Origin of the sequence: Ruminococcus sp. 1001713B170207_170306_F1 (assembly GCF_015668065.1) — a bacterium.
Classification (GTDB): Bacteria; Bacillota; Clostridia; order Lachnospirales; family Lachnospiraceae; genus Blautia_A; species Blautia_A faecis.
Genome location: NZ_JADPEX010000029.1, coordinates 1 through 57,671 on the forward strand (window position 1 = coordinate 1; position 57,671 = coordinate 57,671).

Consider the following 57,671-nt stretch of genomic DNA (forward strand, 5'->3'; position numbering starts at 1 on the left):
CAGCGATTTTGCAATGTATATTCGCAAGCCGCGCATTTCAGGAGCGGTTTTAGTGGAGGCGAGATCCATGACTTACGGAGACTTAGGCGCGAAGGTTCTCCTGAGCGTCTTAGTCGTAGTTAGTCATTAGCTTGCCGGAACGTTGCGACGCGCGGCGGTGAATATACATTGTGAAATCGCGTCCGGAATAACGACCAATCCACAAAATAGCAATATAACCGCAGACAGAAGTACCGCAACACCCCACAGCGAAATTTGACAAACTCCAAGGAAAAAAGTAAAATACTAATAACTATGCAGAAACATGCATACTACAGATTTTTTCAAAAAGAAATTATAATAAAAATACGAAGAAGCGAGGATGGACCGAAATGAATACATGGGAAGCAAACATTCGTAAAGTAGTACCTTATACACCCGGCGAGCAGCCCAACCAGCCGGACATGATCAAGCTGAACACAAACGAGAACCCATATCCCCCTGCACCAGGCGTGGAGAAAGCATTACACGGGATTCAGCCAGATACCCTCCGCCTTTATCCGGACCCTACAGCTGGCGACCTGATACATGCAATTGCCCGGAGCTATGGACTGAAAGACGAGCAGGTTTTTGTAGGTGTTGGCTCAGATGATGTACTTGCCATGAGCTTCCTCACCTTCTTTAACTCAGATAAACCGATCCTTTTTCCCGATATCACCTATTCTTTCTATGACGTATGGGCGGATCTTTTCAGAATCCCATATGAATGTAAAGCTCTCGATGAGAACTTCTGTATCCGCAAAGAAGATTACTTCGGAGAAAACGGTGGAATTATTTTTCCGAACCCCAATGCACCTACAGGAGTGGAGCTGCCCCTCGGTGACATCGAGGAGATTCTCTTACACAACCGGGACGTCATTGTGATCGTAGATGAAGCATATGTAGATTTCGGAGCGAAATCAGCACTGGAGCTTATAGAGAAATATGACAATCTCCTGGTAGTTCAGACCTTCTCCAAATCCCGTTCCATGGCTGGAATGCGTATCGGCTTTGCGTGCGGCCATCCACAGCTGATCAGTTTTCTGAACGATGTAAAATATTCCTTCAATTCCTACACTATGGATCGTACCACTCTTGCAACCGGTGTGGCAGCTATCCAGGATAAAGCATATTTTACAGAAACCTGTGAGAAGATTATTGCTACCAGAGAATGGGCGAAGAAAGAACTGGCTGCCCTTGGTTTCACATTCCCGGATTCTAAGACCAACTTTATCTTTGCTTCTCACAAAAGCTGTCCGGCCAAAGAAATTTTTGAGGCCCTTCGTCAGGAGCATATTTATGTAAGATACTTCCCGAAGCCGAGGATTGACAATCATTTGCGGATCACGGTAGGGACTCAGGAAGAAATGGAGAAATTAATACATTTTCTGGAAAAATATATAAAAAATCATAAATAAGTGAAAAATATCTGTTTGAACGAAAATTCTGTTCTGGTGATTTTTTAATACGCTCTGGAGCCTGTGTGAAAAATACTCCGAAACAGGAAGCTCAGAACGACAGGAGTAAATATGAAATATAAGAAATTATTGAAAAAAGCAGCTGTAAGTCTGTTACTTGCCCAGTCCCTGATTTTTACAAGCTTGCCTATTCAGGCAGCAGATATTGCCGGGCAGAGTATGGTCTGGACGGAAAGTGTGGAAATGGAAAGCGCAGGAGACGCTGTATCAGCTGTGTCGTCGGATGCGATGACTGCGGAAGAGTTTTATGTGCAGGATGATTTTTCAGCAGGTGATGATCAGTCAGGGAGCGGAAGCACTTTAGCTGATGACAGCCAGGCTAGCAATGGAAGTGTAGAAGACGGTGACAGTCAGGCTGGCAATGGAAGTGCAGAAGGCGATGACAGCCAGGCTGGCAATGGAAGTACGGAAGACGATGCCGGTCAGTCAGGCAATGCCAGCTTCACAGGCATGACAGATGGAAATCCCTCCCAATCGGAAGACCTGTCAGACGGTTTCTCAGATGGTGGTACTGATGAACTTCAGGAACAAGATTTTGGCTTTGGCAGCATGGATCCGGATTCTGCCGAAGAAGAGAAAAGTGAAGACGATCTGACCGATGCGGAGATTGAGGCTCAGTTGGAGCCGATCCGTGAGCTGCAGCCCATAAGCTATGTAGACCCGCCATCTGGCAATGGGAATGGTGATACAGGAAGCGTAGGTGCTGCCAGAGCTGCGTCTTATCCTGCGAAATACGATCCCCGAAGCAGTATTTCCATCCCGGTAAGGAATCAAAAGCCTTCCAATATGTGCTGGGCATACACATTGGCTGCCAACCTGGAAATCTCATTTTTGCAGGCAGGAGCTGGACTGTTTGATCTGTCAGAAGAACATCTGGCATATTTCTTTGCCCACCGAATGAACGATTCCCTTGGAAATACAGCTAATGACAAAAACGAGGTTCTCCATTCCTACAGAGATGGAGGAAATCAGACCCTGGCTGCCATTTTTCTGAGTACGTGGAGCGGTATGGCTTTGGAATCCCAGGTTCCTTATGAGACAAATGCAGATCATACTCTGGACTCTGACAAGGTGCCGTCCTCCCAAATGGCATACCAGACCACAGCATATCTGGAAAATGCAGCGTTTTCCTCTTATTCTGTAAATAACATTAAAAGTCTGATATCAGAATATGGATCTGTTTCCATGTCCTTTGGAATGTATGATACCTATTATAATCCGTATACGTATGCATACAGCTACCCGGGAAGTGCAGGCGTGAATCATGCAATAACCCTGATTGGATGGGATGACAATTATTCCAGGGAAAATTTCAATTCTGCCAGCAATGTTACTTTAAACGGGGCATGGATTGCCAGAAACAGCTGGGGAGATGACTGGGGAGAAGCTGGTTATTTTTATATTTCCTATGAGAATAAATGTAATTATAATATTGTAGCAGCAGAAGCCACCACCAGTCCGAAGTACCGTAACAACTATTTCTATGATGGCTCCAGTGCACTGAGCAAGCTGAAGCTGTATCCTTCCGGCAGCAGTGGGATTTCCTCCATTGCCAATGTTTTTCAGGCAAAAGCCGGAAATGGGAACGGAGAAGCCCTTGGAGAAGTAGTTCTGGCTACTTACTCTGACGGAGGAAGCTACAGCATTCAGATTTATACAAATCTGAAGGATAAGAGCAATCCGGTAAGCGGAACTCCGGCCTATGCCAATCCGGTAACTTTTTATCAGGAACATGCCGGTATTTCCACAGTGGAAGTGCCAGAGGTAAATCTGATGAGTGGAACCCTTTATTCGGTAGTGCTCACCAATATCGGTTCCGACACAGTGGAATACTTGTGCGAGACTAACAGTGCTTATGACTGGGTGGAGTTTCAAGCTGGTCTGGAGGCGGATCAGAGCTTCTGTTACCATGAGAAAAATGGATGGAGCGATTTTTCCAAAACAAGTCCAAGTGCCTGTGCAAGAATTAAAGCTCACACAAGAACCTTGAGCAGTGCAGTGAATGTAACCAGACCTGCTTCCTTTCAAGCTGCGGCCCGCACCTATAACCAGATCAGTCTGACCTGGAGTAAAGCAGCCGGAGTTTCCGGATATCAGATCTATAGAAAAATCTCCGGCGGAGAGTATCAGAAGGTAGAGACCGCCTCCTGGTCGGATACTTCCTGGACAGATACGAAAGTTCAGCCGGGAATTACATATACATACAAGATCCGTGCGTACAGTATGGTGAACGGTACTGCGAAATATTCCGATTATACCGCGGAAGCTGCGGCTAAGACAATGCTTGCCACTCCGTCTGTGTCGGTGAAGGTTTCTTCCGGACTTTACAATACAGTAAACTGGAATAAGATTTCCGGTGCAGCAGGCTATGTGGTTTACAGGAAAACATCCTCTGGAAAATGGACGAAGCTTGCAAACATAAAGAAAGCAGCTACTACATCCTACAAAGATAAAAAGATAAAATCAGCTACCGTTTATGAGTATACAGTAAGAGCTTATTGTACTGTGGATAAGAAAACAGTGGCAAGCAGTTACAAGTCCAGTGGAACGTATAAATCAGCACCCTCCAGGCAGACCGTCTCATCGGTTTCCAATACGAAGAAAGGTCTGAAATTAAAGTGGAAGGCACAGAAGAAGTGTGATGGCTATTACATTTACAAAAAAACCGGAAGCGGAAAATATAAGCTGGCAGCTACTATTAAGAAGGGGAAAACTTCTACCTGGACAGACACGAAGGTGAAAAAAGGAAAGAAGTACCGTTATTATGTGCGTGCTTATGTAAAAGAGCCCAATGGTGTTGTAAAGGGAAAGTATAAAGCATCGGCGGCAGTTACAAGAAAGTAGGAAATCAATTGCAGAAAAGAAATAGAATTTACAGTAAAGCATTGTGGAATAGAAGATAGTCTGCACATAGTAAAAACTATAAGGTTTTTTGCAGCAGGACAACCTTCGGATATTAAAAAAACGGAAGCCCATTACATGAGCTTCCGTTTTAACATTTCCGGATTAGATGAATATTTAAGTGCAGTCTCTCTTGTGATCTGGCGGTTTCGATAAAGCTCCAGCAGGCTGTTATCCATGGATTTCATGTCTGCCTGGGAGGAAGAGGCGATCACACCGTCAATCTGATAAATCTTGTTGTCGCGGATCATATTTCGAATGGCAGGGGTAAGCCTCATGATCTCAAAAACCGGAATATTGTGCCCATTCACATCCGGCACCAGCTGTTGGGAAATAACAGTCTGCAGAACCATGGAAAGCTGAATGGCAATCTGATGCTGTTGGCTGGGCTCGAAAACATCCATAATACGGCTGATGGTATTGGCAGCTCCGGTAGTATGAAGGCTGGAAAGAATCAGATGTCCGGTCTCAGCAGCAGTCATGGCAGTCTGGATAGTCTCGTGGTCACGCATTTCTCCAAGAAGGATCACATCCGGGCTCTGACGCAGGGTGGCACGCAGGGAAACCAGATAATTGGCAGTATCCGTGCAGATCTCGCGTTGGCTGACAATGCATTTGTCATGTCTGTGCAGGTATTCCAAAGGGTCTTCCAGCGTGATGATATGCCCTTCGCGGCTGTGATTGATTTTGTCGATGATACAAGCCATGGTGGTAGATTTTCCGCTTCCGGCAGGACCTGTGATCAGAACCATTCCCTTGGTAAGGTCAGCTGCTTCCATAACAGCCGGAGGAATGTGCAGATCCTGCGGATCCGGCAGATTAAATGCAATAATACGGATGACAGCGGCAAGAGAACCACGCTGCCGGTATGTATTTACACGAAATCTTGAGAGACCCGGGATAGCCATGGAAAAGTCATCGTCACCGGTTTCCAGCATAGGTTCTATATTCCGGTCGTGAGCAAGCTTGTAAATGATCCGGATAAATTCATCTGTCTCCGGAGGCATGAGCCGTTCTTCAAAACCATCCAGTGTACAGAGCTTTCCGTCAATTTTTACAGAAAGGGGACGACCGGCAATAATAAATATATCAGAGGCTTTTTTCTGAGTGGCAAGCTCCAGAAAAGCCTTTACTTTTTCTTCCATAAAATTATTCTCCTTTGTAGACAGACTGGCTGTTGTCCGGATTCCAGTCTGCAGTTACAACCGTATTCCAGGAGAGAATCCCGGCGATATTGCTGCTGGTCACGTCCAATCCTGCATTATTCGTTACAGTACGGTCAGAAGCAGCGGTATCAGAAGCAGCGGCATCAGAAGCAACGGTATCAGAGGCTGCAGTGTCAGAGGCAGCGGTATCAGAGGCAACAGTATCAGAGGCTGTGGAATCAGCCGTACGATCAGTCCAGAATACAGAAACTTTCACAGCCAGACTCTGGGTGTCGGAAAATGCGTTCATATATTCAGCAGTATGTTCCTCTGAATCCCATTTTACATTCTCCTGTGAGTTCAGATAATCGGAGACGAGCTTGTAATATGAACTTTCTGATTTTACCTGTGCCTGAAATCCTTCCAGTGTCTGAACCAGATCTGAATAAAAATCAGCTGCCTCACTGCAGGCATTATAATAGGCTGAGGTCTGCTCCAGAGAAAGGCTGCTGGCGCGCAGATCCTGCCTGGAAGTACCATAGCCAAGCAAGGACAGGATCACCAGCATAAGAACTCCGAAGATTAGAAAAAGGGAAGGAATTCCAGTTGCAGAAAAAAGATGATTCTTTTCTTTCATGAATCTGCTACCTCCTTTGTGGAAAAAACTGGAAAGCGAATTGTCTGTGTATAAAGGCTGGTTTCCTCATTTGCATTCTGGAGTTTTTCGAAAGTAATGTGAACTTCTTTGACCTTGTCAGAAGCAGAGCAGACGAGCCTCATTTTATAAAATGCACTTTCTTCGGAAGCATTCTGCCAGTGCTTGTCAAAATAATAGCAAATACTGTCCTGATCTGCAACTCCATCTGGCATCAGTGCCAGAAAATTTTGAACAGTGCCGTCAGTTCCTTCCAGAATTTCACCGGCGCTGGTGATAAGTTCCTGGATATGAGAGTCCTCCCGGGCATGTACCCTTGCCATGTAGGAAGCCGCAAACAGTCTTACGCAGACACCGCAGGTCAGCCCAAGAAAAAGAAGGACAAATATCATTTCCATAAGAAAGAGCCCGGATTTGGAATGGGTAGTGATTTTTTTCATAAAAACTTCCTTTCAGCACATCATTCAGAAGTGACCTGCCCCAAATTCAGGAGCCTGCGAATCAGGCAGGAACCCCTGGATGAAGCAGAAAACTGGAACAATGTCCATCTGTGTCCGTTAATGTGATTCTGTAAAAAGTGTTTTCTAAAGCGCCAATCTGGAAATCCTGAAGCTGTGCGAGGTTGGTCCCCATAGAAAGATCGGCCCGGGAATCCGATGCTGTAAAAAGCTCTTTTAAATGACTGCCATCAAAATAAATGTAAGTGCAGTAATCTTTCCCCTCAATAGCTTCCTGAAAGCAAAGAACCTGTGTTCCCTGAAGCTCTGTAAGGGAGGTCATTCCGGGAATATCGTGCTGACGAAACTTGGTAGTGATGTAAGAGGCTGCTGTATAAAGGTTGTTATTAGTGTCCAGGCTTTTTACAGAGGCCTGATAGTTCCCGGCACCAAAAAGCATCAGAAATAGAAGAAACAGCACATACATTGCAAAAAGCAGCAGGGCTGCCAGTGAATCAATGCTGTGGTTCTTCCGGGTAAATCTGGAATTCATCTGGCACCTCCTTTTCTGGCATTTACCGGAAGTACGCTGATCGATGGCAGAAGATTGGATCCGTTTGGAACATATTCTACCACAAATTTCTCAGAATCATAGGTAATATGGTAATCTGAAAGCAATTCATCCAGGCTCTCAGGGTATTGGCCTGTGAGGGCGTAGGTGCGGATGGCACCTCCTTCAAGTGCCTGCGTTAAAGTAACCTGTTCTTTTTCCAGGGAATCAGTCTGTGTACGTGCAATTCCAAGATAGAAGATCAGGCAGAGGACTGCAGCGAACAGGATTGGAACAATAAAGCGGAAAATCCGCCTGACACGAATGAGTCTGGTTTCAAATATATCCATTTTCACTCTCCCTTACAGTTGTTATGCGATCATTTCAGATAACAGTCCCAGCAGCGGCATCATAACAGAAAGAAGGACCAGTCCTACCAAAATTGAAAGGACGATCACAATAGTAGGCTCCAAAATTGACACAATGTGGGAAACAGAGTCTGTGGATTTCTCTTCATACTGCTCAGCCAGTTTTTCCATTACTTCGTCAGATGCACCAGCCTGAAAACCAAGGGAGATCAGACGAAGCTCCATAGCCTTAAAAAGTCTGGATTCCGTGATGGCTTCTGTAAATCCATATCCTTCCGCGAGCTGCTTCTGAATGGAAGCAAGCTTTTCCCTGATCTCAGTCTGGGTAACCACAGCCCCTGCCAGCTCCACACAAAGCTCAGGGGAAAGTCCGCTTCGGATTCCCAGGGAAATACATTGGCAAAGACGACTGTAATCCAGATTTACCGGAATTTCCTTCATGCCGGGAAAACGGCAGACGATTTTGCGGATCAGTTCCTGCCCCTTTGGGTGAAGAACCAGGAAAAGGATAAAGCCGATCATCGCGGCCAGAAGAACAAGGAAGGCAGTAGAATAGCGGCTAAGTGTTTCGCCGATTCCAAGAAGGGCACCGGAGATCCCGCTCATTTCCAGTCCAAGCTGGCGGAAAACCTGGCGGAAAACCGGGAGAACCTTTACAAGAAGAATTACAATAACCGCAGTCATCATGCCCAGCATAACAAGGGGATAGGCGACTGCACTCTGAATCTGGTCTGTGATCTGAATCTCCTTCGCATAGAAAGCAGACAGACCCTTCATAACCTCATCCAGACAGCCTGTCTCTTCGCCGGTGCGTACATAAGCAGCAGCAGAAGCAGGAAAAGCACCGGATTGCTCCATGGCGTGCGCCAGGGAGCCGGATTCCTCCATGTCTTTATAAAGAAAGGTCAAAATTTCTTTGCCCCGTTCTGTCTGGCTGTCGTCATTTAAGATGGCAAGTCCCTCAATGGCGGACATTCCGGAACGTAATATGATGGAAAACTGTTCACAGAATTGGAACAGCTCCCGATTGTTTAATTTGGTAATCATATAAAGTCCTCTCTGAAAAAACATCAGGCAGATCCTGAAAAAATCCATGAACCTGCGAGGCGTTTTTCGTTGTGCTATCGGGTAAACTGCAGCGTATAATTTGCGCTGTCACCGATATAGGAATTGATAAGCTCTTCATCTTCACTGTTAGCGGTAAAGGTTGGATCCATGCGGTTCCATTTCTCCCCGTCATAGGTAATCGCCTGTTCCACCCATCCTTTTCCACGTATGTAAACATCGATCCAGGCATGCTTGATGTCACCTGCATATCCGATCTGAAGCTTACAGGGAATATCCCTGCTTCGCAGCATTGCCGTCATCAAGGCAGCATAATCAAAGCAGATTCCCTTTCCGGTAGAGAGGGTTTCGTCTATGTCAGGAAGATATCCTGTCTCAACGGTGGCTGCTTTGTCCTCGTCGTAGGTGACATGCTGGGTTACATACTGGAAAACGGTGTCAATGCTTTCCTGTTCCGTGGCATCCTCTGCCAGAAGAGAAAGAGCCAGCTTGCAGGCTTCTGAGTCCGGGGTAAAATTTACATACTGGTTCGGATACAAAAACGGGAGAAATTCATTCTCCAGGGAAACCTCCAGAGCCTGGGCAAAAAGTGCGGCATACTGACTGCCGTTTACCTGCTCATAACAGGATACCTGGTAGGTGCCGCTTCCACTGGTAAACGGAATGACAGCACTTTCGCCGGAGCTTACAAAATAAGAATAAACAACGCCGTCATCCGCGGAAAGCTGGATGTTTTTGGTGGTACCATTGCTGTCACTGACAGCAGTCAGATATCCCTGACTGATATTTGAAATATCCAGTATCAGAGGTGAATATCCTATGGTGTCTGTTCCCGGAGCTTCCGGAACCAGAACCTTCAGCGGGGAAAAAACAGGCGGTTCTTCGCCGGAACCGGAGCTGCTGTTCTGACCGCAGCCTGCAGCTGGGAAAACTATTAGCAGGCAAAATAGAAATAAGCAAAGCAGAAGGGCCGAAATGCGTTTAGACATAGCGCCGCTCCTTTTTATAAGTTGATCATTCATTTTCAAACACGTTCCAGGGATTTTTGAAATTCGGGAAGATCGTACCATGCTGGTGGTTCCTTCATACGAACCACGAAATGGCACAGATCAGGACGGATCCTGGCTTCCAGGTATTCCATAGGACCCAGTGAACAGTGTGCTGTTCTGGTGTTGAAAAAAATAGGAGATCCCGGTTCAATGTTGAGAATCTGTGCATCAAGGAAATCAGCTGAGCTGATGTTGATGTGTTCTTCGCCAGTTTCAAATTTAATTCCGTAGTGCTTCTGAATAAAGTAATAGAGATCTACAAGCTGTTCGCGGTAGGTATCTAAATCTGGGAAAAAATCAATACGGATATAATTTGTCTGAATTATCACAGGCTGTTCATTGGAGGAAACCACTCTTTGAAGGCGGAAGACTTCTGTTCCTTCATTAAGGTCCAACGCACTGGCGACCTGGCTGTTTGCAGGAATACGGTCAATCCAGGTTCCGCTGATGGTCAGGGCGGCATTATCCGGAAACAGAGTGTTTATGTCTATTACGTTATGAAATTTTGAGAAGCTGGTAAGCTCCCGTTCTTTGGGATTGATCACCTGTGTGCCGGCACCCTGCTTTACCTTTATGCGTTTGTCTTTAACCAAAAGGTCAATGGCATGCCGGACCGTCGTACGGCTTACCGAAAACATTTTTCCAAGCTCATCTTCTGTGGGAAGATAGGAACCTATGGGATAAACGTTATTATCTATATCGGATTTTAATTTGTTATAACATTTCTTGTATGCAGGAAGTTTTTCCATAATGTTTCCTTTCAAAATAAAGTTGTTTAGTAACCTATAGTATATATGTATCAAACAAATAAGTCAAACGATAATTGGAAAAAACAGAATCTCTTATACAAAATGCATAAAAACAGGCGAAGTATCTTGTCAAATAAAACACTTTACTAAATATAAAAAACAATGTATAGTAATGTTTATAAACATAATTACGAATTTAAAAAATAAATTAAAATAAAGGAGAAACATAATGATGAAAAAACAGGAATTTGTACCGCGAAAGATAAGCGAGAAACCACTGTATGAACTGAAATCAGTGGAAGATATTCCGGTATCAGAGCTGTATCAGGTTAAGATAAACGGAAAGGAACAGCGAGTATATCATACGGAATTTTTTGATTTTGTTTCTTTCTTAGATGAAAATGAAAAGGCAGAGGTAGAAGTTACAGTAAACGAACCATTTCAGAAGGCGGTTATCCGTCCCACAGCTGTACAGATACCATTCAAAGAAGAGGGAAACAAAATCAGCATAAGCCTTCCTGCCGGAAAGAGAATTACTCTTGAACTGGACGATAAACTGGAGTCACCACTTTATGTTCTTCCTGGAAAATACATACCGAAGCCTGAGAATGCCACTTATGTATTTGAAAGCGGAAAAGCCTACAATGTGGGATGCCTTCAGCTTAATTCTGACGAAACTGTTTATATAGAGTACGGAGCAGTTGTAAGCGGAAGAATCTATTCCAGAATGGCAGACAGAGTCCGTATTCTGGGAAATGGAATCCTGTATGGAGGAAACTGGCATGCATGGGACGAAAATGGAGCAGAGCAACTGATCGTTCCTGTACTGGGTGAGAACATTGAAATACGCGGAATCACACTTCTGGATGGTGGTTCCTGGCATATTGTTCCGGTTGCATGTAAAAATGTTCTGATTGAAGACGTAAATGTTCTGGGAAAAGTGATCACAGGAGATGGCGTCGATATAGTCGGATGTGAGAATGTAGTGCTTCGTAATTGCTTTATAAGGGCAAATGATGATTGTATATCTATTAAGGCTGTGGAATTCCAGGATCCGTCAGGCTGCACAGATGTGAGACATATCCTTGTTGAGGATTGCCTGTTCTGGAATGCAGAATTTGGAAACACACTTGAAATCGGATATGAAACCAGGTGTGACGAAATTACAGATGTTGTTTTCAGAAATTGTGATGTTGTACATTGCCAGTATGAGGGCAATCAGTCAGGTGGCGTACTGACAATTCATAACGCTGACCGTGCCCATGTACATGATATTGTTTATGAAAACATCCGAATTGAAGATGCCCAGGAAAAATTTATTGATATTAAAACTCTTGATTCCAAGTATTCACGAGACAGGGAAAGAGGCATGGTAAATGATATTTTCTTTAAAAATATTGAAATTACAGAAGGCGCTTTTCCAGTATCCATTATACGTGGCTTTGAGATGAAAAATGAAGTGTGCAGACCTCATGGCTTTTATTTTGACAATGTGGTAATTCATGGAGAAAAGGTGATGTCACCTGGTGAATTACACATGGTTGTGGAATTGTCAGATGAACTGAAATTCCAGTAAAAGGAATTAACAAAGGAGATGGAAGAAAGCATGGATATTTTGCTTGTCGGAACCTATACACAGCATGATGCCCCTGCTGTATTGGAGAAGCAGGAGCTTGGAAAAGGTATCTATCTGATTCCGTATAATGAGCCCCTGGGAGGTGTTGCAGGAACTCCTTTTATCATACAAATGCAGAATCCTTCCTGGGTTTGTCTGGTGAAGAACCGGCTGTTTGCGGTAAGTGAAAGTGAAAATGCTGCGGAAATTGTGGAATATGAAGTAGGGGTTCAGAAAGAAAGGCTTACAGCAGTGAAAAAGGTAGGTCTTCAGATGCCTGGAAAAGCATCCTGTCATATTGAAAAGGATGAAAAAGGACAAAGGCTTTTTGTATCTGATTACGGAAGTGGAGATTTAAAGGTGATCGACATTTCAGAAGCCGGCAGCCCGAAGCTTTTACAGGAAATTTCTTTTACAGGAAAAGGGCTGGATCCGGAACGGCAGGAAGCATCTCATATTCACTCCTGCTTCCTTCATAGGGGAGATCTGTATGCAGCTGACTTAGGGTGTGATAAGATTTATTCTTTTGACACAGATAAGGGAAAGCTTCTGCAAAAAGAAACCATAGATGTCAGACCTGGAGCCGGTCCAAGACATATGGAAATACTGGAGAAAAATGGAAAAACATATCTCTATGTATTAAATGAGCTGGATATTACAATTTCTGTTTACTGCAATGGGAATCTGTGCCAGACCATATCTCTGGAAGAAAATTTGCCAGAGGGTGTGCTTGCGGCTGAATTGTGTATTGCAGAGGGAAAAATGCTTTACGCATCTGTGAGAGGAACCGGAGAAATCTTTGGATTTACAATTGAAGAAAATGGAATGTTAAGTTTGAAACAAAAAGTTGTAGTTCCGGAAGGCTGGTTTCGAAGTATTTGTCTGGACAGCAGTGAAAAGCATTTGCTTGCAGCAGATCAGAAAACAGGAAAAATATATATTTTTGACAGGCAATCAGAGGGAGAACTGGGAAATCAGCGGGTCCTTGTGGAAGTTCCCGTACCTGTGCAGGTATTGTCTGGGAAAATAGAATAAGAGAGGAAAACTGTGATGAGAAAAAAAGCAATCGTTACAGGTGCCAGTCGTGGAATCGGACGTGGAATTATCAGAGAACTGGCAGCAGCCGGATATGATATTGCCTTTTCCTATCGGACACGGGAAGATGAGGCAAAGGAAGCTGCTGAAGAAATAAGAAATATGGGTTCCTTTGCCTGGTATGCAAAGGCTGATATGGCACAGGCAGGAGAAGGGGAGAAATTTTTTGACCAGGCTGTCAGGGAACTGGGCGGACTGGATCTGCTTGTAAATAATGCCGGAGTTACCGTGTTTCAGTCCATTCTGGACCTTGAAATGGAGGAAACCCAGAAAATGCTGAATCTGGATCTTTTGAATTACCTTGTACTTTCCAGTAAGGCGGCCAGATATATGAAGGCTCATGAGGTTAAAGGATGCATTATCAACATAACCTCTTCAAGAGCAGAAAGAGCATATCCGGGAGATTGTGTTTACGGCGGCATAAAGGCAGCAGTGAACCGGGCTTCACAGTCTATGGCACTGGATCTTGCACCATATGGGATCCGTGTGAACTGTGTGGCTCCGGGAGCTATCTGTATCCGTACGCCAGAGGAAATAAAAGCAGAAGGCAGGACAGAGCTGGAAGGCTTCTGGGAAAGTCTGGGAGAAAGAATTCCAATGGGCAGAAATGGAACACCGAAAGATATAGGAAGAGCGGTAGTATTCCTTGCAAGTGAGAATGCAGCTTATATAACCGGAGAAGTATTGCGGGTTGACGGAGGACTGATCCTGCCGGGAATGCCGGAAAAAGTAGAAAATGATAAAAATGCCTGGGGAGGAGAAAAATGAGAGTAACGATCAGAGATGTAAAAGTAATTTGCTGTGCGCCGCAGAAAATCAATCTGGTGACAGTAAAAGTGGAAACAAGTGAGCCAGGATTATATGGCGTGGGCTGCGCAACTTTTGCCCACAGACATCTGGCAGTGGTTGCTGCAGTGGAAAAATATCTGAAGCCATACCTGATCGGCAGAGATGTTTCTGATATTGAAGATATCTGGCAGTCCATAAAGGGCATGAGCTACTGGAGAAACGGACCTGTTTTAAACAATGCCCTGTCAGGTGTGGATATGGCTTTATGGGATATTAAAGGAAAAATGGCCGGAATGCCCTTGTATGACTTACTGGGTGGAAAATGCAGAACCGGAGTGCCATGCTATACGCATGCTGAAGGCACCACAATAGAGGATTGTGTGCAAAAAGTAGGAGCGTTAAAAGAAAGAGGATATCGCTGTATCCGTGCGCAGGTTGGAGGCTATGGCGGAAAGGATATGCCTTACCAGCCACCGGAAGGATCCTTTGAAGGCTGCTATTATGATCCAAAAGCATACATGGCAAAAACAATACAGCTGTTTGAGCGTCTCAGGGAAACCTATGGATGGGAACTGGAGCTTTGTCACGATGTACATGAGAGGCTGAGACCTTCGGATGCGGTAATATTTGCAAAAGATATGGAGAAATTCCGTCTGTTCTTTCTTGAGGACTGTCTTTCTCCGGAACAGAGCGGATGGTTTAAGCAGATCAGGCAGCATTGCACCACCCCGCTGGCTATGGGAGAGCTGTTTAACAATCCAAACGAATGGCTGAATCTTATCACAGAAAGAGAAATTGATTATATAAGAATCCATTTAAGCCAGATTGGAGGAATTACACCGGCACGTAAACTGATTGCTCTTTGTGATGCATTTGGAATAAGAACTGCATGGCATGGACCAATAGACCTTACTCCGATTGGTCACGCAGTAAATATCCACCTGGATATGGCTTCTCCGAATTTTGGAATCCAGGAATGGGCTGACACCAATACCTTGTCTGAAGATGCAGGCGCAATTGCCTTACATCAGATTTTTACCGGAATTCCGGAAATGCGGGACGGATATCTGTATCTGAATGGGAAACCAGGAATTGGTGTGGATATTGATGAAAAAGCAGCAGCTGAGTATCCGTGCAGCGAAGAGGTTGTCACATGGGATTGGATGCTGCCAAGGCTTCCGGATGGAACAGCAGTAAGACCGTAAATACAGTCACTTTGTCACAGTATTTGCAGGCAGTAAAGGTGGATTGTCAACTCCTGCAAATACTGTGCAATTCATACAAAAATGCACAAAAAATATTGTGAATACATACGAAAGTGATAAAGAGTCGCAAAAAAACATTGAAAATGTCAGTCGACTATGCTATGATTCAAATATCACCGGAAACGTTACCGGTAACAATACCGGAAACGTTACCAAAACGGAACCCAGCCACTGAAAAAATCAGTTGGCGGAAAATAAAATTATACTAGGAGGTATAAGAAATGAAGAAAAAAATGTTGGCAGCAGTATTAGCTGGAACAATGGTTATGTCCCTTGGAACAAACCTTTGCTGGGCTGATGGAGAGAAGACCAAGGTCACTATGACTGTATGGAATGGTGAGTGGGGCGATCAGCTGGATCGTACCATGGAGTCCTTCAACAGCAAACATGATGATATCGAGCTGGATATCACAATGCAGTCCGGAGATTACTCTGATTTCCTTGGAACTGCAGCTGCAACAAATGACTGGCCGGATATCTACATCCTTACACCATGGACACAGGTGCAGGATTTTGCAGAGGCAGGAAGAATTCAGGATTTAAGCGGAATGGATTTTACTGAGAAGGTTTACCCGACCGCTCTTGAAGCTGCTACCTATGATGGAAAAATCTACGGATATCCTGCAAACGTTGAGTATCTTGGTGTATTCTACAACAAGCAGATGTTTAAGGATGCAGGAATCGAAGAAGTTCCGAAAACAAGAGATGAATTCGAAGCAGCATGCGAGAAGCTGGAAGAGTCCGGCGTAACACCAATCGCTTCCACATTCAAAGATTCCTGGACTCTGAAACACATGTTCAGTGTAATGATGTCAAACGTAGTACAGGATGATATGGAAGGCTTCCTGGATCAGTTAAATTCCGGCGAGGGAACCTTCAATGTAGACGGTATCGATGATGTATTTGCAACAGCAGATATTATCAAAGCTCATTGTGGAAGCAATATGATGGATTGCGACTCCACATCCGGTTTCAATGCACTTGCAAACTCTGAAGCTGCTATGCTGATCAGCGGTGAGTTCAGCCAGAACGTAGTAGCAAAAATGGATAACCCGCCGGAAATCGGATACTTTGCATTACCAGTATCCAACGATGCTGAGAGAAACAAAGCAGCAGTTGACGTAGGAATCGTATATGGAGTAAGCACTCAGACAGAGCATATGGATGCTTGCAAAGAGGTTATTGACTTCTTAAGCGATGCTTCCCTTTCTGATGGATATATTGCAATTGTAACCGAGAAACCAGGTTCTGCACCGGCTTCCCAGGATTTCACAGTTAATTATGATTCTGCATCTACAAACGATTATCTGGAATATGCAAACAGCGGAAACGTAATTCCGTGGGTATATCAGCAGTATGTAAACGGATTTGATGTTATCTCCGGAGATATCTTCCAGGGTTACATGGCAGACGCTGCTGACAAGGATGAGGTAATTTCCGAGCTTGACGCAGCATATCTTGAATATCTGGATCAGTAAATAAGAGGAAATGCTGACCTGCGATTCCCGGGGGGAGCACCCCCCCGGGAATCTTTTTAATGGAAGATTTATCGTGATATCTGTATAAGCAGATGAGCCTTTTAGAAAAAGAAAGAGAGGATAATATGTCATCTTTATATAAGAAAAACAAGAAATTTTATCTTCTGCTGATTCTGCCTGCTTTGCTTTTGTATTCCTTTGCAATGCTGGCACCTCTGTTTGGCGGAACCATTCCATATTCATTCCTGAAATGGAATCTGATGTCCGGGAAAAAAGCTTTTGTGGGATTTGACAATTATGTAAAATTGTTTTCCGATGCAAAATTCTGGACTTCCTTTGGATTTAACCTTTTTGTTGGTGCGTTCACCATTATTGGCAGCAATGTTTTTGGATTTATTCTTGCTTATTTCCTGAATGAGAACATTAAGGCTAAAGGCGTGGTCAGAGCTATGTTCTTCATTCCAAACATTGTCAGTGCCGTATTGGTATCCTTTATCTGGGTGTTTATTTTTACAAATGCAATGCCTGCACTTGGCGGAGCATTAGGCTGGGACTGGCTGGCAAATATAAGCTGGTTCGGAACTCCGTCAATGGCAACTGTGACGATCATTGTGGTTTCCATTTGGCAGAACATTGGTTTCTTGATGATCATTTATACCGCAGGTCTTCAGACTATTCCGAAGGATGTTATGGAGTCTGCTGAGCTGGATGGCTGCAGCGGTCTGAAAAAAGTTCTGAAAATTGAGCTTCCGCTGCTTATGCCAACTGTCACGATCAATCTGTTTGTTTCTATTTCTGGAGCATTTAAGTCATTCGATATTCCGAACGCAATGACAGGCGGTGGTCCTTACGGTTCCACAATGCCAGTTGCCATGAATATTTACCAGGAAGCTTTCACCAAGTACAATCTGGGCTATGGCTCAGCGAAATCTGTAATCCTGTTCCTTACAGTAGCAGCGGTTACTCTGATCCAGTTGTACTGCACTCGTAAGAAGGAGGTAGAATACTAATGAAAAAGAAAGTATGGCTTCCAACCATTATTATGTTTTTCTTTGGTGTCCTGTTCCTTATGCCGATCATCCTGCTTGTGATGAACGCATTCAAGACACATAACGATATGATCCAGAACTTCCTTTCTTTTCCACATTACCTCTATACCGGAAACTTTACAGAAGCTATAGAACGTCTGAAATTCTGGAGAGTAGTTGGAAATTCAGCATATGTAACCCTGGGAACCATGCTGGTATGTACCATCATTTCCTTTATGGCTGCATATGGAATTGCGCACATCCCTGGAAAGCTTGGAAATGTTTTGTATCTGATGTTCACCCTTGGACAGATCATTCCGTTCCATTCCATTATGATCGCGCTTTCTGTACAGCTGACCAACACAAACCTTTTGAATAACCTGACCGTACTTATTTTCCTGTATGCCGGCTTCCACGGAGCATTTGGTATTTTTACCTACGTTGGCTTTTTGAAGTCCATTCCGAAGGAATTGGAAGAGGCAGCAGCAATTGACGGCTGTGGCATGTTCCGCTGCATGTGGCAGGTAATTTTCCCATTGGTACGCTCCACAAGCATAACTCTTCTGGTACTGTTTTTCCTGTGGACATGGAATGATTTCCTTATGCCAAACCTGTATGTTTCAGACAGTGGTTTGAGAACCCTGACAGTTGCTATTTATATGTTTAAGAGTACCTCCGGATCTGAGTGGAATCTGATGCTTGCCGGAATGACTCTGTCTATGGTTCCAATCATAATCATTTATATTGCAGCACAGAAATATATCACCAGCGGACTTACCGCAGGTGCAGTAAAAATGTAATTGAAAAGGAGAACGGCAGAAAATGGACAATATTAATTTACAGAGAATTGAAGGCTATACAGTTCAGCTGGTAGCAGAGGATGTCTGGGCAATCGATGAGTTCGGAGCAGACATTATTTATCTGGTAAAAGGTGAAAAAAGTGCAGCTGTGATCGATACCGGTTCAGGTTTTGGAAATCTGAAAAAGGTGATCGAAACCCTGACTGATTTGCCATATGTTGTATTAAATACACATGGACATCTGGATCATGTGGGCGGCAATCACGAGTTCGGAAAGGCATATCTGAGTGAAAAAGATTTCAAAATGGCAGATACAGAAAAACTTAGAAGCGGCTGGAAGAAATATGTGGAAAAAACAAAGAAGGAACCGGGATTTTATGGAACAGAGTACATAATTGAAGGTCGTGAGCCTGGAGATTTCCAGATGCTGCCGCTGAGCGAGCATCAGATCTTTGATCTGGGCGGCAGAAGTCTGGAAGTGTTATTCACACCAGGACATACTCCTGGAAGTGTAGTTTTCCTGGATAGAAAAAATAAATTTCTGTTTGCCGGAGACAGTGTAGTGTCAACTCCGATCCTGATTTTTGATACCTATTCCTCAACAGTAAAGGAATATGCAGAGGGATTAAAGAAGTTAGATAAAGAAGATTTTGAGCTTATTTTCCCAGGACATTTTTTACGTCCGATCGGAAAAGCAATTCTTCACGATCTTATCACATGTGCTGATAAAATCGTAGAAGGAACTGCAAAACCGGAGCCTATTGACTTCAGCCATATGTCTTCAGAACCAGCTGTTCTCTACAAATACGGAAAAGGAAATATCGCCTATAACGACAAGCATATTTGCTGATAAATAATTTTTTTACAAATTTTATTGAAAATCATTTGCCATGATATGCCAGTACATATATAATGAACACATTGTTGCATGAGGAGGGCAGTTATGGAGCAGATAACAATTAAAGAGGTTGCGAAACTGTGTGGCGTAGGAGTCAGCACGGTGTCCAGGGCTATTAACAATCACCCGGACATTAATCCTGAAACGAAACAGAAGATTCTGGATATTATCAAAGAGTATAATTATGTACCGAATAACAGTGCCAGAAACCTGAAACGAGCTGATTCAAATACGATCGCAGTTATGGTAAAAGAAATCAGCAACCCATTCTGGGGTGTTATGCTGCATGTGTTGGAGAAAAAGGTTCGTGAAAGAAAATACTGCCTGGTATTGCAGAATGTAGCAGATGATGAAGATGAAGTTGAGCTTGCGCTTCAACTGGAAAAAGAGAAAAAGGTCAAGGGAATCATATTTCTTGGTGGTATGTATGATTATGATGAGTCAAAGCTGAGAATGGTGAGGGTTCCGTATGTGATCGCCAGTTCCGGAAAAACAATTCCGGAGGATACTGGATCTTATACTCGAAGCGCTCTTGTAACAATTGATACAGAGATCGAGAGCCAGAATATGGTTGATTATCTGTGCAGCTGTGGACATAAAAGAGTTGCGTTCATTACTTCCGGAGATGAAGGTCTGGGAAGGTGCCATCTGAATGGCTATAAAAGGGCATTGGAGAAAAATGGACTGGAGTACGATGAGAAGCTTATAGTCCGTTTAAAGCCGGGGAATAGAATTTATACTATTGAGAATGGTTATAACAGTACCCGTGAGCTTTTGGAATCAGGAGTAGATTTTTCCTGTATTTATGCTATTTCAGATACTTTGGCTGTAGGAGCCTGCAAAGCAATTATTGACAGCGGTAAAAGAGTACCGGAGGATTATTGCGTGGCAGGGGCTGATGGACAGGATATTGCAGAATATTATCATCCATCTATTACTACTTTGGAATATCCCAGAGTGGAAACTGCACAGCAGAGTATTCGTACTTTGTTTGACATGATTGACCGGAAAAAGGTGGTTAAACGGCAAATGCTGGCCGGAAGACTCATAGAACGGGAATCTACACGTAAACTGTGAGGGGTGTATGTTACTACCCAGACAGCGAAAAGAAATCTGTGAAATTATTTGAGAATGATTATCAGTTGTTACGGTCAGCTCAGATAGTTTTACAGATTTTTTCATTTTTGTATTTTTTAGACGGATTTTTGTGAATTTTAACAAAGAAAATCCGTTGACAAAAGTGAGGACTTGCTCTATTATAAGAAATGAATAAAAGGCAAACCTGTTGAAAGACAGGGACGCAAAGCCAAGGGTCTAAGGTCTCAGGACTATGACAGCCGGTTGCCGCATTGATATTGATTAGGTAATGTAATATGACAGGAGACGTGGTTCTTCTATTTGTGGCGACCGTTTATTTAATCTGATAAACGGTTTTTTTATTTCCACAAACTGATGGGACTGATAGTTTCCGGATAGCGGCAAGTCAGTTACATTATGGTTCAAGAAAGGTGTGTTATTTATGAAAGGAAAGAAATTAGCAGAGTGGCTCGCAAATAAAAAAGTTGTTTCCAGTTGTGCTGCTATAGCATTGGCAGCAGTGATCGGCGGCGTTTCATTATTCTCAGGAGTAGGAGAAACACCTGAATTCCCCAGTTACACAGATCCGATCATGGAGACTTCCATCATAGAAGATGAAACTCCACTGGCTTCCCAGCCGAAGACTACTGTGAAGACTACCTCCAGTACCAAGACAACTAGGAAGACTGTTAAATTAAAAAAGGCTTCCAAGAAGAGCTATACCAAGAAACTGAAAACCAAAACAAAAGTAACCAATAAAACAAATAAATCCGGTAATACAACAGTAGATACCAAGACAACCGTTGTTACCAAAGCAACAGCGAAATACACCAAGAAATCCAAAAAGAAAGTTGTTACATCCAAGATCACAACAACTGTTCAGACAACAACTACACAGCAGGTATCAATTGACAATGAGACCGCTGTAAGCACTACTTCTTCTGGTACTTCTGCTGCCCAGGTAACTGCAGCAGCAAACTCTTCACAGAACCAGAGCAAACACGAGGAAAATGTAGCAAGTGTTGCAGGCAAGATGGACAATCGTGTAATTGCAGCATATCAGCAGCTGGGATTTAAGCTTGTTGTTGATCCATCCGTCAACTATTCAGGATATTTTGATGCAAGATCAAGATCTATTACAATGAAGCAGATCGATGATTCTGTTTATCATGAGTTGGGTCATTTCCTTGCATTTATCGCAGGAAATGCAGATAAGACAGCAAGCTTCCAGAGCATTTTTGCAGCTGAGAAGGCAAATGTTACAGCTTTTAATAAAGCCTATGTAACACAGAATGCTTCCGAATATTTTGCAGAATCTGTTAAGGATTACATCCTGAACAATGCTTCCTTGAAGAGTAGCAGACCACAGACTTATGCAGCTGTTCAGAATGCACTGAATCAGATTACAGATGCACAGATCGCTAAGATCCAGAAGATTTATGGAGCGTTCTGGAACTAATGATTTTAAAGATGACCGGCACCCGGAGAAATATCTCCGGGTGTTTTACTGTGGATACCACAGGCGCGGGAAAATAGTGTTTTATAAAAAGGTAAGTGACAGATAGTACTTACCTTTTTGTCACCGGGAGAGCCGTAATCTTATATATGTCGAGTTACTGTTCACTGGTAACATTCCGCGAGGTGTTTTTTGTGAACAAAATTCACAGAAAACCCGAGAATTAAGTTTGCGCAGCAAACGCTACTTCTTGTGCTTGTCACAAGAAGGTTCGTCTTTCTGTGCATCGCGAAGCGTGTTACTGGTCACGGAGTGAACAGTAACTATGTCGAAGAGTCTGGATATGTGTCGACAGAAAATTCTTGCAATGAAAAACCTTAGGTGTGTATAATACAAAACAAAGGTTATCACTTTCTTGCAGGCAGGGATAGATATATTGGGGTCACTGGTCCTAAGTGAACAGTAATATATATTTGGAATGGATGTAGACACGGCGCCTGAAATGTGTTAGAATCAACTTTAATAAGTTTTTTGAAGGATGTTTTTATAATTCAGTATATAGCTTCTGTCTAATCAGACATTTGTATCCCGTTAAATCAAAATTGAAATGTGTTTTAGAATTGTATTAGTCGAAGAGGTAGATGATTGATGAAAGAAAAGTATGAATCATTATCCCTGGCTACGCTGAAAGACTTGGCAAAAGCCAGAGGACTGAAGGGCATTTCTACTATGAGAAAGCCTGAATTAATTGAACGTATGCTGGAAGAGGACAGGAAAGAACAGACTGCAGAAAATGAGCAGACTATTTCCGGAACAGCAGAAGAGAATACCATACCTGCAAGACCAGAGCCTGTGGCAGCAGAAAAAACAGAAAATACGGGAAGTGTTTCTTCACCGGAGAGAAGAGAAGCACCAACCAGATCCCGTACCATTATACGGCGTAATCCTGAGTACCGCAGCAATAATTATGGCAGAAATGAAAATGCAGGACGCCAGAACAGTTATAATGGGGAAAACAGACCGGAGAACTTCGTGAAGCGCACTCCTGTAGCGAAACCTGTAGAAGTGGTTCCGCCAGCCGAATTAAGACCTGAGGAAACGGAACAGCCCCGTACAGGCGCAGCCAGTGAGAACCGTACAGAAGAGGATGTAAGCAATGCTTACAGTGTTCCGGCTGAAACGGTCCAGCTTGACAGTGGCGAAAAGGCCAATGGAATCCTGGAGGTTATGCCGGATGGGTTTGGATTTATCCGAAGTGAGAATTATCTTCCAGGAGAAAATGATATCTATGTTTCTCCGTCACAGATCCGCAGATTCAATCTGAAGACAGGGGATATTATTCAGGGAAATATCCGTATTAAAACACAGGGGGAGAAATTCAGTGCCCTTTTGTATGTGACATCTATCAATGGCTTCCATCCAAGTGAGGGACAGAAGAGATACAATTTTGAAAATATGACCCCGATTTTTCCAGATGAGCGTCTGATCATGGAGCGGCCTGGCGGAACTACTGCCATGCGTATCGTAGATCTGATCAGCCCTATCGGAAAGGGACAGCGTGGTATGATCGTTTCCCCGCCTAAGGCAGGTAAAACTACTTTGCTCAAGGATGTTGCGAAATCTATTCTTAAGAATAACAAGGATATGCATCTGATCATTCTTCTTATTGATGAACGTCCTGAGGAAGTTACCGATATCAGGGAAGCAATACAGGGACCGAACGTGGAAGTTATTTATTCCACATTTGATGAGCTTCCGGAGCATCATAAGCGTGTATCCGAGATGGTTGTAGAGCGTGCACGCCGCCTTGTAGAACATAAGCAGGATGTTGTGATCCTTCTGGATTCCATTACCAGACTGGCAAGAGCCTATAACCTGGTTGTTCCCCCAAGTGGAAGAACTCTGTCAGGAGGTCTTGATCCGGGAGCACTTCATATGCCGAAGCGCTTCTTTGGTGCAGCACGTAATATGCGTGAGGGAGGAAGCCTTACCATTCTTGCCACTGCACTGGTTGACACCGGAAGCAAAATGGATGACGTTATTTACGAGGAATTCAAGGGAACCGGCAATATGGAACTTGTTCTTGACCGCAAGCTGCAGGAGAAACGGGTTTTTCCGGCCATCGACATTCAGAAATCCGGTACCAGACGAGAAGATCTGCTTCTGAGCAAAGACGAGCAGGAAGCTGTATATATTATGCGAAAGGCTCTTAACGGAATGAAGTCTGATGAGGCAGTGGAACAGATCCTGAACATGTTTGCACGTACTGCAAATAATGCTGAATTTGTGCAAATGGTAAAAAAACAGAAATTGTAATGTTCACAAAAAACACCGTGCAGAATATTATCTGGGATTAGTTTTAGAAATTTTTATAAATAACTTGCATTTCTCATAACGCCATGCTATAATCAGTAGGCTGTGTAAAGTGTGAATTCGTCAGATTCAACGCAAATAAAATAGAATAAATATAGAGAGGTGAAAATCATGAGAGAAGGAATCCATCCGAATTACTATCAGGCAACTGTAACCTGCAACTGCGGTAATACTTTTGTAACAGGATCTACCAAGCAGGATATCCACGTAGAAATCTGCTCCAAATGTCATCCGTTCTATACAGGACAGCAGAAAGCTACTCAGGCTCGCGGACGTATCAATAAGTTCAACGAGAGATATGGCCTGAATAAATAATTTGAATATTACTGAATGAGAAGGTTGAGGTTGGGAAATCTCAACCTTTCTTTGTAATTTGACTGAATTTATGAGACGGAGGATAAAATGAAACCATCTAACATCGGTGGACAAGCTGTAATGGAGGGCATTATGATGCGTCATAAGGACAAATATTCCATTGCAGTGCGCCGTCCTGATAAAGAAATTGAAGTAAAGGTTGAAGATTACAAATGTATCTTTGGCAAGGCAAAGATCTGGCGCAAGCCCGTTATCCGCGGAATGGTCAGCTTCATCGATTCTCTGGTAACAGGAACTAAATGCCTGATGTATTCAGCAGAGATTGCAGGTGATGAGGAGGATGAGGAAGAGACTAAGAAGAATGCAGCTCTTTCTCCGGAGGAAATGGAGGCTAAGAAGAAAAAAGAGGACAGGGCATTTAAGGTTTTACTTTATGCGACAGTAGCTGTTTCTATAGTGGTTTCTATTGCCGCATTTATGCTTCTGCCTTATGCGCTGGCAAGCCTTTGCCGTAAGGTAGGTGCTTCCGAGGTGATAGTTACTATTGTGGAAGCATTTGTGAAGCTGGGCTTATTTATGGGATATATGCTTTTGATTTCCAGAATGAAGGATATCCAGAGAACCTTTATGTATCATGGAGCAGAGCATAAATGTATTAACTGTGTGGAGAATGGCAAGCCATTGACAGTGGAGAATGTACTGGAAAGCTCCAGATTCCATAGGCGATGTGGAACAAGCTTTTTATTCCTGGTTATGCTGGTAAGTATTTTCCTGCATTTTATTTTCGTATTGGTACCTTCATATTGGCTGCGTCTTTTTGGACGTCTCCTTATGGTGCCTATTGTATCCGGAATTTCATTTGAGATTATCCAGTGGGCAGGAAGAACTGACAGCAAATTTGCCCTGATGATGAGCAAGCCAGGTATGGCAATGCAGAAATTTACTACTAAGGAGCCTACAGCTGATATGGCAGAGGTTGCTATTAAGGCTGTGGAGGCTGTGTTTGACTGGAGAGCATATTTAAAGACAGAATTCAATCTGGATATTCCATATGAGAACAAAGAAAACGGTGATCTTTCCGCTGCTTCCGCGCAATCTGAAAGCGGGGAGAGTGAAGAACGTACCGGGAATGTACCGGAAACGGGAGCTGCACAATGACTTCTCTGGAAACACTATTAAAAGAAGGAACCAAGGTTCTGGAACAGCATAAGATCCAGGAAGCCAGGCTGGATGCCTGGCTTCTTCTGGAGCATGTGACAGGAATGAACAGGGCTTTTTATTTCGCTCATTCAGCTGACGGGATTGAAGAGGAAAAAGCGGACAGATACCGGGAACTGATCCGAAAAAGAGCCGGTCATGTTCCCTTGCAGCATATTACCCATCAGGCATATTTTATGGGATTTGAATTTTATGTAAATCAAAACGTACTGGTTCCGAGGCAGGATACGGAGACATTGGTGGAGAAGGCTCTGGAAGTTATGAAGGGGAAAAAGACACCAGGGATTCTGGATATGTGCACCGGATCGGGGTGTATTCTTTTAAGTCTTTTGGCACTTACCGGGGATGCATATGGTGTGGGTGCTGATGTTTCCCCACTTGCTCTTCAGGTGGCAGATAAGAATGCGGTAAGCCTGGAAGTGTCAGACAGAGCTGTTTTCGTGGAAAGCGACTTGTTTTCGTCAGCTTTTTTTCAACAAAACACTGGCAAAGATATGCCTCAGTATGATATCCTTATTTCGAATCCCCCCTACATCAGAAGCGCAGAGATTGAAGAGCTTATGGAAGAAGTGCGGGATCACGATCCAAGACTTGCATTGGATGGCCATGAAGATGGTCTGTATTTTTACAGAAAAATCGTATCGGAGGGAAAGGCTTTCCTAAAGGAAAATGGCTGGATGCTGTTTGAAATCGGATATGATCAGGGCGAAGCTGTAAAGGCGCTGATGCGGGAAAATGGCTTTTTTGATGTACAGATTGTTAAAGACCTGACGGGACTTGATAGAGTTGTGTTGGGCAGACGATAGTTTTATATAAGTAAAGAGAAGAACATAACAGGAGGAAAACCATGTTTGACAAGTTGGACGATTTGCTCATACGTTTCGAGGAAGTTCTGAATGAGCTGGGTGAGCCAGATGTAACATCTAATCCAGATCGTTTCCAGAAGCTTATGAAGGAACAGAGCGACCTGCAGCCAATTGTGGATACCTATAAGGAATATAAGAAAAATAAAGAAACCATTCAGGACAGTCTTTCCATGCTGGAAGAGGAGAAGGATGAGGATATGAGAGAAATGCTCAAGGAAGAGCTTTCCGATGCCAAGAAGCGTGTGGAAGAGCTGGAGCATGAACTGAAGATCCTTCTTCTGCCTAAGGACCCTAACGATAATAAGAACGTTATCGTGGAGATCCGCGCCGGTGCCGGTGGAGATGAGGCTGCTCTTTTTGCAGCTGAGATTTACAGAATGTATGTAAAATATGCAGAATCCAGGCGCTGGAAAACAGAGATGATGAGCTTAAACGAGAATGGAATCGGCGGATTCAAAGAGGTTACCTTTATGATAAACGGTGCCGGAGCTTATTCCAGACTGAAGTATGAGAGTGGTGTACACCGGGTACAGAGGGTTCCGGAGACGGAATCCGGCGGAAGAATCCATACATCCACCTGTACGGTTGCAATTATGCCGGAAGCTGAGGAGATTGATTTCCATCTGGATATGAACGACTGTAAATTCGACGTATTCCGTGCTTCCGGAAATGGCGGACAGTGCGTCAATACTACAGACTCCGCAGTACGACTGACCCATATTCCTACAGGAATCGTAATTTCCTGTCAGGATGAGAAGTCCCAGCTGAAGAATAAGGATAAGGCGTTAAAGGTTCTTCGCTCACGTCTGTATGAGATGGAGTTGGCCAAACAGCATGACGCAGAAGCAGAGGCGCGAAGAAGCCAGATCGGTACAGGTGATCGTTCCGAGAAGATCAGAACCTACAATTTTCCACAGGGACGTGTAACAGATCACCGTATCAAACTTACACTTCACAGACTGGATAACATTCTGAATGGAGATCTGGATGAAATCATCGACAGCCTGATCGCAGCAGACCAGGCAGCGAAATTGAGCAATCTGCAGGAACAGTAAACTTAGAGCCTTTTTCAAACACGCTCTAAAACAACAATCATATGAAAAATGGGAGGGTATTACCTATGAAAAAAACAGCTCTTGTAATTATGGCAGCCGGAGTTGGAAGCAGATTTGGAAATGGAATCAAGCAGCTTGCACCAGTTGGACCAAATGGTGAGATCATTATGGATTATTCCATCAGAGACGCATTGGAGGCTGGCTTCAATAAAATTGTATTTATTATCCGTAAGGATCTGGAAGAAGAATTTAAAAGCACCATTGGTGCAAGAGTAGAGAAGATCGCAGAAGTTGCGTATGCATATCAGGAAATGGAGAAGCTTCCGGAAGGCTTTGTGAAACCGGCAGACAGAACCAAACCATGGGGAACCGGCCATGCTGTTATCTGCGCAAGAGAGTTCCTTACAGAGCCATTTGCAGTTATCAATGCAGATGACTACTATGGAAAGGAAGCATACGTAAAAGTACATGATTATCTGGTTCAGGAGAAGCCGGCAGATGATGTCCTGCATATTTGTATGGCAGGCTTCCGTCTTGGAAACACCTTAAGCGATAATGGAAGTGTTACAAGAGGACTTTGCCACATTACAGACGGCAAGCTTACAGGGGTTACCGAGACACACAACATTTTTAAAACAGCAGATGGCGCTGAGAGCCGCGAAGATGGACAGCCGGCAGAGAAGCTTGATTTAAATGAGCTTGTTTCCATGAACATGTGGGGACTGACTCCTGCGTTTATGGATACTTTATACGATGGATTTGTAGAGTTTCTTCAGAATGTAAAAGCTGGTGATATCAAGGCAGAGTATCTTCTTCCGGTTATGATCGATACATTGATCCAGAAGGGAACTGCCCAGGTGGATGTGCTTGAGACAAAGGATACCTGGTTTGGTGTAACTTACCAGGAAGATAAAGAGGTTGTGATCAAAGCCTTTAAAGAGCTTACCGAGGCTGGCGTATATCCAAACGGACTTTACAAATAAGATTATCGGATACTGTATATTGTAATTGTTTGCAGTTTTGCCTGAAAATATGGAAAAGAATGTATGATTCCTATATGCTTTCAGGTGTAATAAGCAAGGAGGATAATTAGATATGGGAAAATATTTTGGAACAGACGGATTTCGTGGTGAGGCGAATGTTCAGCTGACAGTTGATAATGCGTTTAAAGTAGGACGTTATGTAGGCTGGTATTATGGACGTGACCATAAGGCGAAGATCGTAATCGGAAAAGATACCAGACGAAGCAGCTATATGTTTGAGTATGCCCTTGTTGCAGGACTTACCGCTTCCGGAGCAGATGCTTATCTTCTGCATGTAACCACTACTCCAAGTGTATCCTTTGCGGTTCGTACAGAGGATTTTGACTGCGGTATTATGATTTCCGCAAGCCATAACCCATTCTATGATAATGGAATCAAGCTTCTGAATGGAAACGGACAGAAGATTGAGGCTGAGATCGAGGAGCGTATTGAGGCCTACATCGATGGCGAGATCGAGGAGCTTCCTCTTGCACGCAAAGAAGACATTGGACGTACTGTTGATTTTGCTTCCGGACGAAACCGCTATATCGGATACCTGATCTCCATTCCAAGCCGTGATTTCAAAAATGTAAAAGTCGGACTTGACTGTGCCAACGGAAGCTCATCCGCAATTGCAAAAAGTGTTTTCGAGGCACTTCAGGCGAAAACTTATGTGATCAACAATCAGCCGGATGGAACTAACATCAATACAAACTGCGGTTCCACTCATATTGAAGTCCTTCAGAAATATGTGGTAGACAATGGCCTGGATATCGGATTTGCTTATGATGGAGATGCTGACCGTTGTATCGCAGTTGATCATCGTGGAAATATCATCGATGGTGACAAGATTATGTATGTCTGCGGTAAATATCTGAAAGAGCAGGGGAAACTGAATGGAAATACTGTTGTTACCACAGTGATGTCCAATATGGGACTTTACAAAGCTCTGGAGCGTGAAGGAATGCGTTATGAGCAGACTGCCGTTGGTGACAAATACGTTGCCGAGAATATGATGGCAAATAACTACAGCATTGGTGGAGAACAGTCCGGACATATTATTTTCAGCCGTTATGCAGCTACAGGTGATGGTATCCTTACTTCTCTTATGGTCATGGAAGCATGCGTAGATAAGAAGTCTACCTTATGTGATCTTGCCAAAGAGATGAAGGTTTATCCTCAGGTTCTTCGAAATGTACGTGTAGCAGATAAGAAGACTGCGCGTGAGAACCCGAAGGTGGTTGAAGCAGTCGAAGCAGCAGGAAAGGCACTTGGCGATTCCGGACGTATTCTGGTCCGCGAGAGTGGTACAGAGCCGCTGATCCGTGTTATGGTGGAGGCCGAGACAGATGAGCTCTGCCATCAGTATGTAGACAGTGTTGTGGAAGTAATGGAAGCCGAAGGACTGATCGTTGGTTGAGAATGAAAATCAGAAAAACAGCATTAATATTGACAGCGGTCATGGGGCTTTCCCTTCTGGCTGGCTGTGATAATGAAAAACAGCAGATTTTTAAGGAAGCAGAGAAAGATCTGGAGCAGGGCAGCTATGAGTATGCGCTGGATGAATTTACTACTTCTGTGAATAATGGTGTGAAGCCTGCAGTGTCTTACCGCGGGATTGGAATCTGTCAGCTGCGTCTGGGAAATTATGATGATGCCATTACTGCCTTTACCAGTGCTCTTGGCGAGGAGAAAGTAAACAAAAGTATGGCCCGGGACCTGTATCTGTATCGTGCTACGGCACGTCTGCAGGCTGGCTATCTGGATGATGCCATGGCAGACTGTCAGGTGCTTGCCCAGAATTATGAGATGGATGCAGATGCCTGGTTCCTTACTGGAAAGGTTGCCCTGGAAATGGATGTCTATGATGAAGCTGCCTCTGATTTTGAGCAGGCATATGGGGAAGATTCCAGCTATGACCGGGCCATCCAGATCTACGAGACGTACCTGGATAAGGACATGGAAGCGGATGGAACCAGGTATCTGGAGGCTGTTTTGTCTACAGATGCAAAGGGAGCAGAGGATCTTTGCAGCCGGGGAAGAATCTATTACTATATGGGAGATTATACCAATGCCCAGAAAGAGCTGACAGATGCTTCCAATCAGGGAAGTACAGAGGCACTTCTGGTTCTTGGAATGGTCTATGGCGCTCAGTCAGATTACGCAAATGCCCGGGCAATGTACCAGCAGTACATCAATCAGAAGCTGGATGATACGTCCGGGGATCAGACACAGACTGCCGCACAGGGATACAATGGACTGGCAGTGTGCGATATGGCAGAAGGAAATTATGATTCTGCTTTGGAAAATATCAGCAGCGGAATTTCCATTGCTTCCGATGATGAAATGCAGAGCTTGTTATTTAATGAAATTGTAGCTTATGAGAAAAAACTGGATTTTTCCACAGCGCAGGAGAAAGCTGTGTCTTATGTCGGAATGTATCCGGAGGATGAAGAAGCTGCGAAAGAGCTTGATTTCCTGAAATCCAGGACTGGAAGTAATGAATAGGAAACAGAGAAGGTTCTTGAAGCTATTTTTATAATCAAAAAAGGATTTGAAATCTGAGGCAATATTGAATGCCGGATTTCAAATCCTTTTTTGGTAATATACTCAGATCTTTTTTACATAAAGGCGGTTGCCACGATACATGGGGCGGCCGTTCACGCCACTGAGATCGTAGGACATTGCAAAGTAGGAATCCACGCTGCTTACAAGCGCCCAGTCAGGATCATAGACCTTTCCACCAATTTCAGCCCAGCCGTGACCGCCGGAGCAGATTACATAAACTTTTTTCATGCCTACAGCGTTTGCGAGGTAGGCGAAAGCTGCTGCATAGGAAACACAGTCACCTCGTCCGCCGCGGAAAAACATATCTTCGGCGAAATCCTTTTCCCAGTCCTGTGTATTTCTGAATTCACGCCAGCAATAGTAGGTGTACTGCTTCTTGACGTAATCAAAGCTGGCACGGAGGCGCTGCATTTTGTTCATTCCTGGTCTGCTGATCTTTTCTACAATCTTGTTCGCTTCTGTCATTAGCTTCAGCTTGCGCAGGTTAGAACCGGATTTGCTGGCACGTCCGGAAGCATCAAGAGCGATACCATTTATAGTGGTGGAGGTCAGCATGTATGCGCCGGTGGTTCCTGTGCTGATACGGAAAAAGTAGTAATCATTTTTGATTTTTTTCCAGCCGTAACGCTGAATTCCATTTTTGTCAAAAAAGTAATAGCGGGATCCGATTTTGACCTTGCCTTTGACTTTCTTGCCGCGAGCATTGTAATAGTAGTGGCGGCCCTTGATGGTCTTCCAGGTACCAGAAGAGGAACTGGAAGCTTGTCCCTTACCGGAATGGGTCTTCTTATTGGTGACAGTGGAAGAAGATTTCGCAGTTTGGGAAACAGATGTCCGGGCAGCTGCCTGGGTGGGAAGAGTACCTGTCAGGAGCGTACAGGACAGGCAAAGGCATGCTGCAAGAGTTTTGAGATTTTTCTTTTTCATAGGTTCCTCCTTTTTTGGTCTTTTACTATTATTATATACTATATGAGATCTGAACTGTAGTTGTTGTTTTCAGATCTGAAATATGTTACTGTTCACTCCGTTCACAGTAACGCGCTTCGCGATGCACAGAAATCATGCATTCGCATGATTTCGCGCCGCAATTCTCGGGTTTTCTGTGAACTTTGTTCACAAAAAACGCCTCGCGGAACGTTACCAGTGAACAGTAACTGAAATATACCTCTCCCAAAAGGGATGGGTTTGTGTTATACTCTAACAGATGATTTTCAGATAGAAAAGTAACTGAAAGTTAGTTTATGGATGATCCGGAAGGAGGATTTATGGAATATATTGAAGAAATACAGGAGCAGGTGATTCTGGTTGGCGTTCAGCTGGACGAGAACGACAATGTGAAAGAATCCTTGGATGAACTGGAGGAGCTTGCAGATACTGCCGGAGCCCAGACAGTGGGAAAAATTATCCAGAACCGTGAGACTGTACATCCTGGAACTTATATTGGCAAAGGAAAGATCGAGGAGGTACGTGCTCTTATGCTGGCCACGGATGCTACAGGAATCATCTGTGACGATGAGCTTTCCCCGGCACAGATGAACAATCTAGAGCATGAGCTGGAATGTAAGGTAATGGACAGAACTCTTCTGATTCTTGATATTTTTGCAAAACATGCCACCACAAGTGAGGGTAAGATCCAGGTAGAGCTGGCCCAGCTCCGTTACAGAGCATCCAGACTGGTAGGACTAGGTGCATCCTTGTCCAGACTTGGAGGAGGAATTGGAACCAGAGGACCTGGAGAGAAAAAGCTGGAGAGCGACCGACGTCTGATCCGAAAGAGAATCACAGCGCTCAAAGAAGAGCTTTCCCAGGTGGAGAAGCACAGAGAGCTGCTCCGTACCGGACGTACCCGGGGAAAGATGAAGACTGTTGCTATTGTAGGTTATACCAATGCAGGTAAATCTACATTGTTAAATACCCTCACTGGAGCCGGAGTGCTTTCAGAGGATAAGCTGTTTGCTACATTGGATCCTACAACCAGAGCATTGACATTAGATGACGGACAGCAGATCCTGCTTACAGATACTGTTGGATTTATCCGTAAACTGCCGCATAATCTGGTTGAAGCTTTTAAGAGTACCCTGGAGGAAGCGAAATATGCAGATTATATTATTCATGTGGTAGACTGTTCGAATCCTCAGGCGGTACAGCAGATGGAGGTTGTTTATGATACCCTGCAGGAGCTTGGTGTCCAGGGCAAAAAGACGATTACTTTATTTAACAAGGTCGATGTGGGTGCAGCAATCCGCATGCGCGACAGTATGGCAGACCATACTCTTAAGGTTTCGGCCAAAACAGGGGAAGGTCTGGAGGATTTAAAGCAGCTTCTGGGGAAAATCCTTTCTGAAGAGCAGATTTATGTGGAAAAAATTTTTTCCTATCAGGAGGCTGGCAAGATCCAGCTGATCCGGGAATATGGGCAGCTGCTTTCGGAGGAGTACACAGATACTGGAATTCTGGTGAAAGCCAGAGTGCCGCAGGAAATTCATGGGAAGCTTATGTGACGCAGCCAGACCAGTGGAATTGGCAAAAAGTATGGGTTTATAAAGTTATCACATTTGAGGATAATAAGTAAATATAATGATATGAGTGTCAAAAGGTCTTTTGACACTCATTTGATACCCAGATTGCTACGCAGCTACGCAGCTACGCAGCTCCCGCAATCCTCCAAATATTCGAAATCCGCTGATTTACTGCGTAAATCGCTACTTTCTCATATTTGGCGTGTCCCAAGTTCAAAAGCCTTATCGTGCAAGCACGAACAGCTTTTTGACCTTTTGACACTGGTATCATATAATGTTATCGCTTAAAAGTAATTTCTGTGAAGCGCATTGCTATACAAAAAATGAAGAACGATAGGTGATAAGATTAAAATTTGTAAGAAACAGGAGAGAATATCATGGGAAAATACACAGATTACATTATGAAAACAGCACAGGATCTGCTTTCAGTGCCAAGTCCAAGTGGTTTTACCCACATGGCAGCAGATTTTGTAAAAAAAGAATTTGAAAAGCTGGGCTATGAGCCGCAGATCACCCAGAAGGGGGCTGTGCTTGTAAAGCTTGGAGGAAAAGACGATGAGAATGCAGTGGTTCTGGCAGCTCACATGGATACTCTTGGCGGAATGGTCTGCCAGATCATGGACAACGGACATCTGAAACTGACTAATATCGGCGGTATGAATCCAAACAATGCAGAGGCTGAGAATTGTAAGGTTTATACAAAGTCCGGCAAAGTATATGATGCAACTTTCCAGCTGGAGAATGCGTCTGTTCATGTAAACGGCGAGTATAGCGATACCAAACGTACTTATGAGACGATGGAGGCCATTCTTGATGAGCCGGTGAAGAATAAAGAGGATGTGAAAAAACTTGGAATCATGACAGGCGATTTTGTCTGCTTTGATCCAAGGACAGTTGTGACTGAGAGCGGATACATCAAGAGCCGTTTCCTTGATGATAAATTCAGCACTGCTATTCTTCTCGGCTATGCTAAATATCTGAAAGAGAAAGAAATTCAGACAGAGCGTACCATTTATGTACTGATCACTTCTTATGAGGAAGTGGGACATGGTGGATGTGCCGCTATCCCAGATGGAGTGACAGAGATGATCTCCGTAGATATGGGATGTGTTGGAAAAGGCCTGGAATGTGATGAAACCATGGTTTCAATCTGCGCTAAGGACAGTATGGGACCATATGATTACCAGGTGGTTTCCGGTCTGATCAAGGCTGCACAGGAGAATGACATTGCGTTTGCTGTGGATGTGTATCCTCATTATGGCTCTGATGTGGATGCGGCACTGAAAGCAGGCTATGATATGAAGCATGGTCTGATCGGACCGGGAGTTTACGCATCTCATGGATACGAGCGGTCACACAGGGATGGAGCGAAGAATACACTGAAATTACTGAAGGCATATTTAGGATAAAAGTCCTGCGCGGTAGCGCTAAAGGCGCGGAACAATCGACTTTCATTTGGGGTGATGTCTGCGCTGGCAGACATGTCCGTTTAGAAGAAAAACTTGATTAAAAATGTATAAAATCTTAATAATAGAAGATGACGAAATTATTGTACAGATAGTAAAGCGACATTTGGAATCCTGGGGATATGAGGTCTTTCAGATCGAAGATTTCACTCATGTGATTCAGGAGTTTGTGCAAAAAGATCCACAGCTGGTGCTGCTGGATTTGAAACTGCCGTTTTTTAACGGTTTTCATTGGTGTGAGGAAATCCGCAAAATTTCACAGGTACCAGTGATGTTTCTGTCTTCAGCGGCTGACAATATGAATATGGTAATGGCCATGAGCCGGGGTGCAGATGATTTTATCGCGAAACCTTTTGATCTGGATGTGTTAACTGCGAAGGTGCAGGCTGTGCTTCGCAGAACCTATGCCTTTGGTCAGAACAACAGTCTTCTGGAAAGGGGCGGCGTAGTGCTGAATCCTGGAAATGGGACGATTTCAGTGGATGGAAAGCTTGCAGACCTGACGAAAAACGAATTGAAGATATTGCAGATACTATTTGAACATCAGGGGCATGTTGTATCCAGAGAGTCGATTATGACAAAACTGTGGGAGAGCGACAGCTTTGTGGATGACAATACTTTGACAGTAAACATCACAAGAATCCGTCGGAAGCTGGAAGGTCTGGGTGTAGAGAACTTCATTATCACCAAAAAAGGCCTGGGGTACATGGTATGATTAAATATCTGAAAACCAGATGGAAAACAGGTGTTTTGGCTTTACTTATGGTAGCGGTAACGGCTGGAATCCTTTTTCTGTATGATATTCCGCTGGAGCCTGTAGGTTATGTGGCGGTTTTTGAAATGCTGCTGACAGGCCTGGGGCTTATGTGGGATTACCATAAATACCGGAAAAAGCAGGAAAGTCTGCTTTACATAAGAGACTGCGGCAATTTTTCAGAAGAATATCTGGAGGCTCCGGAGAATGAAAATGAGGCTATTTACCGGGAAATCTGCCGTAGTCTGGATGAGAAGAGAATAGAGGCTGAAAATCAGAGAAGTGCTTTTGGTACAGAATTGACAGACTTTTATACGCTGTGGGTTCACCAGATCAAAACACCTATTGCTGCAGCAAGACTGCTTCTGCAGGAAGAGAAGCCCAGACCTCAGGAGATTCAGAATGAGCTTTTTAAGGTGGAGCAGTACGTGGAGATGGTGCTGGGGTATCTTCGAACGGAGGATATGGCTTCAGACATCCGATTTGAGGAAATGGATATGGATTCTCTGATTCGTGAGCAGATTCACAAATTTGCCAGAATATTTATTGGGAAAAAGCTTTCTCTGGAGTATCAAGAGGTATCGGAAACGGTGCTTACAGATGAAAAATGGCTTGGCTTTGTGTTGGGACAAATTTTATCAAATGCACTGAAATACACAAAAAAAGGAAAAATATCCATCTATATGAGCAAATCCAGGCCGCATACGCTGGTGATCGAAGATACTGGAATTGGAATCCGTGCCGAAGATTTGCCCCGGGTTTTTGAAAAGGGGTTTACTGGCTATAATGGACGTGAAGAGAACAGGTCTACTGGAATTGGGCTTTATCTTTGCGGAAAGATTATGAAAAGGCTGGATCACGGAATTAGGATAGAGTCGGAGCTTGGAAAAGGGACGAAGGTATTTCTTGAACTGGGAAGGAAGAAGATGGATCTATATTAGAGCGTGTTCGGAAAAAACAATCTCGCAGTCTGCATGCCCCACTTTTCGGTGTATTTTGCAGATTGCAAGATTAATTTTTTACATGCTTTAGATGGTGGGGACAAGGAGAGAGTATGAAAGCGATAAAGAAGGTTTTAAACAATATTTTTATTGATGGTTTAAGCGGAATGGCTTTGGGGTTGTTTTCTACTTTGATCATCGGAACTATTTTGAAACAGATTGGTGATTTGATGGGCGGTACATATGGCACTTATTTAAGTGCATTTGCAGTGGTTGCCCAGAGGCTTACAGGTGCCGGAATCGGCATCGGTGTTGCGTATAAATTCCGGGAATCTACTTATGTGCTGTTGTCGGCTGCGGCAGCAGGAATGATTGGGGCTTATGCATCAAACCTTATTGCAGGAACCCTGTTGTCTGATACAGGGGCATTAGTGTTATCCGGTCCTGGCGAGCCTCTTGGAGCGTTTGTGGCTGCATATGTGGGAATTACGATTGGGAGGCTGGTTGCCGGAAAAACAAAACTGGATCTTCTTATTACACCAGCAATCACCATCCTTTCCGGTGGTGCTGTAGGGATACTGGTAGGACCGGGAGTATCAAGCTTCATGACATGGCTTGGCAACCTGGTAAACTGGGGAACTGAGCAGCAGCCAATCCTAATGGGAATTGTGGTTTCTGTCATCATGGGAATGGTACTGACTTTGCCAATTAGTTCTGCTGCTCTTGGAATTATTCTGGGGCTGAATGGCGTGGCAGCGGGTGCGGCAACGATCGGATGCTGCTGTCAGATGATTGGATTTGCAGTGACAAGTTTTAAGGATAATGGCGTGGGCGGTCTTTTTGCCCAGGGAATCGGAACTTCCATGCTGCAGATCCCTAATATTATGAAGCGTCCGCTGATCTGGCTGCCTCCTACACTGGCATCTGCTATTTTAGGCCCAATTGCCATTATCGGGCCTTTCCATATGACAAACAATGCGACAGGCTCCGGAATGGGAACCTCAGGTCTGGTTGGACAGATCATGACTTATCAGACCATGGTGGCAACCGAATCCCCAGTTCTGGTTATTCTGAAAATCGTAGTCTTTCATTTCCTGCTTCCAGGACTTTTGTCTTATGTGATCTATCGTGGAATGCGGAATATGGGATATATTAAAGATGGACAGATGAAGCTGAGCGTATAAAAAAGTTGCTAACACAAAAAAAATATTGACATCTAATAGATGTTAGAATATACTAACAATATAAATCATGATTATGTTTGTTGGTGAAATTTTGTACAGCGTTTGTAAAAGGAGACAGAAGTCTCTGGCAAATGCGTTTCGGGTAACCGGAAAGGAGTATAGTATGGGAACAGTAGTTGTAGGCGCTATCGTAGTTGCAATCGCAGGTCTTGCAATCAGAAGCATTGTAAAAGATAAAAAAAGCGGAAAAGGCTGCAATGGTAACTGTGGAAGCTGCGGCGGACACTGCCATTGAGCTGTGAATGAGGTACAGGTATTTTTACATAGCTGGTAAATAAGAAAATGAGGAAACTGCTATATTGGAGAAATCTGATATGGCAGTTTTTTTTAGCGTTTTCTGAAATCAAAATATGAAAATCGGAAAACGCTTTTTGTTTAACCTGGTATCTTAATAAAAACAACGAAAAACCACAAAAATCAACCAAAAACACCAACCAAAGCAACAAAAACAGTGTTGAATTATGTTGACACCGCATAGCAAATGACGTATAATGAGCATAGAAAACTATGTCATGGAACAACGGACATTTATGTTGCCGACAGAGAGAATATTGTGTTTTGGAGATACAGAATACTATTTCATATGCCGGGACATCCATGAGAAAGGAGAACCATGGAAAAATACAATTCAAGTGAGATTCCGAAATCTTCCAGAATTACCCGTCTGGTAGATCATCTCTATGCCAAGATGCCGGAGATCGAATCTTACAGAGCGAAGCTGATCACAGAGTCCTATAAGGAGACGGAAGACCAGCCGATCATTACCAGAAGAGCGAAAGCTTTTTCCCACATTTTACATAATATTCCGATCATCATCCGTGATGAGGAACTGATCGTGGGAAGTAACTCCATTGCACCGAGAGGATGCCAGACATTCCCGGAATTCTCATTCCAGTGGCTGGAAGATGAGCTGGATACGGTTGCCACCAGAACTGCTGATCCATTCTATATTTCAGAGCAGGCCAAAGCAGATCTTCGCGAGGTACACAAATACTGGAAAGGCAAGACTACCAGTGAGCTCGCCACAGCATATATGGCACCGGAAGCAATCCGTGCCATCGATCACAATATTTTTACACCAGGAAATTATTTCTACAATGGTGTAGGACACGTTACTGTAAAGTATTGGGAAGTTCTTGAAATCGGATACGAAGGCATTATGGCGAAAGCACAGGCTGAGCTGGATAAATGCAATGTGGGGGATGGAGATTACGCAGAGCGTTCCCGTTTCCTGGAAGCAGTTATCATGAGCTGCCAGGCAGTGATTGATTATGCAGACAGATATGCAAAGCTTGCCCTTGAAATGGCAGAGAAATGTACAGATCCACAGCGTAAAGCAGAGCTTCTTGTGATTGCATCCAATTGCAGCAAGGTTCCGGCGAAGGGAGCTACCAATTTCTGGGAGGCGTGTCAGTCCTTCTGGTTTGTGCAGCAGCTTCTCCAGATGGAGTCTAGCGGACATTCCATTTCCCCAGGACGTTTCGACCAGTATATGTATCCTTATTATAAGAAGGATATTGAGAGCGGCGCGATTACCAGAACAGCAGCCCAGGAGCTTCTTGATTGCATCTGGGTAAAATTAAATGACCTGAATAAAGTCCGTGATGCTGCTTCCGCAGAAGGCTTCGCAGGCTACAGTCTGTTCCAGAACCTGATCGTAGGAGGTCAGGATAAAGATGGCAATGATGTGACCAATGACCTTTCCTTTATGTGTATTGAGGCATCCATGCATGTACATCTTCCGGCTCCGTCCCTTTCCATCCGTGTATGGAATGGTTCTCCTCATGACCTTCTGATCAAGGCAGCAGAGCTTACCAGAACGGGTATCGGACTTCCGGCTTATTATAACGACGAGGTAATCATCCCGGCACTGCAGAACAGAGGACTTTCCCTTGTAGATGCCCGTGAGTATAATATCATCGGCTGCGTAGAGCCACAGAAAGCAGGTAAGACAGAGGGATGGCATGATGCAGCATTCTTTAATATGTGCCGTCCGCTGGAGCTTGTATTTGCCAATGGTATGGATCAGGGCGAGATGGTCGGAATTCCTACCGGCGATGTAACCCAGATGGCTACATTTGATGAATTCTATGATGCTTACAAGAAACAGATGGAATACTGCATTTCCCTTCTTGTAAATGCAGATAATGCCATTGACGTGGCTCATGCAAAGCGTTGTCCGCTTCCATTCCTTTCCAGTATGATCGATGACTGTATCAAACGTGGAAAGACCGTACAGGAAGGCGGCGCAGTTTATAACTTTACCGGTCCCCAGGGCTTTGGTATTGCAAACATGGCAGATTCCCTCTATGCGATTCGCCAGCTGGTTTACCAGGAGAAGAAGTTTACAATGGAGGAGCTGAAAGAAGCTCTTGCATGGAACTATGGTAAAGGACTGGATGAGCAGTCTGTGAAAGAGATCACAACCGGCATCCTAAGAGAGATGACCGAGAGCGGTGCCAAGGTTGATGCGGATACAGCAGCTGCAGTTTTGAAATCTGTTATGAATGCCCAGATGGCACCTGAGAAGATGGCAAGATATCAGGAAATTCACGACATGATCGCAGAAGTTCCGAAATTCGGAAATGACATTCCGGAGGTTGACTACTTCGCAAGAGACGTAGCTTACACATACACAAGACCGTTACAGAATTTTAAGAACCCAAGAGGCGGACAGTACCAGGCAGGACTTTATCCGGTATCTGCAAACGTACCCCTTGGCGGACAGACTGGTGCTACACCAGATGGAAGATATGCACATACTCCGGTTGCAGATGGTGTTTCCCCATCCGCAGGTAAGGATGTGAACGGACCTACTGCAGCAGCAAGCTCTGTTGCAAAACTGGATCACTTTATCGTATCCAATGGTACTTTGTTCAATCAGAAATTCCATCCGTCAGCACTTTCCGGACGTGAGGGCCTTGAGAAATTTGTTGCACTGATTCGTTCCTATTTCGATCAGAAGGGAATGCATATGCAGTTCAATGTTGTAAGCAGAGAGACACTGCTGGATGCACAGGCACATCCGGAGAACTATAAGCATCTGGTTGTACGTGTGGCTGGTTACAGTGCACTGTTTACCACACTTTCCAAATCTCTGCAGGATGACATTATCAGAAGAACTGAGCAGGGATTCTAAAACGAAAGTCAGCAGAATTTTATGCAGGAGAGTTATAATTGCCCCATAGCTCACTTCTTAGCGAGATGATAAGTGTGGCTGTGAATGGAAACTTTCTGCGAAAAATATAAATGGAATTGCTGGTGGCTTCGTTAAGAGAAGTCTGCTGGCACTTCCGTATAATGGAGATATCTATGGAATATTTAGACACTACAGGGCGTATTTTCGACGTCCAGCGTTATTCCATCCATGACGGTCCTGGAATCCGTACCATTGTGTTTTTGAAAGGCTGTGTGCTCAGATGCCAGTGGTGCTGCAATCCGGAATCCCAGGAATATAAGATCCAGACAATGAAAACTCCAGACGGCGTGAAGACCATGGGACGAGACGTAACTGTCCGCGAGATGATCGAACTGGTAGAGAAGGATCGTCCATATTACTACCGCTCCGGCGGTGGAATGACACTTTCCGGTGGCGAATGTCTTTGCCAGCCGGAATTTGCCCGTGACCTTCTTCGCGCAGCGAAAGAGCGTGGAATTAATACAGCTATCGAGAGTATGGCATGTGTTCCCTGGAAAAATATCGAGATGGTATTGCCTTATCTGGATACTTACCTGATGGATATCAAGCATACCAATCAGGAGAAGCATAAGCAGTTTACAGGCAAGCCCAATGAACTGGCTCTCGAGAACGCCAGAAGGGTAGCTCTTTCTGGTCAGACCAATCTGGTGATTCGAGTACCTGTCGTTCCAACGTTCAATGACAGTGTGGAGGAAATCAAGTCTATTGCTTCCTTTGCATCTACATTGCCAGGTGTGAAGAAGATTCACCTTCTTCCATATCACCGTCTGGGACAGGATAAGTACGACTGGCTTGGAAGAGAATACAAGCTGCCGGAGATACTTCCTCCAGAACCGGAGCATATGGAACTTTTAAAAAAAGCAGTGCATTCCGTCTGTGATCTGGATTGCCAGATAGGTGGATGAAATACTATTTTATGTGAAAATTTTGAAGAAAGACATTGTGTGGAGAAATCTGTACAGTGTCTTTTTTTGCGTGCATTTCTTATTTAATGTGTTGGGAGGGTGAAAAGTTCTTCAGGAGGGACACATTTGAACAACTTTCAACACACTAAAAGAAAGCCTTTTTCATACATGCTCCAGGAAAAGAAATTGGAAAAAGATTTGCTTAAATTATAATTTTTTTGTATGATAGGTGGTATAATAAATACTTGATGAATTTATATCAACTATTTAAAAAAGCGGAGAAAGAAAACTTTATAAAGACAGTTAGATTGATTGCGGTAAAATCTGGCTGGTGCAAAATACTACAGCATAAGGAGAAAAAGAATGAGAGGACTATACTCATCAAAGACAAAAATCAGACACCAGATTTTTACTGAAATTGCCCGGCTTGCCTATGAGGGCGACATTGAGAAAGAGATGGATGATCTTCCGTACAAAATTCTTCCAGGAGAGATTGCAACATATCGTGACAGTATTTTTCTGGAGAGAGCTATCGTAGGAGAGAGACTGCGTGTGGCAATGGGACTGCCTCTTCGAAACATTTCCGAGCATGCGCCAATTTCCAAGGGCGTAGAAGCCAGCTTGATCGAAGAGAAATATTATGAGCCGCCCCTTATCAATATTATTAAATTCGCCTGCAACTCCTGTCCGGAGAAGCGTGTGATTGTCACAGAGGGCTGCCAGGGCTGTCTGGAACATCCTTGTCAGGAGGTCTGTCCCAAGCAGGCTATCCACATGGAAAACGGGCGGTCTGTGATCGATCAGGAGAAATGCATCAAATGTGGAAAGTGTCTGGAATCCTGTCCATATAATGCCATTATCAAGCAGGAGCGTCCGTGTGCCAAGGCCTGTGGAATGAATGCCATCCATTCAGACGAGTATGGCAGAGCAGAGATCGACTATGACAAGTGTGTTTCCTGTGGAATGTGCCTGGTAAGCTGTCCGTTCAGTGCCATTGTAGATAAGGGACAGATTTATCAGACCATTATGGCATTAAAAAGTGATACACCAGTTTATGCCATTGTAGCGCCGGCTGTGGCAGGTCAGTTTGAACCGGAATTGAAGAATACCCAGCTTCGGGGAGCTTTTAAGGCGCTTGGATTTACGGATATTAAGGAAGTGGCTGTGGGTGCAGATCTTTGCACCATTGAGGAGGCTAAGGACTTCATGAAGGAAGTGCCGGAGAAAATTCCGTTTATGGGAACCTCCTGTTGCCCGGCATGGTCTGTTATGGCAAAAAAGACGGTTCCACAGCTTGCCAACTGCATTTCCATGGCGCTTACTCCCATGGTACTGACTGCCAGACTTCTGAAGCAGGAAGAGCCAGACTGCAAGATCGTGTTTGTAGGACCATGTGCAGCCAAGAAGCTGGAGGCAAGCCGTAAATCGGTTCGAAGCTATGTGGACTTCGTTCTCACCTTTGAAGAGGTGAAAGGCATGTTTGATGCCAAGGGCGTTGATTTCGCCAGCCTTCCGGAGGAAGAGCCTCTTACCCAGGCCAGTAGTGACGGTCGTGGCTTCGCTGTTAGCGGCGGTGTGGCAGCCGCAGTTGTGAAAGCTGTAAAGCGTATGGATCCGGATCGCGAGGTGAAGGTAGTCAGTGCTAACGGACTTCAGGAGTGTAAAAAGATGCTGATGGCAGCCAAAGCAGGGAAATACAACGGATATCTGCTGGAAGGCATGGCGTGTCCTGGCGGCTGCATAGCAGGTGCCGGAACGGTGCAGACTGTAAAGAAGGCGGGAGTGGCACTGGAGAAGATGAAGAAGGAAGCGTCTTTTGAAGAATGTATGGATACTTCATTTGGCGGGGAACTGGAGAAACTGGAAGAGCTGTAAAATTATTTAGCCGAGCTGCTTGAAAATAAAGAATACATGAGAAGGAGAAAAGCAAAAATGCGTGCATACGAACGTTTATTAAATTATGTGAAAGTATATACCACAAGCGAGGATGAGCAGGAGAACGTGCCATCCACCAGCCGTCAGTTTGACCTGGGAAACCAGCTGGCAGAGGAACTGAAAAAGATAGGAGTTCAGGCTGTGCGCATTGATGACAAGTGCTATGTTTATGGTATAATCCCGGCAACAGAAGGACTTGAGGATAAGCCGGCCATTGGTTTTATTGCACATATGGACACGGCACCTGATTTCTCAGGAGAGAACGTAAATCCTCAGATCATCCCGAATTATGACGGTGGAGATGTGAAACTGGGAGAGAGCGAATATGCCCTTACTTTGAAAGATTTCCCACACCTTTCCTCTTTAAAAGGCAGAACCTTGATCACTACAGATGGAACTACGCTTCTTGGGGCTGATGACAAGGCTGGTGTAGCAGAAATCATGACTATGGCAGAGCAGATTATCACTGAGAACATTCCTCATGGAAAAATCTGCATCGGTTTTACCCCGGATGAGGAGGTCGGCTGTGGTGCAGACTTCTTCGATGTAGAAGGCTTTGGGGCTGATTTTGCCTACACCGTAGACGGCGGCGCTGAGAATGAGATTGAATACGAGAACTTCAATGCCGCAGGTGCAAAGGTAAAGATCAAAGGCTTTTCCGTACATCCAGGCAGCAGTAAGAATACCATGATCAATGCAGCGCTGGTTGCCATGGAGTTTAACAACATGCTTCCAGCAGGAGATACTCCGGCCAATACAGAAGAGTATGAGGGATTTTTCCATCTCTGCGAAATGAGCGGAGATGTATCCACGGCAAGCCTTGACTATATCATCCGCGACCATGACAGTGCCATGTTTGCCTGCCGCCAGGAGATGATGTGGCATATTGCCAAACTTCTCAATGAAAAATATGGTGAAGGTACTGTGACGCTTACTATGAAAGAGCAGTATCGTAATATGAAAGAGATGATTGAGCCCTGTATGCATCTGATCGATAATGCGAAGAAGGCTGTGCAGCAGTCCGGACTGAATCCTGAGACAGTTGCAATCCGCGGCGGCACAGATGGCGCAAGACTTTCCTTCATGGGACTGCCTTGTCCGAACCTTGGAACCGGCGGATATGCATTCCACGGTCCATGCGAACACATTACCGTTGAAGGAATGGATTATGCGGTGGAGAATCTGAAGAATATTGTGAATCTGTACGCCTGCTGATTCGGGCAAGAAAAAGCATTGGTGAGATCCATGATTTTTTAAACATGTTTTAGAAAAAAGCATCTGTCGAATCGTAACTGACAGATGCTTTCTTCTTCTCAAATTTAAACAAAATTTTACATGTCCGAGACAACAACCTGCTTTTTTTTCCTTATAATTATCTTGAGAAAAAAGCTAAAAAGGAGAACTGATCTACTTGAAGTACCAGAAAATTGTAAATAATAAGGAAATTAATGCATATCTGAAAAAGGGAGACGCCAATCTGGGGACAATGGGATTTACAGAAGTAACCTACATAAAATCATACAAAACAGAGCCCCTATATTTATGCAATATGTAGAAGCCCCAAAATAATGATAAAAATTTAAAAAAATAGTTGTTAAAAGATTGTCATTGTGGTATCTTAATGAGAGCGGAGAAAACCAATATTTTATGCGGAGACGAAGAGGGAAAAGTCCTTTTGTTGAGAATTGTTTGTCAAGAAACACATAGTGACATGACTTGAACCAGGAAAACAGGAAGAAAATTCTCTGTGTTTCTGGTTTAGGCCATGTCACAAGGCAGAAAATAAAGTTTTTACCCGCTTTTTTTCTAACTGTGATTGTTAAAAAATAAACAAGAAACAAAGGACATCACACAGGGAAAACCAACCAATCCCACGAAAAAGTGACAAAATAGAGGGAAAAGTTGACAAAATTCCACAACCCCCATGAAAGGAGTTTTTTATGAGCAGCAAAATTACCATTATCGGAGCTGGAAGCGTTGGCTCCACTATCGCTTACACACTGGCACACGATGAGATCGCTTCCGAGATTGTTCTGATCGACATCAACAAGGAGAAGGTTGAAGGAGAGGTTATGGACATTGAGCAGGGAACCTGCTTTAGAAGCCCTGTATCTCTGGTGGCCGGAGATTACGCAGATGCCAAAGATTCAGACATCGTGATCATTACTTCCGGAATCGCCCGTAAACCAGGACAGACACGAATTGAGCTTACTCAGACAAACGTAAACATTCTGAAGAGCATCACTCCTCAGATTGTAAAAGAAGCTCCAGACGCAAAGTATATTATCGTAAGCAACCCGGTAGATATTATGACCTATGTATTTACCAAGATTTCCGGTCTTCCGGAGAATCAGATCATGGGATCCGGAACTATTCTTGATACAGCAAGACTTCGCTATGGACTTTCCGAGCACTTCAAAGTAGCCCAGGGAAATATCCACGCTTATGTTTTTGGCGAGCACGGAGACACCTCCTTCATTCCATGGACAGGCGCTTACATTTCCGGTCTCAGCACAGATGAGTATTATGAAGAAATGAAAGCTCACGGCAAGGATGTGAAACCTCTGGATAAAGAAGCCATGCTGGAATATGTACAGAAATCCGGCGGAAAAGTTATTGCAAAGAAAGGTGCAACCTTCTACGCAGTATCTGCTACCGTTTGCCAGCTAGTAGGTCTGATCCTGGCAGCTTCCGATTCCCTTGCAACCGTATCCTCCATGCTTCACGGTGAGTATGGGATTGAAGATGTGTGCCTGAGTACCCTTACTCTTGTAGGACCAAATGGAACACAGGGAAAAGTTCAGATGCGTATGAATAAAGAGGAAATTGCATTGCTGAAGAAGAGTGCCGATGCCCTGAAGGAAGTAATCGCACAGATTGAGCTTTAAAAGTTATTGTTCCCAGATATTATTCCGCGAAGCAGACAGATGTGAACGGAAGAAACAGTAATTTTTCACCTTAGCTTTGTAGAGTGCATTTTGTAAAGAAAAAAATAATTTCAAGTGCAGAATCGAAGCATTACATTCAACTATACCAGCAAAGACATCCCCGGCTTCTATCGTGGAAAGCGGTAAGTCGGGTTCCACTTTGCGAAAGCAACCCAAATAGCTGCTGTTTACATATGTGAATTTAGAAAAGCACATTTAGTGAACAGTGACAAGAAAGGAACAAGAAGCATGAAGTACAGTTATTATCCAGGATGTACCCTGAAGAATAAGGCAAAAGATCTGGATGCCTATGCCAGAGCTTCTGCAAAAGCACTGGGCTTCGAAATGGAAGAGATAGAAGACTGGCAGTGCTGCGGCGGCGTATATCCTCTTGGCAGCGATGAGATTGCCACCAAACTTTCTTCCGTCCGGGCTTTAAATGACGCAAAAGAAAAAGGACAGGATCTGATCACAGTCTGTTCAGCCTGTCATCATGTGCTCAAACGTGTGAACGACGACATGAAAAACGTGGACGACATCCGCACCAGAGCAAATAATTATCTGAAACTGGATACTCCATATGAAGGAGAGACAAATGTCCTTCATTATCTGGAAGTACTCCGTGATGAAGTTGGATTTGATGAGATCAAAAAGAAAGTGGTAAATCCTTTAACTGGCAAAAAAATCGGTGCATATTATGGCTGCCTTCTTTTAAGACCAGGAAAGATCATGGCATTTGATAATCCGGAGAATCCCACCATTATGGAAGACTTCATCCGTGCCCTTGGCGCAGAGCCTGTGGTATACCCATACCGCAATGAGTGCTGCGGCGGCTACATTTCCCTGAAAGAAAAAGAAATGGCACAGAATATGTGTGAAAAGATCATGGACAGTGCAAAGGGCTTTGAAGCAGATATGCTGATCACAGCCTGTCCACTTTGCATGTATAACCTGAAAAAGAACGGAAACGGCGATCTTCCTGTTTACTATTTTACAGAACTTCTTGCAGAAGCTCTCGGAGTAAAAGAGGAGGTGGCGAAGTAATGGCTTATACATATGGAAATACCCAGAATGCAGCAGAGCGAATCAAAGAAATTTCCGGAGTAAATCCCCTGAAATGTATGAAATGCGGCAAATGCTCCGCAACCTGTCCTGCATTTAACGAGATGGATATCAAGCCTCACCAGTTTGTAACTTATGTACAGAACGGCGACATTGAAGCTCTTGCACAGTCAAAATCCTTATGGAAATGCCTCTCCTGCTTTGCATGTGTAGAACGCTGTCCAAGAGATGTTAAACCGGGAAAACTGATCGATGCAGCCAGACAGCTGGTTGTCCGCGAGCGTGGGCAGAACTATCTGACCGCAGACGAAATTCCGGAGCTGCTTGATGAAGACACACCGCAGCAGCTGCTGGTAAGTGCATTCAGAAGATACAGGAGGTGAAAAACAGGTGCAGAGAATAGGTGTATTCGTATGTCATTGTGGTACCAATATTGCAGCCACAGTTGATGTAAAAAAAGTAGTAGAGATGGCAGCAAAAGAGCCAGGCGTTGTTCATGCGGAAGATTATCAGTACATGTGCTCCGAAGCAGGACAGGCCAAGATCATTAACGCCATCCATGAAAAAAATCTGACAGGAATCGTAGTCTGTTCCTGTTCCCCGCGTATGCATGAGGCTACCTTTAGAAAGGCAGCACAGAAAGCGGGATTAAACCCATATATGGTAGAGATTGCCAATATCCGTGAGCATTGCTCCTGGATCCACAAGGATATGGAAGAGGCTACCTTAAAGGCAGTGATCCTTGCAAGAGCCGCAATCGCAAAAGTAAATCTGGATGCTCCTCTTCAGCCAGGCGAGAGCCTTGTAACCAAACGTGCTCTTGTAATCGGCGGAGGTATTGCCGGAATCCAGTCAGCCCTTGACATTGCAGAGGCTGGTTATGAGGTTGATATTGTGGAGAAGCTTCCAAGTATCGGTGGAAGAATGTCCCAGCTGGACAAGACCTTCCCAACTCTGGACTGCTCCGCATGTATCCTTACACCGAAAATGGTAGAGGCAGCAGCACATGAGAAAATCAACATCTATACATACAGTGAAGTTGAGAAGGTAAGCGGCTTTGTAGGTGACTTCACCGTTGATATCCGCAAGAAAGCAAGAAGCGTGGATATGAGCAAATGTACCGGATGCGGCGTTTGTTCTGAGAAATGTCCGTCCAAGAAAAATCCAAACGAATTTAACCGCGGTCTGAACAACAGAAGTGCTATCTACATTCCGTTCGCTCAGGCTATCCCAAATGTTCCGGTAATCGACCGCGAGCATTGTACCAAATTTAAAACCGGAAAATGCGGTGTCTGCTCCAAGGTTTGTGCCGCAGGTGCAATTGATTATGAGCAGAAGGATGAGATCGTTACACAGAAATATGGTGCAATCGTGGTTGCAACCGGTTTTGACGTGATTCCGCTGGATAAATATGATGAGTACGCTTACAGCCAGAGTAAGGACGTTATCACCTCTCTTGAGCTTGAGCGTATCATGAATGCAGCAGGACCTACAAAGGGGCATCTTGAGAGACTTTCCGATGGAAAAGCTCCGAAAAACATTGTATTTGTACAGTGTGTGGGAAGCCGTTGCTCTGATGAAAGAGGAAAGAGCTACTGCTCCAAGATCTGCTGTATGTACACTGCAAAACATGCAATGCTGATCCGTGACAAATACCCGGATACAAATGTAACTGTTTTCTACATTGACGTTCGTACTCCAGGCAAAAACTTCGATGAGTTCTACAGAAGAGCTGTTGAAGACTACGGTGTAAATTATGTAAAAGGCCAGGTTGGAAAGGTAATCCCACAGCCGGATGGAACTCTTATGGTTCAGGCTTCTGACCTGCTTGAAAATAAACAGATTCTTATGGAGGCTGATATGGTAGTTCTTGCAGCTGCCATCGAGCCAAACAAGGATGTAAGAAAAATTGCAACTATGCTTACCGCAAGTATTGATACCAACAATTTCCTCACAGAAGCACATGCAAAGCTTCGTCCGGTAGAGTCCCCTACAGCTGGTATTTTCCTTTCCGGTGTCTGCCAGGGACCAAAGGATATTCCGGAGACAGTTGCACAGGCTGGCGCAGCAGCAGTGAAGGCAATCGGCCTTCTTGCAAAAGACAAGCTGACCACCAACCCATGTACCGCACATTCTGACGAGCTTCTTTGCAACGGATGCTCCCAGTGTGCAAATGTGTGTCCGTATGGTGCGATTTCCTATGAGGAAAAACAGGTAAATGACCACGGAATCCGTGAGACAAGAAGAATTGCTGTTGTAAACAATGCTCTTTGCCAGGGCTGTGGTGCATGTACCGTAACCTGCCCGTCCGGAGCAATGGATCTCCAGGGATTCTCCAACAGACAGATTTTAGCGGAGGTAGATGCAATATGTCGATAGAAGCAAAAGAAGAATTCAGACCGAAGATCGTGGCATTCTGCTGTAACTGGTGCAGCTACGCAGGTGCAGACCTTGCAGGAAGCAGCCGTCTTTCTTATCCGGCTGATGTAAAGATCATCCGTGTACCATGCTCCTGCCGTGTAAATCCAATGTTTATCCTCCGTGCCTTTGAAAAAGGTGCTGACGGTGTGATTATGTGCGGCTGCCATCCGGGAGACTGCCACTACACAACCGGAAACTATTATGCGAGAAGACGTATGACACTTCTTTTCTCCATGCTGGACTTCATCGGTGTGGAAAATGGCCGTACCCGTGTTGAGTGGGTATCTGCAGCAGAAGGTGTAAAATTCTCCCAGACCATGAATGAATTTGTGGAAAAAATCCATTCTCTGGGTAAAAACGTCAGATTGGAGGATTTAAGATGCAGGAACTGATCGCTCGTGCAAAAGAACTGCTGGCTGATGGAACCGTAGTACGTGTTCTTGGCTGGAAAGCCGGAGACCTGCCTTACAATCCGGAAGCAGCATATTTCGAAACTGCAGAAAGCCTGGACGAATTTGTCTATAATGGTTTCTGCGGACAGAACTTAAGTAAAATGATGATCGAGGCTTCCAAATTAGAGGGAAAAACCCTTGTCTGTCTGAAGCCTTGTGATACCTACAGCTTCAACCAGCTGATTAAGGAGCACCGTGTAGACCGTGAAAAAGCCTACATTATCGGTGTTGGATGTAAAGGAAAGCTGGATGTGGAAAAGCTTCGTAAATTAGGCATCAAGGGAATCCAGAGTATTTCCGGTGCTGAGCTTACCGATGATTGTGAAACACTTAACGTTTCCACAATCTACGGCGACAAAACCGTAGCTTACAAAGATGCTATGCTGGAGCGCTGCCATGTATGTAAAGGAAAAGAGCACATGATCTACGACGAGATCATCGGCGAATCCAAGGATACAAAGGATGCAGACCGTTTTGCAGAGGTGGAGAAAATTGAGAAGATGAGCCCGGAAGAGCGCTTCGCATTTTTCCAGAAGGAGCTGAGCAAATGTATCCGCTGCAATGCCTGCCGCAATGCATGTCCAGCCTGCAGCTGTCGTAAATGTGTATTCGACAGCAACAAGTTTGACAGTGCGCAGAAGGCAAATGTGGATTCCTTTGAAGAAAAAATGTTCCACATTATCCGTGCATTCCACGTTGCAGGAAGATGTACAGACTGCGGTGAGTGCAGCCGTGTCTGCCCGCAGGGGATTCCGCTTCATCTGTTTAACCGTAAGTTCATCAAGGATATTGATACCTTCTACGGCGAATATCAGGCAGGAGCAGATGCTGAGTCAAAAGGCCCGCTGACCAGCTTTACATTTGATGATGTAGAGCCAGGTGTAGTGGCAGAAAGGGGATAATGTATGTATAAGATTGAAAAAGAAAATCTGGAAGCATTATTCCGGAAAATCGCAGAAAGCCAGGATCTGATCCTTCCGATCAAAAAGGCAGGACAGACCAACTTCGGCCTTTGGAATGAAGGAGAAGAGGCAGACCTTGAGACATTGAAAACCGTAAAATCCGGCAAAGATGCCTTTTTCCCACAGAGCGAAACACTTTACACCTGTGTTCGTGATGGAAAGAAGCTGACCGTAGAGCCGGAAGAGCTGAGAAGCCGTCCGTTCGTTGTATTTGGAATGAAAGGCTGCGATGTAAAAGGTGTGGCAGTTCTGGATAAGGTTTTTCTTGCTGATCCTGTTGATACCTTTTACGCAGCAAGAAGAGACCATGGAACCATCGTTGCTATGGCTTGTCATGAGCCGGAGGAATCCTGTTTCTGTAAGGTTTTTGGAACAGATGCAGCAGATCCGGAAGCAGACGCCGACGTAAAAGGAATTGCCGATGTAGCAGCCTGGATGGTGGAGGGAAGCCTTTACTGGAAAGCCCTTACGGAAAAAGGAGAGGCTCTTACAGAAGCTGTAAAAGAACTTCTTACCCCGGCTGACGGCGATCAGGCAAAAGTGGATGCTGAAAAAGAAGCAATCCATAACATTGTAGAAAAGCTTCCATATACACATCTTTCCCTGGAAGGATGGGATGGAAATGCTACAGATGCGAAGTTTAATTCTCCTGTCTGGGAGACTTTATATAAACCATGCCTGGCATGCGGAACCTGTACCTTTGTATGTCCGACCTGCCAGTGCTATGACATCAAGGATTACGACACAGGACACGGTGTAAAGCGTTACCGTTGCTGGGATTCCTGTATGTATTCCGATTTCACAATGATGGCTCACGGAAATAACCGTACCAGCCAGCTGCAGAGATTCCGTCAGAGATTTATGCACAAGCTTGTATATTTCCCTGCTAATAACAACGGTATGTACTCCTGTGTAGGCTGTGGCCGCTGCGTGGAAAAATGTCCGTCATCTTTAAATATCGTGAAGGTGATTAAGGCTTTTGAAAAGCATGGAGGTGAAAAGTAATGAGCGAGTGTACTTGTCATAAAAATTATACTCTGGATACTCTGATTCCACAGGTTGGTGTGATCACAAATATTCATGAGGAGACTCCGGATGTAAAAACATTCTGTGTAACAGCACCGGATGGAGGAAAGCTTTTTGAACATATGCCTGGTCAGTGTGCCATGGTCTGCGCCCCAGGTGTAAGCGAAGGTATGTTTTCCATTACTTCCTCACCTACGAATAAAGAGTATCAGGAATTCAGTATTAAGAAATGTGGTGAGCTGACCTCTTATCTTCACAGCCTTCAGGTGGGAGATGAGATCACAGTTCGTGGACCATATGGAAACCATTTTCCAGTAGAGGATAAGCTGAAGGGGAAAAATCTTCTGTTTATCGCCGGTGGTATCGGTCTTGCACCACTTCGTTCCGTAATCAACTATGTTCTTGACAATCGCGATGACTATGGCACTGTAGATATTCTCTACGGTTCCCGTTCCGCAGATGATCTTGTAAAATTAAAAGAAATCCAGGAAGTGTGGATGAATGCAAAAGACGTAAACGTCTACCTGACCATCGACCGTGAGCAGGAAGGCTGGGACGGACATGTTGGTTTCGTACCAACCTATCTGAAAGAAATCGGCTTCGACACCAACAAAGTCGCATTAGTCTGCGGACCGCCGATCATGATTAAATTCGTACTTCAGGGCCTTGAGGAGCTTGGATTTACAAGAACCCAGGTTTACACAACACTGGAGCTTCGCATGAAGTGCGGTATTGGTAAATGCGGACGCTGCAACATTGGATCTAAATATGTCTGCAAAGACGGACCGGTATTTAGAATGGACGAGATTGACCAGTTACCTGACGAGTACTAAGTAAATCCAAAAGTTTCAGTAAATACAAGGGGGATTTTTATGACATTGGCAGATACAGCTCATGGATCAGACTGGATACTCTGGGGCGTCTTTGCTGTCTTTGTAATTTTGACCATTGCTTTACTAAGTGGTCATGGCAGCAAATTTATTTCTGGCTATAACACTGCTTCAAAAGAAGAGAAAGCCAGATATGATGAGAAAAAGCTGTGCCGTGTATACGGAATTGGAATGGGCGTGATCGCTATTCTCATTCTGATAACCGGACTATTTGAAAGCTTTTTGCCATCCAGTTTTGTTTATGTGCTATTAGTTTTAATTGTCATAGATGTTGTAATTATTATTATCCTGAGTAACACAATTTGTAAGAGATAGAGTTAGACAATCAGAAGAAAGGAACTCCCAAAATGGAAAATATGGTAAACGTATATTTCTTCGGTAAAAAATACACCGTACCAGCTGACCTGACCATTATGACGGCCATGGAATACGCCGGATACACTTTAAAACGCGGCTGCGGCTGCCGTCACGGCTTTTGCGGCGCCTGCGCCACAATCTACAGAATCAAAGGCGACAACGAACTGAAAACTTGTCTTGCCTGTCAGACACAGGTACAGGAAGGCATGTATGTAGCAAGCATCCCGTTCTTCCCTACAGACAAGAGACTCTACAACATCGAAGACCTTCAGCCAAACCAGCAGGTCATGATGGAGCTCTACCCGGAAATTTACAGCTGTATCGGCTGTAATGCATGTACAAAAGCATGTACCCAGGGCTTAAATGTAATGCAGTACATCGCATATGCACAGAGAGGCGAGCTTGAGAAATGTGCAGAAGAATCCTTTGACTGCGTAAGCTGCGGATGCTGTTCCGTAAGATGTCCGGCAGGTATTTCCCATCCGATGGTAGGTCTTCTTGCAAGACGTCTCACAGGAAAATACATTGCTCCTAAGAGTGAGCATCTTGAAAAACGTGTAGAAGAGATCCATGAAGGCAAATACGATGATCTGATCGAGCAGATCATGCAGAAACCGATCACAGACATGGAAGAACTTTATAACAACAGAGAAATTGAGAAATAAGGAGGGCATAAAAACATGTACGCACCATATCCAGAAAATATGATGGAATCCATCAAAAAGGTAGAGGCTACAAGAGCACAGCGTATGGCAACAGAGCCAAGACGTCTGAGCGCTGATGAGAAAGATGCTCTTCTTAAGAAATTCCATCCAGACTATAACCCGGATGCATTTGCAGAAATCAAAGTAGGACCAAACAAAGGACAGAAGGCACCACTGGAGCTGGCAGAAATGCTTCACTCCGAAAGCCGTCTTCTGAATGAAAAAATTGACCTTAACAAAATCGATTATGATGTAGATGTACTTGTAATCGGCGGCGGCGGTGCAGGCTCCTCCTGTGCCATCGAAGCACACAATGCAGGTGCCAACGTTATGATCGTGACCAAACTTCGTATCGGTGATGCCAACACCATGATGGCAGAAGGCGGAATCCAGGCAGCTGACAAAGAAAACGATTCTCCTGTACAGCATTATCTGGACTGCTTCGGCGGCGGACATTTTGCGGCAAAGCCAGAGCTGGTAAAGAGACTTGTAATGGAAGCTCCGGATGCAATTAAATGGCTGAACGATCTTGGCGTTGAGTTCGACAAAGAAGACGATGGAACCATGATCACCACGCACGGTGGCGGAACCTCCAGAAAGAGAATGCATGCTGCAAAGGATTATTCCGGATCTGAAATCATGCGTACTATCCGTGACGAGGTTCTGAACCTTGGCATTCCGGTAGTAGAATTTACTTCCGCTGTGGAGCTTCTGAAAGATGAAAAAGGACAGACAGCAGGTGCCGTTCTTCTTAACATGGAAACCGGCGATTACTCCGTTGCAAGAGCAAAAACCGTTGTCATTGCAACCGGCGGAGCAGGAAGAATGCACTATCAGGGATTCCCTACCTCTAACCACTACGGCGCAACCGCAGATGGTCTTGTACTTGGTTACAGAGCAGGTGCTTCCCTTCTTTATCAGGATTCCATCCAGTACCATCCGACTGGTGCCATTTATCCGTCCCAGATCCTTGGCGCACTGGTAACAGAGAAAGTTCGTTCCGTTGGCGCGCAGCTTGTAAATGCAAACGGAGAAGCCTATATTCACCCTCTGGAAACCCGTGACGTCAATGCTTCCGGTGTTATCCGTGAGTGTGAGGAAGGCCGTGGCGTAGAGGTTCCTGGCGGACTGAAAGGTGTATGGCTGGATACTCCGATGATTGAGATCCTTGGAGGAGAGGGAACTATTGAGAAGAGAATCCCGGCAATGTTCCGTATGTACATGAACTACGGCGTTGACATGAGAAAAGTGCCGATCGTGATCTATCCTACTCTTCACTACCAGAACGGTGGTCTGGAAATCGATGGAGACGGATTTACCAAAGAAATCCCGAACCTTCTGGTAGCAGGAGAAGCAGCAGGTGGAATCCACGGAAGAAACAGACTGATGGGTAACTCTCTTCTGGACGTAATCGTATTCGGAAGAAATGCCGGTAAAAAGGCAGCTGCAAAATGCAAAGAGGTAGAGCTTGGGAAAATGAATCTGGATCATATTTACGCATATGAGAATGAGTTAAAAGCAGCAGGAGCAGAGACCGATAAAGTATCTCCGTTACTGCTTCCAAACTATGCCCGTCATGAGCAGAGATAATAACCAGATAGTTAAAATGAACTTCCGGTACCGTTAAATTGCCGGTACCGGAAGCTTCTTATATAATGTAAAAAGATATGTCGCCTTTTGGCGGTATGCCAGAAATGAAAGAAGGGAGTTTACCAAATGCGTGAAGTAGAAGTAAGCAGACTTACAGATGTGATTGAAAAACTCTGTATCGAAGCAAACGAACATCTTCCGGAAGACGTAAAATGCGCTATCAAAACATGCCGCGCATGCGAAGACGGAGAGATTGCCAAGGGTATCCTTGACAATATTATTGAGAATTTTGATATTGCAGATAACGAAAATGTACCGATCTGCCAGGATACAGGAATGGCATGCGTGTTCCTGGAAATCGGACAGGATGTACATTTCACAGGCGGAGATCTCACAGATGCAATCAATGAAGGTGTACGCCGCGGATACACAAACGGATACCTTCGCAAATCTGTTGTAAAAGATCCTGTACGCCGTGGAAATACAGGAGACAATACACCGGCTATGATTTATACAGAAATCGTTCCTGGCGATAAAGTGAAGATCACAGTGGGCCCGAAAGGCTTCGGAAGTGAGAATATGAGTATGATCCGTATGTTCAAGCCATCTGCAGGACTTCAGGGAATCAAAGATTTCATTCTGGAAGTCGTTGAGACAGCAGGCCCGAATCCATGCCCTCCGATGGTTGTAGGGGTTGGAATCGGTGGAACCTTTGACAAATGTGCTCTTCTTGCAAAGAAGGCACTGATGCGTCCTCTGGATTCCCACAATCCGGATCCATTCTATGCAGAGCTGGAAGATGAAATGCTGGAGAAAGTAAACAAGCTTGGAATCGGACCACAGGGCTTTGGCGGAAAAACCACAGCCATCGGCCTGAACATTGAGACAATGCCTACTCACATTGCGGGAATGCCATGTGCAGTCAACATCAACTGCCACGTTACCCGCCACAAAACGGAGGTGATCTGATCATGGAAAGAAGAC

At 44.4% G+C, this 57,671-nt stretch carries 53 protein-coding genes and 1 riboswitch (1 of these 54 running past the window's edge); of the genes, 44 read left to right on the plus strand and 9 right to left on the minus strand.

The window, feature by feature from the left end:
* The first annotated feature begins 371 nt into the window (after positions 1-371).
* Both hisC and I4V84_RS15745 read left to right on the plus strand, forming a co-directional pair.
* Positions 372-1,436, plus strand: coding sequence for a histidinol-phosphate transaminase (gene hisC, locus I4V84_RS15740; protein ID WP_195992862.1), 1,065 nt, complete (start codon positions 372-374; stop codon positions 1,434-1,436).
* 111 nt (positions 1,437-1,547) lie between these two features.
* Entirely contained in the window at positions 1,548-4,340 is a 2,793-nt protein-coding gene (locus I4V84_RS15745; RefSeq protein WP_195992864.1) for a C1 family peptidase, read from the plus strand.
* Between the two features lie 131 nt (positions 4,341-4,471).
* Here the strand turns inward: I4V84_RS15745 and I4V84_RS15750 are convergent, their stop codons facing one another.
* The 8 genes from I4V84_RS15750 to I4V84_RS15785 form a co-directional block, all read right to left on the minus strand.
* Positions 4,472-5,542: a PilT/PilU family type 4a pilus ATPase gene (locus I4V84_RS15750; RefSeq protein WP_118584202.1), complete on the minus strand. Its 1,071-nt coding sequence runs from the start codon at positions 5,540-5,542 to the stop codon at positions 4,472-4,474.
* A 4-nt stretch (positions 5,543-5,546) separates the two neighbouring features.
* Positions 5,547-6,179: a hypothetical protein gene (locus I4V84_RS15755; RefSeq protein WP_195992866.1), complete on the minus strand. Its 633-nt coding sequence runs from the start codon at positions 6,177-6,179 to the stop codon at positions 5,547-5,549.
* The gene (locus I4V84_RS15760; protein ID WP_187565101.1) at positions 6,176-6,637 is read right to left on the minus strand and encodes a hypothetical protein; all 462 of its coding nucleotides are present in this window, start codon (positions 6,635-6,637) and stop codon (positions 6,176-6,178) included. Before I4V84_RS15760 ends, I4V84_RS15755 begins: the two co-directional genes overlap by 4 nt.
* 61 nt (positions 6,638-6,698) lie before the next feature.
* Positions 6,699-7,187 (minus strand): DUF4860 domain-containing protein, encoded by a 489-nt coding sequence (locus I4V84_RS15765; protein WP_195992868.1) that lies wholly within the window; start codon positions 7,185-7,187, stop codon positions 6,699-6,701.
* On the minus strand, positions 7,184-7,534 hold the full coding sequence (locus tag I4V84_RS15770; RefSeq protein ID WP_195992870.1) for a hypothetical protein: 351 nt from the start codon (positions 7,532-7,534) through the stop codon (positions 7,184-7,186). Before I4V84_RS15770 ends, I4V84_RS15765 begins: the two co-directional genes overlap by 4 nt.
* Positions 7,535-7,555: 21 nt before the next feature.
* On the minus strand, positions 7,556-8,599 hold the full coding sequence (locus tag I4V84_RS15775) for a type II secretion system F family protein (protein WP_195992872.1): 1,044 nt from the start codon (positions 8,597-8,599) through the stop codon (positions 7,556-7,558).
* Between the two features lie 74 nt (positions 8,600-8,673).
* The gene (locus tag I4V84_RS15780) at positions 8,674-9,606 is read right to left on the minus strand and encodes a transglutaminase-like domain-containing protein (protein ID WP_195589643.1); all 933 of its coding nucleotides are present in this window, start codon (positions 9,604-9,606) and stop codon (positions 8,674-8,676) included.
* A gap of 35 nt (positions 9,607-9,641) precedes the next feature.
* Complete coding sequence (locus I4V84_RS15785; protein WP_207748686.1) at positions 9,642-10,430, minus strand: GntR family transcriptional regulator; 789 nt, start codon at positions 10,428-10,430, stop codon at positions 9,642-9,644.
* A gap of 214 nt (positions 10,431-10,644) precedes the next feature.
* Between I4V84_RS15785 and I4V84_RS15790 the strand changes: the two genes are divergently transcribed.
* From I4V84_RS15790 to I4V84_RS15875, 18 genes are all read left to right on the plus strand, one after another.
* Entirely contained in the window at positions 10,645-11,991 is a 1,347-nt protein-coding gene (locus I4V84_RS15790; protein WP_195992874.1) for a glycosyl hydrolase family 28 protein, read from the plus strand.
* A gap of 30 nt (positions 11,992-12,021) precedes the next feature.
* Positions 12,022-13,065 carry a beta-propeller fold lactonase family protein gene (locus tag I4V84_RS15795; protein ID WP_195992876.1) on the plus strand — a complete coding sequence of 348 codons (1,044 nt, stop codon included), beginning with the start codon at positions 12,022-12,024 and terminating at the stop codon, positions 13,063-13,065.
* Between the two features lie 15 nt (positions 13,066-13,080).
* Entirely contained in the window at positions 13,081-13,893 is an 813-nt protein-coding gene (locus I4V84_RS15800) for an SDR family oxidoreductase (protein ID WP_148461067.1), read from the plus strand.
* Positions 13,890-15,119, plus strand: a complete 1,230-nt coding sequence (locus I4V84_RS15805) for an enolase C-terminal domain-like protein (RefSeq protein WP_148461068.1) — start codon at positions 13,890-13,892, stop codon at positions 15,117-15,119. Before I4V84_RS15800 ends, I4V84_RS15805 begins: the two co-directional genes overlap by 4 nt.
* A 281-nt stretch (positions 15,120-15,400) precedes the next feature.
* Positions 15,401-16,657 (plus strand): extracellular solute-binding protein, encoded by a 1,257-nt coding sequence (locus I4V84_RS15810; RefSeq protein WP_195992886.1) that lies wholly within the window; start codon positions 15,401-15,403, stop codon positions 16,655-16,657.
* A gap of 125 nt (positions 16,658-16,782) precedes the next feature.
* Entirely contained in the window at positions 16,783-17,667 is an 885-nt protein-coding gene (locus I4V84_RS15815; RefSeq protein WP_195380132.1) for a sugar ABC transporter permease, read from the plus strand.
* Positions 17,667-18,485: a carbohydrate ABC transporter permease gene (locus I4V84_RS15820; protein WP_195992888.1), complete on the plus strand. Its 819-nt coding sequence runs from the start codon at positions 17,667-17,669 to the stop codon at positions 18,483-18,485. The genes I4V84_RS15815 and I4V84_RS15820 overlap by 1 nt, the downstream gene beginning before the upstream one ends.
* A gap of 22 nt (positions 18,486-18,507) precedes the next feature.
* Positions 18,508-19,335 carry an MBL fold metallo-hydrolase gene (locus I4V84_RS15825; protein ID WP_195992890.1) on the plus strand — a complete coding sequence of 276 codons (828 nt, stop codon included), beginning with the start codon at positions 18,508-18,510 and terminating at the stop codon, positions 19,333-19,335.
* Between the two features lie 93 nt (positions 19,336-19,428).
* On the plus strand, positions 19,429-20,460 hold the full coding sequence (locus tag I4V84_RS15830; protein ID WP_195992892.1) for a LacI family DNA-binding transcriptional regulator: 1,032 nt from the start codon (positions 19,429-19,431) through the stop codon (positions 20,458-20,460).
* A gap of 188 nt (positions 20,461-20,648) precedes the next feature.
* Positions 20,649-20,732, plus strand: a riboswitch (cyclic di-GMP riboswitch).
* A 170-nt stretch (positions 20,733-20,902) separates the two neighbouring features.
* Positions 20,903-21,919, plus strand: a complete 1,017-nt coding sequence (locus I4V84_RS20020; RefSeq protein ID WP_243284130.1) for a hypothetical protein — start codon at positions 20,903-20,905, stop codon at positions 21,917-21,919.
* Positions 21,920-22,564: 645 nt separating this feature from the next.
* Complete coding sequence (gene rho / locus I4V84_RS15840) at positions 22,565-24,232, plus strand: transcription termination factor Rho (protein ID WP_195699595.1); 1,668 nt, start codon at positions 22,565-22,567, stop codon at positions 24,230-24,232.
* Between the two features lie 168 nt (positions 24,233-24,400).
* Entirely contained in the window at positions 24,401-24,604 is a 204-nt protein-coding gene (gene rpmE, locus I4V84_RS15845; protein ID WP_173716501.1) for a 50S ribosomal protein L31, read from the plus strand.
* Positions 24,605-24,691: 87 nt separating this feature from the next.
* On the plus strand, positions 24,692-25,762 hold the full coding sequence (locus I4V84_RS15850) for a DUF1385 domain-containing protein (RefSeq protein WP_195477851.1): 1,071 nt from the start codon (positions 24,692-24,694) through the stop codon (positions 25,760-25,762).
* A complete protein-coding gene (prmC, locus tag I4V84_RS15855; RefSeq protein ID WP_118578119.1) occupies positions 25,759-26,628 on the plus strand; it encodes a peptide chain release factor N(5)-glutamine methyltransferase in 870 nt (289 codons plus the stop codon). The genes I4V84_RS15850 and prmC overlap by 4 nt, the downstream gene beginning before the upstream one ends.
* Before the next feature lie 41 nt (positions 26,629-26,669).
* A complete protein-coding gene (gene prfA, locus I4V84_RS15860) occupies positions 26,670-27,743 on the plus strand; it encodes a peptide chain release factor 1 (RefSeq protein WP_118578120.1) in 1,074 nt (357 codons plus the stop codon).
* Between the two features lie 65 nt (positions 27,744-27,808).
* Positions 27,809-28,726: a sugar phosphate nucleotidyltransferase gene (locus tag I4V84_RS15865; protein ID WP_195992894.1), complete on the plus strand. Its 918-nt coding sequence runs from the start codon at positions 27,809-27,811 to the stop codon at positions 28,724-28,726.
* Positions 28,727-28,838: 112 nt separating this feature from the next.
* The gene (gene glmM / locus I4V84_RS15870; protein ID WP_173718197.1) at positions 28,839-30,185 is read left to right on the plus strand and encodes a phosphoglucosamine mutase; all 1,347 of its coding nucleotides are present in this window, start codon (positions 28,839-28,841) and stop codon (positions 30,183-30,185) included.
* 2 nt (positions 30,186-30,187) lie between these two features.
* Complete coding sequence (locus I4V84_RS15875) at positions 30,188-31,273, plus strand: tetratricopeptide repeat protein (RefSeq protein WP_195992917.1); 1,086 nt, start codon at positions 30,188-30,190, stop codon at positions 31,271-31,273.
* Between the two features lie 102 nt (positions 31,274-31,375).
* On the opposite strand, the gene I4V84_RS15880 is transcribed toward I4V84_RS15875, so the two are convergent.
* Positions 31,376-32,260: a transglutaminase domain-containing protein gene (locus tag I4V84_RS15880; protein ID WP_195992896.1), complete on the minus strand. Its 885-nt coding sequence runs from the start codon at positions 32,258-32,260 to the stop codon at positions 31,376-31,378.
* A 338-nt stretch (positions 32,261-32,598) separates the two neighbouring features.
* On the opposite strand from I4V84_RS15880, the gene hflX reads away from it, so the two are divergent.
* From hflX to I4V84_RS16000, 24 genes are all read left to right on the plus strand, one after another.
* Positions 32,599-33,834 carry a GTPase HflX gene (gene hflX, locus I4V84_RS15885; RefSeq protein ID WP_195380137.1) on the plus strand — a complete coding sequence of 412 codons (1,236 nt, stop codon included), beginning with the start codon at positions 32,599-32,601 and terminating at the stop codon, positions 33,832-33,834.
* 395 nt (positions 33,835-34,229) lie between these two features.
* Entirely contained in the window at positions 34,230-35,261 is a 1,032-nt protein-coding gene (locus I4V84_RS15890) for a M42 family metallopeptidase (protein ID WP_173716016.1), read from the plus strand.
* Positions 35,262-35,364: 103 nt separating this feature from the next.
* On the plus strand, positions 35,365-36,033 hold the full coding sequence (locus I4V84_RS15895) for a response regulator transcription factor (protein WP_118578126.1): 669 nt from the start codon (positions 35,365-35,367) through the stop codon (positions 36,031-36,033).
* Entirely contained in the window at positions 36,030-37,013 is a 984-nt protein-coding gene (locus I4V84_RS15900) for a sensor histidine kinase (RefSeq protein WP_148461081.1), read from the plus strand. Before I4V84_RS15895 ends, I4V84_RS15900 begins: the two co-directional genes overlap by 4 nt.
* A gap of 113 nt (positions 37,014-37,126) precedes the next feature.
* Positions 37,127-38,197 (plus strand): PTS sugar transporter subunit IIC, encoded by a 1,071-nt coding sequence (locus I4V84_RS15905; RefSeq protein WP_173736127.1) that lies wholly within the window; start codon positions 37,127-37,129, stop codon positions 38,195-38,197.
* Between the two features lie 163 nt (positions 38,198-38,360).
* Positions 38,361-38,492 carry a FeoB-associated Cys-rich membrane protein gene (locus I4V84_RS15910; RefSeq protein ID WP_173736128.1) on the plus strand — a complete coding sequence of 44 codons (132 nt, stop codon included), beginning with the start codon at positions 38,361-38,363 and terminating at the stop codon, positions 38,490-38,492.
* A gap of 378 nt (positions 38,493-38,870) precedes the next feature.
* Complete coding sequence (locus I4V84_RS15915) at positions 38,871-41,396, plus strand: glycyl radical protein (RefSeq protein ID WP_195992897.1); 2,526 nt, start codon at positions 38,871-38,873, stop codon at positions 41,394-41,396.
* Positions 41,397-41,569: 173 nt separating this feature from the next.
* Positions 41,570-42,361: a glycyl-radical enzyme activating protein gene (locus I4V84_RS15920; RefSeq protein WP_195992899.1), complete on the plus strand. Its 792-nt coding sequence runs from the start codon at positions 41,570-41,572 to the stop codon at positions 42,359-42,361.
* A gap of 363 nt (positions 42,362-42,724) precedes the next feature.
* The gene (locus I4V84_RS15925) at positions 42,725-44,236 is read left to right on the plus strand and encodes a 4Fe-4S dicluster domain-containing protein (protein WP_118578133.1); all 1,512 of its coding nucleotides are present in this window, start codon (positions 42,725-42,727) and stop codon (positions 44,234-44,236) included.
* Between the two features lie 57 nt (positions 44,237-44,293).
* On the plus strand, positions 44,294-45,511 hold the full coding sequence (pepT, locus tag I4V84_RS15930) for a peptidase T (protein ID WP_195992901.1): 1,218 nt from the start codon (positions 44,294-44,296) through the stop codon (positions 45,509-45,511).
* Between the two features lie 196 nt (positions 45,512-45,707).
* Positions 45,708-45,851: a hypothetical protein gene (locus I4V84_RS15935; protein WP_173718189.1), complete on the plus strand. Its 144-nt coding sequence runs from the start codon at positions 45,708-45,710 to the stop codon at positions 45,849-45,851.
* A gap of 385 nt (positions 45,852-46,236) precedes the next feature.
* Positions 46,237-47,184, plus strand: a complete 948-nt coding sequence (locus I4V84_RS15940) for an L-lactate dehydrogenase (RefSeq protein WP_118578135.1) — start codon at positions 46,237-46,239, stop codon at positions 47,182-47,184.
* Between the two features lie 288 nt (positions 47,185-47,472).
* Positions 47,473-48,267 (plus strand): CoB--CoM heterodisulfide reductase iron-sulfur subunit B family protein, encoded by a 795-nt coding sequence (locus I4V84_RS15945; RefSeq protein WP_118578136.1) that lies wholly within the window; start codon positions 47,473-47,475, stop codon positions 48,265-48,267.
* Positions 48,267-48,668, plus strand: coding sequence for a 4Fe-4S dicluster domain-containing protein (locus I4V84_RS15950; RefSeq protein ID WP_118578137.1), 402 nt, complete (start codon positions 48,267-48,269; stop codon positions 48,666-48,668). The genes I4V84_RS15945 and I4V84_RS15950 overlap by 1 nt, the downstream gene beginning before the upstream one ends.
* Positions 48,669-48,675: 7 nt before the next feature.
* Entirely contained in the window at positions 48,676-50,664 is a 1,989-nt protein-coding gene (locus tag I4V84_RS15955) for a CoB--CoM heterodisulfide reductase iron-sulfur subunit A family protein (RefSeq protein ID WP_173718187.1), read from the plus strand.
* The gene (locus I4V84_RS15960) at positions 50,655-51,098 is read left to right on the plus strand and encodes a hydrogenase iron-sulfur subunit (protein ID WP_118578139.1); all 444 of its coding nucleotides are present in this window, start codon (positions 50,655-50,657) and stop codon (positions 51,096-51,098) included. Before I4V84_RS15955 ends, I4V84_RS15960 begins: the two co-directional genes overlap by 10 nt.
* Positions 51,086-52,060 (plus strand): 4Fe-4S dicluster domain-containing protein, encoded by a 975-nt coding sequence (locus I4V84_RS15965; protein WP_195992903.1) that lies wholly within the window; start codon positions 51,086-51,088, stop codon positions 52,058-52,060. Before I4V84_RS15960 ends, I4V84_RS15965 begins: the two co-directional genes overlap by 13 nt.
* A gap of 3 nt (positions 52,061-52,063) precedes the next feature.
* On the plus strand, positions 52,064-53,125 hold the full coding sequence (locus tag I4V84_RS15970; RefSeq protein ID WP_195992905.1) for a 4Fe-4S dicluster domain-containing protein: 1,062 nt from the start codon (positions 52,064-52,066) through the stop codon (positions 53,123-53,125).
* Positions 53,125-53,979 carry an FAD/NAD(P)-binding protein gene (locus I4V84_RS15975; protein WP_148461092.1) on the plus strand — a complete coding sequence of 285 codons (855 nt, stop codon included), beginning with the start codon at positions 53,125-53,127 and terminating at the stop codon, positions 53,977-53,979. Before I4V84_RS15970 ends, I4V84_RS15975 begins: the two co-directional genes overlap by 1 nt.
* A 39-nt stretch (positions 53,980-54,018) precedes the next feature.
* Entirely contained in the window at positions 54,019-54,351 is a 333-nt protein-coding gene (locus I4V84_RS15980; protein ID WP_195992907.1) for a DUF3784 domain-containing protein, read from the plus strand.
* A gap of 32 nt (positions 54,352-54,383) precedes the next feature.
* Positions 54,384-55,058, plus strand: a complete 675-nt coding sequence (locus tag I4V84_RS15985) for a 2Fe-2S iron-sulfur cluster-binding protein (protein ID WP_118578143.1) — start codon at positions 54,384-54,386, stop codon at positions 55,056-55,058.
* Between the two features lie 15 nt (positions 55,059-55,073).
* The gene (locus I4V84_RS15990; RefSeq protein WP_195992909.1) at positions 55,074-56,687 is read left to right on the plus strand and encodes an FAD-dependent oxidoreductase; all 1,614 of its coding nucleotides are present in this window, start codon (positions 55,074-55,076) and stop codon (positions 56,685-56,687) included.
* A gap of 126 nt (positions 56,688-56,813) precedes the next feature.
* Positions 56,814-57,656, plus strand: coding sequence for a fumarate hydratase (locus I4V84_RS15995; protein ID WP_187565083.1), 843 nt, complete (start codon positions 56,814-56,816; stop codon positions 57,654-57,656).
* A gap of 2 nt (positions 57,657-57,658) precedes the next feature.
* On the plus strand, positions 57,659-57,671 hold the 5' end (the start) of the coding sequence (locus tag I4V84_RS16000) for a Fe-S-containing hydro-lyase (protein ID WP_118578146.1). The gene runs 554 nt beyond the window's last position; only the first 13 of its 567 coding nucleotides appear in the window; the start codon lies at positions 57,659-57,661; its stop codon lies off the right edge, out of view.

What these genes read in the sequence shown, in the direction of transcription:
- hisC (WP_195992862.1), top strand. Translation starts at nt 372, where the DNA reads ATGAATACATGGGAAGCAAACATTCGTAAAGTAGTACCTTATACACCC.
- I4V84_RS15745 (WP_195992864.1), top strand. Translation starts at nt 1,548, where the DNA reads ATGAAATATAAGAAATTATTGAAAAAAGCAGCTGTAAGTCTGTTACTT.
- I4V84_RS15750 (WP_118584202.1), bottom strand. Translation starts at nt 5,542, where the DNA reads ATGGAAGAAAAAGTAAAGGCTTTTCTGGAGCTTGCCACTCAGAAAAAA.
- I4V84_RS15755 (WP_195992866.1), bottom strand. Translation starts at nt 6,179, where the DNA reads ATGAAAGAAAAGAATCATCTTTTTTCTGCAACTGGAATTCCTTCCCTT.
- I4V84_RS15760 (WP_187565101.1), bottom strand. Translation starts at nt 6,637, where the DNA reads ATGAAAAAAATCACTACCCATTCCAAATCCGGGCTCTTTCTTATGGAA.
- I4V84_RS15765 (WP_195992868.1), bottom strand. Translation starts at nt 7,187, where the DNA reads ATGAATTCCAGATTTACCCGGAAGAACCACAGCATTGATTCACTGGCA.
- I4V84_RS15770 (WP_195992870.1), bottom strand. Translation starts at nt 7,534, where the DNA reads ATGGATATATTTGAAACCAGACTCATTCGTGTCAGGCGGATTTTCCGC.
- I4V84_RS15775 (WP_195992872.1), bottom strand. Translation starts at nt 8,599, where the DNA reads ATGATTACCAAATTAAACAATCGGGAGCTGTTCCAATTCTGTGAACAG.
- I4V84_RS15780 (WP_195589643.1), bottom strand. Translation starts at nt 9,606, where the DNA reads ATGTCTAAACGCATTTCGGCCCTTCTGCTTTGCTTATTTCTATTTTGC.
- I4V84_RS15790 (WP_195992874.1), top strand. Translation starts at nt 10,645, where the DNA reads ATGATGAAAAAACAGGAATTTGTACCGCGAAAGATAAGCGAGAAACCA.
- I4V84_RS15795 (WP_195992876.1), top strand. Translation starts at nt 12,022, where the DNA reads ATGGATATTTTGCTTGTCGGAACCTATACACAGCATGATGCCCCTGCT.
- I4V84_RS15800 (WP_148461067.1), top strand. Translation starts at nt 13,081, where the DNA reads ATGAGAAAAAAAGCAATCGTTACAGGTGCCAGTCGTGGAATCGGACGT.
- I4V84_RS15805 (WP_148461068.1), top strand. Translation starts at nt 13,890, where the DNA reads ATGAGAGTAACGATCAGAGATGTAAAAGTAATTTGCTGTGCGCCGCAG.
- I4V84_RS15810 (WP_195992886.1), top strand. Translation starts at nt 15,401, where the DNA reads ATGAAGAAAAAAATGTTGGCAGCAGTATTAGCTGGAACAATGGTTATG.
- I4V84_RS15815 (WP_195380132.1), top strand. Translation starts at nt 16,783, where the DNA reads ATGTCATCTTTATATAAGAAAAACAAGAAATTTTATCTTCTGCTGATT.
- I4V84_RS15820 (WP_195992888.1), top strand. Translation starts at nt 17,667, where the DNA reads ATGAAAAAGAAAGTATGGCTTCCAACCATTATTATGTTTTTCTTTGGT.
- I4V84_RS15825 (WP_195992890.1), top strand. Translation starts at nt 18,508, where the DNA reads ATGGACAATATTAATTTACAGAGAATTGAAGGCTATACAGTTCAGCTG.
- I4V84_RS15830 (WP_195992892.1), top strand. Translation starts at nt 19,429, where the DNA reads ATGGAGCAGATAACAATTAAAGAGGTTGCGAAACTGTGTGGCGTAGGA.
- I4V84_RS20020 (WP_243284130.1), top strand. Translation starts at nt 20,903, where the DNA reads ATGAAAGGAAAGAAATTAGCAGAGTGGCTCGCAAATAAAAAAGTTGTT.
- rho (WP_195699595.1), top strand. Translation starts at nt 22,565, where the DNA reads ATGAAAGAAAAGTATGAATCATTATCCCTGGCTACGCTGAAAGACTTG.
- rpmE (WP_173716501.1), top strand. Translation starts at nt 24,401, where the DNA reads ATGAGAGAAGGAATCCATCCGAATTACTATCAGGCAACTGTAACCTGC.
- I4V84_RS15850 (WP_195477851.1), top strand. Translation starts at nt 24,692, where the DNA reads ATGAAACCATCTAACATCGGTGGACAAGCTGTAATGGAGGGCATTATG.
- prmC (WP_118578119.1), top strand. Translation starts at nt 25,759, where the DNA reads ATGACTTCTCTGGAAACACTATTAAAAGAAGGAACCAAGGTTCTGGAA.
- prfA (WP_118578120.1), top strand. Translation starts at nt 26,670, where the DNA reads ATGTTTGACAAGTTGGACGATTTGCTCATACGTTTCGAGGAAGTTCTG.
- I4V84_RS15865 (WP_195992894.1), top strand. Translation starts at nt 27,809, where the DNA reads ATGAAAAAAACAGCTCTTGTAATTATGGCAGCCGGAGTTGGAAGCAGA.
- glmM (WP_173718197.1), top strand. Translation starts at nt 28,839, where the DNA reads ATGGGAAAATATTTTGGAACAGACGGATTTCGTGGTGAGGCGAATGTT.
- I4V84_RS15875 (WP_195992917.1), top strand. Translation starts at nt 30,188, where the DNA reads ATGAAAATCAGAAAAACAGCATTAATATTGACAGCGGTCATGGGGCTT.
- I4V84_RS15880 (WP_195992896.1), bottom strand. Translation starts at nt 32,260, where the DNA reads ATGAAAAAGAAAAATCTCAAAACTCTTGCAGCATGCCTTTGCCTGTCC.
- hflX (WP_195380137.1), top strand. Translation starts at nt 32,599, where the DNA reads ATGGAATATATTGAAGAAATACAGGAGCAGGTGATTCTGGTTGGCGTT.
- I4V84_RS15890 (WP_173716016.1), top strand. Translation starts at nt 34,230, where the DNA reads ATGGGAAAATACACAGATTACATTATGAAAACAGCACAGGATCTGCTT.
- I4V84_RS15895 (WP_118578126.1), top strand. Translation starts at nt 35,365, where the DNA reads ATGTATAAAATCTTAATAATAGAAGATGACGAAATTATTGTACAGATA.
- I4V84_RS15900 (WP_148461081.1), top strand. Translation starts at nt 36,030, where the DNA reads ATGATTAAATATCTGAAAACCAGATGGAAAACAGGTGTTTTGGCTTTA.
- I4V84_RS15905 (WP_173736127.1), top strand. Translation starts at nt 37,127, where the DNA reads ATGAAAGCGATAAAGAAGGTTTTAAACAATATTTTTATTGATGGTTTA.
- I4V84_RS15910 (WP_173736128.1), top strand. Translation starts at nt 38,361, where the DNA reads ATGGGAACAGTAGTTGTAGGCGCTATCGTAGTTGCAATCGCAGGTCTT.
- I4V84_RS15915 (WP_195992897.1), top strand. Translation starts at nt 38,871, where the DNA reads ATGGAAAAATACAATTCAAGTGAGATTCCGAAATCTTCCAGAATTACC.
- I4V84_RS15920 (WP_195992899.1), top strand. Translation starts at nt 41,570, where the DNA reads ATGGAATATTTAGACACTACAGGGCGTATTTTCGACGTCCAGCGTTAT.
- I4V84_RS15925 (WP_118578133.1), top strand. Translation starts at nt 42,725, where the DNA reads ATGAGAGGACTATACTCATCAAAGACAAAAATCAGACACCAGATTTTT.
- pepT (WP_195992901.1), top strand. Translation starts at nt 44,294, where the DNA reads ATGCGTGCATACGAACGTTTATTAAATTATGTGAAAGTATATACCACA.
- I4V84_RS15940 (WP_118578135.1), top strand. Translation starts at nt 46,237, where the DNA reads ATGAGCAGCAAAATTACCATTATCGGAGCTGGAAGCGTTGGCTCCACT.
- I4V84_RS15945 (WP_118578136.1), top strand. Translation starts at nt 47,473, where the DNA reads ATGAAGTACAGTTATTATCCAGGATGTACCCTGAAGAATAAGGCAAAA.
- I4V84_RS15950 (WP_118578137.1), top strand. Translation starts at nt 48,267, where the DNA reads ATGGCTTATACATATGGAAATACCCAGAATGCAGCAGAGCGAATCAAA.
- I4V84_RS15960 (WP_118578139.1), top strand. Translation starts at nt 50,655, where the DNA reads ATGTCGATAGAAGCAAAAGAAGAATTCAGACCGAAGATCGTGGCATTC.
- I4V84_RS15965 (WP_195992903.1), top strand. Translation starts at nt 51,086, where the DNA reads ATGCAGGAACTGATCGCTCGTGCAAAAGAACTGCTGGCTGATGGAACC.
- I4V84_RS15970 (WP_195992905.1), top strand. Translation starts at nt 52,064, where the DNA reads ATGTATAAGATTGAAAAAGAAAATCTGGAAGCATTATTCCGGAAAATC.
- I4V84_RS15975 (WP_148461092.1), top strand. Translation starts at nt 53,125, where the DNA reads ATGAGCGAGTGTACTTGTCATAAAAATTATACTCTGGATACTCTGATT.
- I4V84_RS15980 (WP_195992907.1), top strand. Translation starts at nt 54,019, where the DNA reads ATGACATTGGCAGATACAGCTCATGGATCAGACTGGATACTCTGGGGC.
- I4V84_RS15985 (WP_118578143.1), top strand. Translation starts at nt 54,384, where the DNA reads ATGGAAAATATGGTAAACGTATATTTCTTCGGTAAAAAATACACCGTA.
- I4V84_RS15990 (WP_195992909.1), top strand. Translation starts at nt 55,074, where the DNA reads ATGTACGCACCATATCCAGAAAATATGATGGAATCCATCAAAAAGGTA.
- I4V84_RS15995 (WP_187565083.1), top strand. Translation starts at nt 56,814, where the DNA reads ATGCGTGAAGTAGAAGTAAGCAGACTTACAGATGTGATTGAAAAACTC.